Source organism: Bartonella sp. ML70XJBT.G (assembly GCF_028618575.1).
GTDB lineage: Bacteria > Pseudomonadota > Alphaproteobacteria > Rhizobiales > Rhizobiaceae > Bartonella.
The window spans coordinates 26,682-84,352 of record NZ_JAQITA010000010.1; the positions used below are offsets into that span (position 1 = coordinate 26,682).

Below are 57,671 nucleotides of genomic sequence, written 5' to 3' on the forward strand. Positions count from 1 at the left end.
TGATGATGTTAGGTCCACATCAATTTTATGTGGACTGGCTTAATTTCCAATCTTTTGAAGAGGAATTCTCTGCCTCATGGGTTTCTATGGAGCGTTTTGGCAGGTCGCCTAGTTTGCAATTTACTGGCTATGGCAATGATCCCAAAACCATTCATGGCGTTTGGTTTCCAGAAGAATTTGGTGACCGGGTTGCCATTGATGCCATCACCACAACGATCAAAAGAGCAAAGCCGGTCCAGATGCTTCGTTGGATCAATGATACCACCTATAGTGTCCTTCTCCATGGACCCGTGGTGATCACCAGTATCACGAAAGACCACGACTTTATCAGTCGCTCCGGTCAATCCCAGCGTATCCGCTATTCCATCAGTCTCTTACCCTTTTTTAATGGCGGAAAACCGCAAGGACAAATCCAAGTGGGGCAAACTCTATGAAGATACCAGAAAAGCGTGTTGTTGTAGAGCTGGAGGATATGAGTCTCGATCTCCTCTGCTTTCAACATGCCATGGCTGTGTTAGGGGACCGTTCTCAAGTTGGGTTATTAAACGGCTATTGTGAAGCCACATTGGAAGCCAATCCAGAGATTGCCAAATATGGTCCAATTTTACCACGAGGCTTAACGGTCATTTTGCCTGAATTCGCACTTCACAATCCCCAAAGTATGGTGAAACGGTTATGGGATTAATGCGCACACACCCTTTTATTGTGGTTAAGGTGGGAGAAAAACCTGTTCATGAGGTTTTTTACCAGCGTCTTTTAACCGCAACCATCACAGATCATGCCGGTAATGAAGCCGATACATTTGAAGCAGAGTTTGATGAGTGTGGCAATGATTTAGAGGTTCCCTCGAGCAACAGTGCACTACAGGTGATCTTTGGCTATGAGAACAGCATCCGTGCCTTTATGGGGTGTTTTGTTGTGGAGTCGGTTGTAAGTTGTGGGGGCAGTGATGGAGAAATCTTGCGCCTTTGCGGCAAAAGCGCTTCCATGCGTGCGGAGATCAAAGAACAAGACAGTGAACATTTTGACCACAAAACCATTGCTGAGATTATTGAGACCCTTGCCAAACGGCATGGTTATCAAGCAAAGGTTAGTCCTCAGTTCACCAAACAAACCTTGCCTTATGTGGTGCGCACCGATCAATCGGCCGTTGATTTTTTAACCCGCCTTGCTGACCGCATGCAGGCACGTTTTTTAATCAAGGACAATAAGTTTTTATTTTTAAGCGGCGATAACTTACCAACACTCGACATCTATAAACACGATTGTTCCAACTGGGAATTTACCCTCGAGCCACGCACCCAATATGGCACCATTGAAGCTGCTTATTTTGATCGCACAAAAGGGCAACAATTGTCTGTCAAGCATCAGACAGGTTTTAGCGGTCCCGTGCGGCGTCTGCGTGGTTGTTACATTTGTAAAGAAGAAGCACAGGCAGCTTGTGCCTCCGAATCAGACAGGCTTTGCCGTGCTATAGGCAGCGGTTCTTTGACCCTAGAGGGGCGCCCTGAAATCATGGCGGGTCAACCGCTTCTCCTGCAAGGGTTTCGAGGCGAAATCAATGGCCCATGGAAGGCTGCAACCGTGACCCATCGCTATGAAAAGCAAAGCGGATACATCACAGAAATCACCTTTGAGGCACCAGAGAAGGGAAAAGAGGTATGAGAAAATTAAATGTGTTAGAAACAGAAAACCCAAGAGACAATTTTGCCCCTTCTTTTCGGCAACTTCCCCATAATATTGAAGCAGAACAAGCGTTGCTCGGGGCCATCATGATCAATAATGATGCTCTTGAGAGCGTTTCTGATTTTCTCAAACCAGAACATTTTTTTGAAGCCTTGCATCAAAGGCTTTTTAATATCATCTTACAAATTGTTCAAAAGGGAAAAGTTGCAGATCCGATTACCATGAAGCTCTTTATTGCAAATGATGAGAAAATTGGAGATATCACAGTCTTTAATTATGTTGTTCGTTTAGCCAAAGAAGCTGTCACAATCATCAATACTCAAGATTATGGACAGGTTATTTATGATCTGTTTATTCGGCGTTCTTTAATTAACCTTGGCACTCAAATTGTGAATAGTTCTTTTGATACTCCCCTAGAACTTGCCCCTTCGCAACAAATTGAAGCGATTGAAAATCAGTTGTTTGAATTGGCAGAGAAAGGCAAATATGGAGCTGGTTTTGAAAACTTTGATACAGCCATTGCAAAAGCACTCAACATGGCAAGCGCTGCAAAAAAGCGTTCCTCACAGCTTTCTGGAATGGCAACCCATATTAAAACCCTTGATGAGAAAATGGGCGGGTTGCAACCATCTGATTTGATTATTCTAGCAGGGCGCCCTGGGATGGGGAAAACCTCTCTGGCGACCAATATTGCTTTTAATATTGCCAATGCTTGTAAGCGTGATAACAAAACACAAGAAAATGAAGGGGGGATTGTCGGTTTCTTCTCTCTTGAAATGTCAACAGAACAGCTTGCAACCCGTATTATCTCAGAACAAACAAAGGTTTCTTCTTCTGATATGCGTCGTGGTAATATCTCAGAAGAGCAATTTACCAACATCATTTACGCAATGCGTTCCTTACAAACAATCCCTCTTTATATTGATCAAACGGGTGCTGTATCCCTTGCACAATTGTCCGCCCGTGCAAGGCGTCTTAAACGACAACATGGTCTAGATGTTTTGATCATTGATTATATCCAACTGATGACAAGCGGTTCAAAGCGTTCTTCTGAAAACCGCGTTCAAGAAATTACAGCCATTACTATGGGTCTTAAAGCACTTGCAAAGGAACTCAATATTCCCATCATTGCGCTTTCGCAATTATCGCGACAAGTTGAAAACCGAACAGATAAACGTCCACAACTTTCCGATTTACGTGAATCAGGTTCAATCGAGCAAGATGCCGATATTGTGTTGTTTGTTTATCGTGAAGAATATTATCTCAAAAATGAAGAACAAAAAGAAGGCGCTCCTGAGTATCACAAATGGAAAGAGGCAATGGAGCAAGCTAAGGGCAAAGCCGAGGTTATCATAGCCAAACAACGCCATGGACCAACAGGAATCGTCCCTTTGGCTTTCCAATCTGACTTTACATGCTTTAGTGACCTAACGGATAACGACAACTTTCCAGAAATATCCGCTTGAGCTCAAAATAATGATCCGATGATTGAGAAGCAAAATCCCATAGATTCTCACAAAAAATGACGAATCTTAAAACAACCTTTGAAAGGTCTTTGAAGACCCTTTGAGAACCACTTAAAAATCATGTGAAACAAAATAAATTGGTACAAAACCTAGTGTCAAAATATACAAAACCTGCTGGCAAGCTACACTGGCAAGCTACAACCTGCTGGCAAGCTACACTGCTGGCAAGCTACAGCTGGGGAACTTGGATTCGAACCAAGATTGACGGAGTCAGAGTCCGCTGTTCTACCATTAAACTATTCCCCAATAAGCTAATGCCGCCACTTTTAGCAGATTTTAGTGTGCAGGCAAGGAGAAAAAACAATCTTTCTAACTATGAATAAGTAAGAGGGATTTATCGATAATAAAAGGCGATAGGAATGTCATTGATTGTTTCAATCTGAATATCCATATCATAAATTTCTTTAAGGATTTCTGGCTGCATAATTTCTTGTGGTGTTCCGCAATAGGCTGCTTTGCCCTTTTTAAGGGCAACAATCATATCTGAATACGACGATGCAAAATTAATGTCATGCATAACAATGAGAATGGTTTTTTTGAGTTCATCGGCTGTACGGCGTAACTGTTTCATCATAGCAACGGCATGTTTCATATCCAGATTGTTCAAGGGTTCATCTAATAGGAGATAATCGGTGTCTTGACAGATGACCATTGCAATAAAAGCACGTTGACGCTGTCCGCCAGAAAGTTCATCTAAAAAACAGTCTTTTAGGTCTTGTAAACCAAGATAGCGAAGTGCACTGTCAATAAATTGTTTATCTTCCTTATTATACCAGCCTTTTGAGTATGGATAGCGTCCAAAACTGACTAAATCATACACGGTAAGACGAAAGGATAAAGGATTCTCTTGACGCAGGATTGAGAGTTTTTGAGCTAAAATATCGTGAGGCATTTTATCAATATCACAGCCGTCAATATGAATTGTACCATTCTGGCATGGTAAAAGACGCCTTATCAGCATCAAAAGCGTGGACTTTCCAGAACCATTGGGACCAATGAGAGAAATAATCCCCCCTTTGGAAAGACGAAGGCACAAATCATCGATAATCAACCTTGCTCCATAAGATTTGGAAAGATGATTGATTTCAATCATTTTAGTTTTCCCTTCATCAGTAAGGTTAAGAAGACAACACCACCACAAAATTCAATAATAAAACTTAAACGTCCTGCCATATGAAAAATTTGTTCTAAAATAAATTGTCCACCAACCAGACAAATAATCGCCAATAATATTGCAGTAGGCATCACAACACCGTGTTTCACCTGAGGGGAAATTTCATAAGCAAGGTTGGCAACTAACAAGCCAAAAAAAGTTACGGGTCCTACCAGTGTTGTGGAAATGGATACGAGAATAGAAACAAAAATCAGAATAGCTGTAGCGCTTTTGCGATAATCCACGCCAAGATTGAGCACATTTTCGCGTCCCAAAGCAAGTACATCAAGCAGGTGCCGTGAACGCCAACCAATCAGACTCACAATGAAGACAATGACAGTAGCAAAGCCGATTAATGACGTATTGAATTTATTAAAATTTGCAAACATAATATCCGTTAAATTCATCATTTGGTCCGGATTGAGTTGCAATTGCATGAACATACGTAAACTGAAAAAAAAGCCACCTAAAATAACACCAATCAAGAGTGTTAGATGAAGTCCTTTTAGACTCCCTGAAAATAACCAGCGGAAAAGGCTTATGGAAAAGAGAATGAGAATGAAAGTTTCAAAAATCAACTGTCCTTCTTCGTTTAAAAAGGGTAAAGAAAGAGAGCCTACAAAATAAATCGTGGTGGTTTTAATTAAAATATAAAGCTGATCAAACCCCATAATTGAAGGCGTAAGCAGACGGTTATTGACCACTGTTTGAAATAAAATAGTAGAAACGGTAATCGTATAGGCAATAAGAAGAAGAGAGATAAGTTTTGTGAGTCGGAATGACCAAGTGTGGATGTTGACATTCCATGTCATGTAAAGACACGTTACGGTGCATGCCATCAAGATAAGCGTTGACAATACAAACGTTGTTTTTTTCTTTTTATCCAAGACGCTTTCTCCAGCGTAACAGCAGTATAATAAAAATAAAACTCCCGATAACGCCCATCATAGTACTGATGGGTATCTCTAAGGAAGGGTGAATTATTCGCCCTAAAAGATCACAAATTAAAACCAATCCTGCACCGCTAATTGCTACCCAAGGAGCAGTATGGCGCATATTATCGCCCATGAAACTTGAAACAAGATTTGGAATAATCAATCCAACGAAAGGAATTCGACCAACTGTACAGACAATAACCGCAGTAATTGATGCAACAATAAAGAGACCCAAAAACATAACAGCACGATAATTGAGTCCAAGATTATTGGTTAAGTCCTCTCCCAAACCAGCAACGGTAAAGCGATCAGCCGTGAAATAGGCAAAAATGCAGAGGGGAAAAGAGAACCATAAAAGTTCATATTTTCCCTCCAAAATCATTGCAAAACTGCCAAATAAATAGCCTTGAAGAGAGGGAAGCAACATTTCATAATCAGCAATGGCGTTGGTGAGGGAGCCAATAACATAACCTAGCATAATTCCGACCAATGGTACCATGAGAGCAGATTTGAAAGGAATTTGACGCAATAAAAACATAAAAAGCAGTGTACCGGTCATGGCAAAAATTGTCGCGATCATCATTTTCCCTAAAACAGGAATATCGGGCAGAAAAATCATGACAAAAAGAATGCCAAGGGACGCGGATTCAACGGTTCCAGCGGTAGATGGTTCAACAAAGCGATTTCGTGCAAGCAGTTGCATAATCATGCCAGAGAGTGCAAGTGCTGCACCTGTTAGCAGCACTGCAATTGTACGAGGAAGACGGGTTTGCCAGAAAATAAGCCAGGCATGTGGATTGCTTGATAAGAGGTCAGAAGGTGTCACATCGGAATAACCAACAAAAATGCTGAGAATAGACAGAAGAATAAGAATCGTTATGATGATCCAATAATTTTTCACGTTAAATCATTTTCTAACAAAAAAAGGCTGTTATTAAACAGCCTTTGCTCTTAAATTTTATTGCGACAGCACGCAAGTTATTTTACGCTTATTTGTTTTTTGTAAAAGCTTCATTGATTTGTTGTGCTGCCTCATTAAGCCCAGTTAGACCACCAGCTGCGCGATACCAGCTCCAAGAGTCTAAATAAATAATCTGTTTTTGTTTGCCAGCTGTTGTACGATGAACAAGTTCATTGTCAAGCAATTGTGCTGCAGATTGACCTTCCCGTCCAATTGCTGCATCCCGATCAATAACCAACAACCAGTCAGGATTGGTTTCAAGAATAAACTCAGGGGAAATGAGCTGTCCATGTTTTTGTACTGTGAGTTTATCGGTTGCAGGAGCAATTCCAAATGCTGAATGAATAATATCAAAACGTGACTTTGGACCCAAAGCACTGATTTTACCACCAGAGGTCATAAGGACAAGTCCTGTACCTTTTCCTTGCGTATTTTTACGAACTTCTGCTAAATTTGCATTGAGCTTGGCAATCTCTTCGTCTGCTTCTTTTTCTTTGCCAAAAATTTTTCCAAGGATAGACACATTCCGTTCAATATCTCCAAGAGAATTTTCATTTCCTACGGTTAGATCAATGGTTGGAGCGATTTTAGATAAATCTTTATATTTGGCTTGAGTTCTCGAGGAAATAATAATTAAATCAGGTTGAAGGGCAGCAATTTTTTCATAATCAGGTTCAAAAAGGGAGCCAATTTTTTCATATTTTGCATCATTAAACTGCTGTAAATAGGAAGGTTTCTTTCCTTCAGGAATACCGATCACAGCTTTGATACCAAGGCGATTCATATTATCAAGCGAGGCAATATCAAATACAATAACCTTTTGTGGAGAGGTGGGAACAGAAGTTGTGCCTGAAACATGATCAACTGTTATATTTGCATCAATACTCACCCCCGCCCATGCAAATGTTGCAAAGCTCATTGCAACAACAAAAATGGAAGCTACCCATTTCAGATATTTTATCATAGTTATTTATCCTTTATTTCACAAAATATTTAAGGGTTTACACACTTAAAAACTTAACTTAGACATTTTTATGTACAAAATTATGCACAAAATAGTACTATAATAAGATGCGATATGTTGTAAAATAGACTAATGTATGTTACAAAACGTGCACTTATCTTATTTTCACTTAATTCTAGTGCTTTTGCAAGTTATATTTAGAAAGTTTGACATATGATCAATGTAGTTAAAAATCGCGCACGTTTGTGCGCACTGACAACGAGTGCTCTCTTCTTTTTACAAAGTGTGGATATTTCTGTGGGAAACGGAGTTCTGCAAGGAAACGATTTATCATACGATTTCCAATCAAATAGTTTGTCCCCAGGCTATTTGTACGGGAGGCAAGGAATACAATATTCTTCTTATCCAAGTCCTGTACGTAGTTCAGTCATGAAGAGCGCTTCTTCTCCGCAAGCTTTGCCGGGTGCGAGGATTGTGCAGCCTCAGAATAAGAGCTCGCAGGGCAACGAAAGATTATATAACGGAAGATCATATACTTGTAATGCTCAGAATTATAAGGACGATAATTCACCTATTATCTGTCAGGATGGAAGAAAGCATCAGGTAAAATTTGGTGGTATTCAAGTGAAGAGCTATGGTGATAATGCTGTGCAAGTGATAGGGAATATAACGAGTTTCCAGAATTTGAATGATCTTCAGGACTTGTCTATAGCCATACAGAATGGAAAGACAGAAGTTGATTTGTACAATATGTCTATTGAAGGTAAGTATTCATCTGCGCAGCGTGCTCATCGTGCTTCAATGGAGAGGGGATTTGGAAGCGCTATATTTACTGGAACGGCTGGAAAGGCTGTATTAAATAACTCAAGGATTAAAAATTTTGTTGCTGGGCTTGAAGCTCAAGATGGTGGTAAAATTGTCATGAAGGGAGGGAAAATAGAAGGAGCTCATATAGGTGCTTTGGCTGTTTCTGAATCTTCTATTTTTTTGGAGAGGACAGTTATCGATGTGAGTAAAGACAGTGGATATAGTAACGGTCTTCATAGTCTTGCTTTATCTGGAATCAAGATGAAATCTGGGACTATTACTTTTGCACAAGGGGGAATAGGAGCCATATCGGAGGATTATAGCTCTGTTGTACTCGAGGGGGTTGGTATTAAGGTTAAGTCGTATGAAAGGGAGGATGGTGAAGAGAAAGAAGGACCAGACGCTATAGGTTTTTTGTCGAAGGGAGGCTTTGTTTCATTCAATCAAGGAAAGTTTAGTGGTTCTAATGTTGCTGTCTTATGGTTGACTGATGAATCTTTTTCAGCATTCCGCAGGGATCTTGATAATGTTAAGGGTAGTTTTTCTAAGAATGGGGATTATGCTTTTGTTCCTCAGATCGATGATAAGGCTCAGGGCTCTTTACCAGATATTGATTCTCTTGGTGATGCTGCCAGTGTGGTGCAAAAACATAACGAGAACGAGATTGGTTCAGTATCCTTGAAATTGTTTGCTAGTATGAAAGAGTCAAATATTATAGTAAATGGTAAGGACTCTTACGGTATATATTTTGATAAGAAAATGTTGGAAAAATCAAGTGATATCTTATCTCCTTCCAATCATTTGTCGCCACTATCTAGTTTATCTCCAGCACGTCCTCCAGCACGTCCTCCAGCACGTCCTCCAGCACGTAAGGATTCTACACGTAGCGTTTTTTTGAAAGCAACTACTCTTAATGTTCCAGAGGGTATAGCTATTTATGGTAAGGATTCTAAGGGGAAAGTTATTTTAGGGGAGCAATCGAAACTTTCTGGGAGTTTGTTATTGAAAGCAGCTTCTGGTTTTGATTTGACGGTTTTAGCTCATAAAGCTACACTAAGAGGTGCTGCTCATGTTGATAAGGATGCACGTGCTGAGCTTAAATTATCGGAATCAGAATGGCATTTAGAAAAAAGTAAAGGTTGGAAATCTTCGGGGATGAATTGTGTAGATTCGTGTGTTTCCGCTCTTACTCTTGTGACTGATTCTGCATCTAATTCTAAAGGTAGTTCTATTGGATTTATACCTCCGGAGAATGGGAAAAAAGATTATCAAACACTTCGAATCGGAGATGGGAAGGGTAATGTTTATGTATCCTCTGGGAATTCAAACAAGATTTATTTGAATGTAAGTCTAGAACCGTTGTCTAAAGATTCTCGTAATGAGCAAATATCTGATAGAATTTTGATTCATGGTAATGTTTTGGGAATAACTACGGTGTATATAAACAACCAGCATATGTATAGTGCTGTAAATAGACAGAAACCTCAAAACGCAGTTGCAAATGGAGAACACAAAGATCAATATCGTAGTATTCCAATTATCCAAGTTTATGGAAATACACAGAAAGGGGCATTTAAGCTAGAAAGCGAGTATATTACGTTGGATGGTTCTCCTTATCAGTATATTCTTCGTGCTTATGGTCCAGAGGTTGCTCCGGGAATGCAGAATTTTGGTGTAGGTCTTTCAGGAGATGTTTGGGATTTCCGTTTAGAAGGAAAAAAACAAAATGCTCAAGGACAATATGTCCCCCCTGCCCATCCTACTGCCTCACACATAGCGTTAGACAAATATATGGGTTACGATTTTTCTCCGCATGGTGTACCAGATTCTGCATTTGCGGATAAGCTTTTGAGTTTGAAACTGCTTCCAAATGATGTATATCCTAGTCCTTCTGTGCTTTTTAATGCACAGGGAGACGTGATAGGTTATGATTATAGCTATCTTGAAGGTGTTGAGGATTATGAGGGCTTGGAATTTGATTTAGAGGAAGAGGAGGATGATTTACAAGTTCTTCAGTCTTCGGGAATGGGACGTTCTTTGCTTTCGATCGATTCTGAGACGGGTAGCCTAACCGATAGAGATGAGGATGATACTCTAAGTGAAGACTTGGTTCGCCAGTATCTCCAGCGTTATCAAGTAGAGGATTCTCTGTCGTTGGTGTCTGAAATAGATGGTCATGATGCGGATTTAGGGTATCCAACGTCTACTTCTGAAGTGCCTGTTCTACCTACTCCGTTATCAGAAACAACGGGAAGGAATGGTACGACTTTAAGTATGTCTTCTTTTCCTACCTCAAGTGAAAACGTTAATCAGCTGCAAACAACAGATAATAGCGGTGAAAGTTTAAGTATTTCTCTTCTTTCTAGCTCAACTGGGGACGCTAATCAGAATGAAGCAGAGTATAATATAGATGATACAGGATATTATATAGTAGATGGTGATCTTACTACAGGCACTGGAGTCTATACATATGGTGTAGGTACAGGTGAATCTATTCTGAACGCAGGCGATGATGTAGGTGTTTCTCTTCTTTCTAGCTCAACTGGGGGAGCTAATCAGAATGAAGTAGAATATGATATAAACTATGGAGAATATGATGATGGATATGATGGATATGATGATGATGAATATGATGATAATATAGTGGGTGGTGATCTTACTACAAATGCTTTAGTTTATACATATGATTTAGGTACAGGTGGATTGACTTCGAACACAGGAGATGAGAGCGATGGAACTTTGAGTATTCCTCCTCTTACTGGCTCAGCAGGAGATGTTAATCAGAATGAAGAAGAGCGTAATGCACTTCCTTCCTCTACAGGGGCTCCTGTATCTGCTTCTATTCCTTCAGAGGAAACTAAAAATGTACCTAGGCAGATTGTTCCATCTTCTGCGCGTGCGAGGTCTGACGTAGGTGGTTTGCGTGTGAATTTAGGTTCTGGGTCTGCTGCATCTATTATAAATGTTTCTGGTAGTTCGGGTCCTGGAAGACGTGGTTCTACTATTTCTGTTTCGTCTAAGAAAACTGAACAGACGTCTACTCAGGCTGTTACACCTTCTGCACCTCAATCTACGGGATCAAAGAGTTCTGAGGGGGTAACATCTACTGCTAGTAAGAGTGCTGGCGTGCCTAAGGATGCTACTACGTCTGTTGGTTCTACTGATCTTAAGAAAAAAGTGGCTGTACCTAAGAAGGAGGATAAACCTGTAGGACGTACTCTACTTTCGACTGGAGATGCTAAAACATCTGATGTTAGTTCGTCTACTGTTTCTTCTCATTCAGTATCTACCATCCCACAGTCATCTGGTGCTGTATCTACTGATGTACCTGTCAATGGTGTTGGGCAAAACAAAGTGTCTTCTCAGTGTGATAACTTACAAGGCAATGGAGCGGAAAAACAGCAAGTTGCTTATTCGTGCAGTGATGGCAAATCGTATACAATGACAAGTGTTACATTGAAAGCAAGTGGTGCGACTCAGCGTTCTATGCATGCAAAACAACAGAATACCGTTATTACATTAGAAGCTGCTACCATTATTGGTTCTGAGGCTGGTAGCGGTAATCCTGTGAGTGCTGTGCTTGCGGAAGAAAAAGCAGAAATTGTTTTGGATAAGAAATCAACAATTCAATCTTCTTCGATTGGGCTTGAAGCACAAAAGGGTGGAAAAGTTAAAGTCATTGAAGGAACAGTCAATGCTAATTATGTAGGCGCTTTGGTTGATTCTGGATCATCTATTAATTTAAAGGATACAAAAATTAATGTGATGGCGGATTCGGCTGTTGCTGGTCTGGCTAGTCAAGGCGGTGAAATAACAATGGATTCTGGTTCTATTAGTGTTACAGGTGGAACGGCAGTGAGATCAGAATCAGGAGGTAATGTTAATTTAGACAAGGTTAATATTACTGTGAAGAAACAAGCAGGAACGTCAGATTCTGCAAAGAAGGTTGAGCGTGCTGCTATTCTGTTGAATAATAATGGCTCTGTTGATTTGAAGAATGGGACTGTTTCTACTGATGCCACTGCTTTGTGGGTTAAAGAAAATGGTGATGCTTTTGAAGTGGGAACTTCTAGGAGAAGAAGATCTTCTGACGTTCGTCCTTCTTTAAATCGTGCGAATATCGAGTTTTCTACCGTTAAAGTAGAAGGCAATGGTAGCCATGGCATATATTTTGATGGAACAAAACAAAAAGAAGATCAGCAGCAGAATCAAAATAAGGCTTCAGAGAAAGCTGGTGCTATTGAGAAAGTAAGTGTTGTTAAACCCAATGCTGTATTCCAACAGGAAGAAACACCTATACATGTAACAGGGGCAATTTCATTGAAAAAAACGAACTTTGAAGTTGCAAATGGTATAGCTGTTTATGCTAATAACTCTAATGGACAGATTTCATTAGAAAAGGAGACAATTCTTGCTGGTGATGTGCTGTTGAGCGCTGAGAATAATTCTAGTATACAAGCTTCGCTTGACAACTCTGTTGTTGTAGGTAGTGCGCGCGTTGGTAAAGGTTCTTATGCAAAATTAGATTTGACCAATAAATCAGCGTGGATTCTTACAAGAAGTGCACATAAGATTGATGAACAAAATTCAGAATGTGTGGATTCATGTATCTCATCTTTAAGTCTTGTAAATAGTCGTATGAAGTTTTTAGCTCCGAAATCTGAAGAGAAATATCAAACACTTCACATTGGAGAGGGTAAAGGTATTGTCTACAGAGCAGGAGGTGATGCTTCAATTCATCTCAACGCACATTTAAGCCCTAACGATCCAAGTGGTGCACAAGTGACAGATAGGCTTGTCATTCGTGGTGATGTTGCTGGAAAAACGATAGTACATGTGCAGGGACTTTCGGAAAATATAGCCAATAAGGAGCATGCTAAGATTCCTCATAGTGTTTCAGTCATTCAGGTTTATGGAACAGCAGCAAAGGACTCTTTCCAACTGGGTGGTAATTATGTTGCACTGCAGAATTCACCTTACAAGTATACTCTTCGTTCTTACAGCCCAAAAGCGACTGCAAAACAGGAGCATGTTGAGCAGAAATTTATTAAGGATGGTGGGGAATTCTGGAACTTCCGTTTAGAAAATCAGTATGTTAAGTCTACTCTTCCTACACTTGCATCTGGTTTTCCTGAACAATTTGTCAGGTCTGTTGTTCCACAAGTTCCAACTTATTTGCTCTTGCCAAATAGTGTATTCCATGCCGGCTTGATGGATGTAAATAACCAAAGTAAGCAGTTGGAAGCATTACGAGCTACTTACAATGGAATGGTAGAGGTTCGTGAAAATCCTGCTTTATATTTGCGTGGATATGGTGGAAGTTACCGTTACACTTCAGATCTGTCTGCACTTGAGTATGGTTACAAAGGTGATCTTAACTATAAGGGTGTAGAGGCGGGTGTTTTGTTGCAAACAATTGAGAATACTGACAGTGCTCTATCCTTTGGAGTTCTGGGATCTTATGGAAAACTTTCCCTACAACCTGTAGATGTTGAACAAAGCCAAGAAAGTGCATTTGATAAATGGACAGCTACAGCATATGGTAGTATGCAGCATGATGCGGGCTTCTATGTAGATGGTCTCTTGTCCTATGGTCTGCTCAAAGGTGATGTTCTTACTCTTGCACGGGGCAAGACAGCAACATTGAAGGGGCATCCTTTAAGTGTTTCCTTGACAGGTGGTCAGACAATTGCAACGGGATATGAAGGATTTGTCGTTGATCCGCAAGTTCAGGTTGTTTATCAGCATCTCCAGTTTGAGAAAGCCCGTGATATTGACAGTTTTGACATTGAAATGGGAAAGCTTGATCAGTGGGTAGCACGTGTTGGTGGACGTGTAACAAAGACTCCTAAGGGATCTGAAGGAGTGGATGCTGTAGCCTTTTATAGTAAGCTTTATCTTGTACATGGTTTTGAAGGAAAGAAATCTGTGCAGTTTAAAGATGCTTTCCAGTTAGGTGCTTTTGGTTCTTCCTTAGAAGCTGGGTTAGGCTTTAATGCTAAATTGTCTTCAGCGTTTTCTCTTCATGGTGACGTTGCTTATCAACATAAGCTCAATAAAGCTGGTTTTTCTGGAACAAGTTTTTCCGGAGGAGTACGTTATCAATTTTAACATAAGGTACGGTACGTACTTTTTAGAAAAGGCAGCACTCTGTGCTGCCTTTTTTCTTTGTAACAATATTTGGCGATCAAAAAATTTCTTTTGGGAATATGAGTGCACAATATATTTCGTTTTTTGCATGAAAGCATTTTTATTATGCTTACATGAATTTTTATAAATTTTTCTGATAATCATAATCCTGCTACGTATTCTTTAGTCACTTCTTTAATGGTGAATGCTTCCATCACTAGCACAACAATAGATACGGGTGCTTAGTGTTTATAATACGATATCTTAATTTCGTTTTATGCTGATCTGTTTAGCCACTATCATGTTTGATGTTTGCTAAAACGTGTTTTTTAGAATTCGTTTTTTACGAATTGGATCAATATTTTTACGCATATATCTTTAATCATTTTTAAATAAACATTTTTTGGTTGTAATTGTCATTAATTTGCACGCACTGATTTTATTTTTCTTTACACGAAATACAGAATGCATTATACACGTATAAATTGTACTGAATAATCATTCTCTTATTGGTAGTTTTGTGTTACCTATAGAGCTTCCGCCAAGTTTGTTTTGGTCATTCATTACACGGTTCAAATGAGCGGTCGATGCGTTCCTTTGGTTACACCTTTTTGTATTTTAAGGGGTGCAGAGGGATGTTTTTACGAATGCTTTTGTTTTCAATGAGAGGGGAAAGAAGGTTTCGAGGGAACTATGATTAAAATATTTAGACATCGTGTGTGTTTATATACTGTCACAACGGCTATTATTTCTTTGTTACAAAATGGAGTAGTGGCTAGGGCCAATGCAGAGGAATCTGGGAGTGGATATATAATTACTGTTACTCCTAAAAATCCATCTTATAAGATCAGTGTTAGTTCTGTTCCCCCTAATTCACCTCTTTCTAGTTTATCTAGTATATACACTACTTTTCCTACAAGAGAGATTTCAAGCGGATCTAGTAATGTTGAGCCTCATAGCAATTTGAGTACAATGATTGGAGGTAATAGTAATCTTAATGGGAGCCGTGGAACTTCTCTCTCTGGAGAAGAAGGTGACCGTGAATCACCTCATGTTGGTTCTATTTTACTTAATGGAAGCAATAGCTCTAAGCCCCTTAAAGGAATAGGTGGGGATAGGGATAAGGGTAGGTATATTTATACATATGACAGATCGGGGAAGGAAAGTAAGCTTACTCTATATGATGGATTTTATTATATATGCAATAGTTGCGGAACGGATACAATTAAGGATAAATCTTACCAGTTTACGGATGAGAAAATTGATGGGGTTGCATCTAATCGTATTGCTATAACAGTAAAAAAAGCATCTGCAAAAGTAAAAGGGGAAAATATAACTGTCGGTGGTCAAGTTGCAGAAAAATCTTTTGAACGTGGTGTGTCTGTATCAGAGGGGGGAGAAATTACTTTAGCCAATTTCAAACTAAATAATGCAAAGGTAGCTCTCCACGCTAGTAATGGGAGCATTGATATAAATGGTGGGACTATTGGTGAGAGTGCAACAGCTATTCAAGCGATAGGTAAACCTACATATGTTACATTAAAAGATATGAACATTAAAACGGATGATAAAGGTGAAAAAGCAAGTGTGTATAGTTATGGTGGTTCAGAAGTTCATGTGAGTGGTGGATCGCTTGAGTTTATGAATGGTCATGGGATTTCTGCCACATTAGAGGCAGCAGTAAGTCTCGATGGTGTTAAGATTATTGGGAAGGGGAAGGAAACAAATCTAAATAATCATGCGGTGTTACATACGGATTTCGGTGGTCCTCTTAATTTAAAAGCTGTTACTGTTAATGCTATGAATATCCATGGCATATTATTAGAGAATACTGTCAAGACTCCTAATTCGATTCCTTTACCTAAAGATTCTGAGTCTGATTTTACTGTGTCTGAGATTAATGTTGAATCTTCTTCTATTGCAGTAGAAGGTGATGGAGCTCATGGTATATATTTTAAGGGAGGTAAGCCGTGGGAAAACATCAATGATCAAGAAAGTTTATTGAAGGAAGAAGTTATCTCCAGAATGGATGTTGTTACTTTAAGTAGAACAATGTTTTCAGTTTTAGGAGGTACAGCTCTTTATGGTACTGGTGAAACGAATGGTGCTGTCAGTTTATTACAGAGTACTCTTCATTCAGAGGGCTTATTGTTAAAGGTTGAAAAAGGTGCTTCTATCATGGTTTTAGCAGATGCTTCTGATCTTGAAGGCCGTAGTGAAGTTGATGAGAGCTCTAATGCTGAACTTTATTTAAGCAACGAGTCTGCGTGGATTTTACAATCCAAAAAACAGAGAAATCAGCAGGAGTCTGAGATTATAAGAGATTCATCTGTTTCACTTGTAAGCCTTATGAATGATAGTACTATTAAGTTTACAAACTCAAAGCCTGATAGTGATTATATTTATCATACACTCCGCATTGGAAATGGCATTGATGATGTTTATAAGGTACAGGATGGTGGGCATATTTATTTTAATACTTTCTTGGATGCAGGAGGTGATATTAATAAGCAACAGACTGACCGTCTTTTAATTCATGGTGATGTTTCTGGTACAACGACAGTTCATGTGAGCGCTGTTTCAGGAAGTCTAGGAGGATCTACGGGCAGTGGGGGAAATGATCAAGGGATTTCCATCATTCAGGTTTCTGGAGAAGCAAATCAAAACTCTTTTAAGTTAGATGGTGATTATGTTACATTGAGCGGTTTACCTTATCAGTATAAGCTTTATAGTTATGGTCCAACATCTGATTTGGGAAAAGCGAACCCTGCTCAGAGATTAGTGAAAGGTTCAGGGGACTTTTGGGATTATCGCCTTGAAACTGGATATATGAAACCTGAACCTTCTCCTCCAGCTCCTCCAAGACCAGAGCCTGAACCTGAACCAGGACCTTCTCCAACGCCTCCGGTCCCTCCCAAACCAGAGCCAGAGCCAAAGCCTCGTCCTAAGGTTGTTGTTCCGCAAGTTTCAACTTATCTGCTCTTGCCAAATACCTTATTCCATACAGGTTTGATGAATGTTACGCATACAAACAAGTGGTTAGAGTCTTTGCGCATTGTTTCTGGTGGAATGTTAGAAAGGCGTGACAATCCTGCGTTCTTTGTGCGTGGTTATGGTGGTAATCACCGTTATAGGTCAAACCTGTCTCGGCTTGAATATGGTTATGGAGGTGAGATCGATTATAATGCCGTTGATGCAGGTGTTTTGCTCCAAACATTTGAAAATGCCTATGGTGCGACTTCTTTTGGAGTTATTGGATCTTACCAAAGACTTTCTCTACAGCCTCTTGATGTTGAACAAAGCCGAAAAAGTACATTTGATAGATGGGGAGTTACGGCATATGGTGGTATGCAGGGAGATACAGGATTTTATGCGGATGGCCTTTTGTCCTATGGTCTGTTTAAAGGAGATGTTCACACCCTTGCACGGGGTAAGACGGCAACATTAAAGGGTAAATCGTTAAGCGCTTCATTAACTTCTGGTAAGGCGTTTGTGATAGGGGATGATGATGTTATTTTTGATCCGCAGGTTCAGGTTGTTTATCAGCGTCTTCAATTTGATAAGGCCCGTGATATTGATCATTTTGATATTGATATGGGCAATCTTGATCAATGGGTCGCGCGTATTGGTGGACGTTTAACCAAGGTGCTTCCTGCTAGCGATGAGGCTCATGTTGTTTCCGTTTACGGTAAGCTTCATGTTTCTCACGATTTTAGCAAGAAACAATTTGTGCACTTTACGGATGCTTTCCAGTTAGGTGCTTTTGGCTCCTCACTAGAGACGGGATTAGGTTTTAATGCGCAATTGTCTCCCAAGTTTACGCTTCATGGTGATCTTGTTTATCAGCATAAGTTAACTAAGGCAGGTTTTTCTGGAACCAGTTTTACGGGCGGATTGCGCTATAATTTCTAAGATCAAGGTAGAATACCTAACTTTACTAACTTCACGTAAAGGCAGCATAGTATGCTGCCTTTTTCTTTATCTAATCGACTGTACTCTCACAAGATCTTTGCCTTTTTAATAGAACTGGAACAATTATGATATGTTTGTTTTATGTGTGCAGGAGAATCTGATGATTGTATTGTTTTTTCTATGTTAAAGTGAGTTCCCTTAGATTTTGGGATGGAAATAATCTAATAGAAAGTTGTTATTATGGGAATGCTTTATAATCATAGAATTCAATGTGAGCATACAGTATCCTGACTTTAATACGGATCTGATTTATCGGCTATGGTATGTGATATTTTCTGAGGTTGATTGTTAGAATTCCTCTTTTATTGATTTTAGTAATCTTTTTGACTCATGTAATTTGTCAATCTTTAAAATTCGTAATGCTAGATTGTGTATTTTTATTAATTACACGCAATAGTTTTATTTTTGCTTTACATGAAATACAGAATGCATTATACCCGCATAGGTGGTGTCAAATGATTATTCATCCATAAGTAGTTGTTGTGTTGCGTGTAAGCTGTACGCCAAGTTTATGAGAATAATTCATGACACTGTTCAAATGAGCGGTAGATGCGTTCCTTTGGTTACTCCTTTTCGTGTTTTGAGGTGCTCATAGGGATTTTTTTACGAATACTTTTGTTTTCAATGAGAGGGGCAGAAATTTTTGAGGGAACGATGATTAAAATGTTTAGAAATCGTGTATGTTTATATACTGTCACAACGGCTATCCTTTCTTTGCTACAGAATGGAATAGCGGTTGGTGAAAATTTAGAGGAAGCTAGGAGGAGGATTATTGTTGATTTTATACCGCTTTATCCTAACATCTCTGTTGTGGGGGAGACCTATAATGGTTTTCACGGTAGTATGAGTAGGAACATTGGAACTGTTCTCTCTGGGGAAGAAGGTTCGCGCGAATCTACTTGTATCGGCTCAAATTTGCTTAGTGGAAATAATATTTCTAAGCCTCTGAGTGGAGATAGTGGAGATAACAGAGATAAATATCCTCGTGTTAAATATAAAGAAGTTCGTGGTAAGACTGTCGAGCCAAAACGTATAATAGTACATGATGGTTTATATTATAGATGTCATCACTGTGGGGAGGATGACATTAGCGAGCGGTCTTATAAGATTACTCGTAAAAACTTTTCACAATATCCCTCTAACACTGCTATAAAGGTAAGAGGAAGGACATCAAGAGTTTTCGGGGAAAATGTCATTGTTCGCAGTCAAGTTTCTGATAAACCTTATATGCGTGGTGTGGCTGTATTCAAGGATGGCAAGATTATTTTGACATCACCAATCATCACGAATGCAAACGTAGCTTTTTATGTGAGTAATGGAATCATTGAGGTACATAAAGGGATTGTTGAGGAGACTCATAAGGCTGTTGAGGCAATAGGGAATTCATTTATTCTTTTAGAGGATACAGACATTAAGACTGCTGATGGAAAGGCAAGTCTTTCCAGTTATGACCGTTCAGAAATTTGGATGGCAGGTGGATCGCTTGAGTTTATGAATAGTCATGGGGTTTCTGCCACATTAGGTGGAAAAGCAAATCTCGAAAATGTTAAGATTACTGGGAAGAGCAGTGAAAATAAAAATCATGCGGTTTTGCATACGGATTTAGGTGGTCCTCTTCATTTAGAGGGGGCTACTGTTCGTGCTATGAATATCCATGGCATATTACCAGAAAATACAGTCGATACCTTCAATTCAATACCTTTGTCTGGGAATTTATTGCGTGAGGATGCTGGGTCTGAAGATTCTGAGCCTAAGGTGTCTGTGACTAAAATTAACGTTAAATCTTCTTCTTTTAATGTGAGAGGTGCGGGATCTTACGGTATATATTTTAAGGGAGAGAAGCCGTTGACAGAATACAATTTTCAAGAAGAGGCTTCATCAGAGGAGAAGAAGACACCACGATTAGAGGTTGTCAATTTGGATAAAACAACGTTTTTTGTTGAAGATAAGGCTATTTACAGTACCTATCTTACTGAAGGAGTTGTTAATTTAACACAAAGCACTTTGAGTTCAGAGGGTTTATTGTTAAAAGCTGAAAATGGTGCTTCTTTAACGGTTTTGGCTAGCGGCTCTACTCTTGAAGGGGGAGCCCATATCGATGAGACTTCTACAGCTGAGCTTTATTTGGGTGCTAGTTCGAGATGGGTTTTGCAAAACTCGAGAACGAGCGAACAGAGTAGACCTAGTTCTGTAAAGAGTTCATCTGTTTCGCGTGTTACTCTCATGGAAGATAGTGCTATTGAGTTTACAAACTCAAAGCCTAGTCAAAACTATATTTATCAAATACTAAACATTGGAAATGGGACAGGTGCTGTTTATAAAGCACAGGATGACGCTCATATTTATATCAATGCATTTTTAGATGGAGGAGGTGATATTAATAAGCAAAAAACTGACCGTCTTTTAATTCATGGTGATGTTTCTGGTACAACGACAGTTCATGTAAGTGTTGTTTCAGGAAGTCCAGGGGGAGATACGGGCAATGGTGGCAATGACCAAGGGATCTCAATCATTCAGGTTTCCGGAGAAGCAACTCAAAACTCTTTTCAGTTAGAGGGTGATTATGTTGCGTTAGATAATTCACCTTATCAGTATAAGCTTTATAGTTATGGTCCACAATCTAATTTGGGAGAAGCGAACCCTTCTCAAAGATTGGTTGCAGGTGATGGAAAATTTTGGGATTATCGCCTTGAAAGTAGACATATGAAGCCAGAGCCAGAACCTGAGCCAACACCTCCTCCAGTTCCTCCTCAACCAGAACCAGAGCCAAAGCCTGTTCCAACGCCTCCTCCAGTCCCTCCCAAACCAGAACCAGAGCCAAAGCCTCTTCCTAAGGCTGTTGTCCCGCAAGTTCCAAGTTATCTGCTTTTGCCAAATGCTCTTTTCCATACAGGTTTGATGCAACTTACGCATACAAACAAGTGGTTACAATCGTTGCGCATTGTTTCTGGTGGGATGTTAGAAAGGCGTGACAATCCTGCGTTCTTTGTGCGTGGTTATGGTGGTAATCACCGTTATAGGTCAAACCTGTCTCGGCTTGAATATGGTTATGGAGGTGAGATCGATTATAATGCTGTTGATGCAGGTGTTTTGCTCCAAACATTTGAAAATGTCTATGGTGCGACTTCTTTTGGAGTTATTGGATCTTACCAAAGACTTTCTCTACAGCCTCTTGATGTTGAACAAAGCCGAAAAAGTTCATTTGATAGATGGGGTGTTACGGCATATGGTGGTATGCAGGGAGATACAGGATTTTATGCGGATGGCCTTTTGTCCTATGGTCTGTTTAAAGGAGATGTTCACACCCTTGCACGGGGTAAGACGGCAACATTAAAGGGTAAATCGTTACGCGCTTCATTAACTTCTGGTAAGGCGTTTGTGATAGGGGATGATGATGTTATTTTTGATCCGCAGGTTCAGTTTGTTTATCAGCGCCTTCAATTTGATAAGACCCGTGATATTGATAACTTTGATATTGATATGGGTACTCTTGATCAATGGGTCGCGCGTATTGGTGGACGTTTAACCAAGGTGCTTCCTGCTAGCGATGAGGCTCATGTTGTTTCCGTTTACGGTAAGCTTCATGTTTCTCACGATTTTAGCAAGAAACAATTTGTGCAGTTTAAGGATGCTTTCCAGTTAGGCGCTTTTGGCTCCTCACTAGAGACGGGCTTAGGTTTTAATGCGCAATTGTCTCCCAAGTTTACGCTTCATGGTGATCTTGTTTATCAGCATAAGTTAACTAAGGCAGGTTTTTCTGGAACCAGTTTTACGGGCGGATTGCGCTATAATTTCTAAGATCAAGGTAGAATACCTAGCTTTACTAACTTCATGTAAAGGCAGCATACTATGCTGCCTTTTTCTTTATCTAATCGGCTGTACTCTCACAAGATTTTTGCCTTTTTGATAGAACTGGAATAGTCATGATATGTTTGTTTTATGTGTATAGGCGATCTGATGAGTTTTTGTACTCAATAATTGTCAAAATTTACCTTTCATAGCTATTTCCTATGTGAGAAAATTCATTGTTTTGCTCTTTAAATGAAGAGTACTGAGTACAGAAGATTCCGTTATTTTTATTTCTCTTCTGATGAATTCACAAAGTCATTTACAGGCGTTTCACAAGGTGGAATGATCTGTGGATGTACACCATTTTAGAAAGGATGAAGGAGACCATTTAGAATCATTTTAATAAAAGGTATTTATGAGTGTTTTGATTTTGAAAATAAAATGGTGGTGCCGCTTGTAAATCAACATCTGAACTTAATGCAGCCGCATGTTTGAGAACATGGTGGTCTGCTGTTGCGGCTTTTGTATGCCAAATGGAGCAAGAATATAGCCTATTTGTGTAATTTTTGAAATGGGAAACAACTTTATTTGGGGAGAATATAAAGTAAAAACCAGTTTCCAACCTTACCATCATCCTTTAATTTAGTTTTACGGCTTTCAAAAGCATTTAGAGAAAATCTTTTAAAGAATGGAGATTATTTATTGCCTCACACTTTAGTTTTTTACATTATTTAATGGAAGCATGATTGAATGAAGGCATATCCCTTACGAAGAATAAAACGCCATTGTGTTGCACATTCACGGGCTTGTTAAAAAAACACTTCTTAAGGCTCCCAAGCACATTTCGTGATGGCACCTGTGAATAGTATGATGATAAAGCTATTGAGCACTACTATCTTTATGCTTATAAAAAAGGCAGGTTGACATCATTATACTCTTTTTCAGTTCTCAATGTTCCTACAGTTTTTGATATCTGAAACAATTCATGAAGGGCATTTTTACTCGTTTTCTGTAGTTTTACCCGCATGTTAGCATCGCTTGTGACGTACAAATGAGTGGTTTTGATTGATTTAATATAGGAGAGATTTTAAATGGGAAAATCTTACGCTATTTGGGGGTAATTCAATATAAAAACGCTAAACTATCTTTATGAATCAATATAGGGAGTCTTTTACTTCCTTCAATGTAAAAGTGGTTGTATCCAATAGATCTATGCATCTTTATAGGGAATATTGTGAGATGTAATTTTGGGCAATGTGAGATGTAATTTTGGGCAATGAAAGATATTTTTTAAGAAAGTGTGTGAAAGAGTCCGCGTAGTAATGTGCTATTTTTATGTATTTGCGATCCCATTGAAAAATGCGATAAATAAAAACGTGAAATAATATATCCATTTTTTAAAAGCTTTGCTCTAGATGCTTTTGTAAGCCCTAAAATTGAATTAAAGGATGATGATAAGGCTGGAAACTGGTTTTTACCTTTACAACTTTATACTTTTAACTAACTAAGATTATATTTATTTATTAAGAGCCTAAATTAAGACAAATATAGGCTATAGGTTTTCCCTCATTTGCTATACAAAAGCTGGTGTTGCTTATAGAGCACTAATGCGCTTCATATTTGTCTAAAAATGTAGTGAAATGAATTTCAAATGCTGTTTTTAAGGCAGTACCTTAATTACATCTTTCACGAATACAAGCGTGCTAATTAGTATTTTTTCGTGCATTTCACGTCGTTTTCAGTGGTATTTTCATAAGTTTTTATAAAAATGACAAATTTAGATTGTAGCTTTTTAATAATTTCTATTTCTCATTTACATAAAATACAAAATAAACTAATAAACATAAAAAATACAACAAAGTGTATTAATTTTTTTGATGCAGTTTGGCAAAATATCAATCTTTTAAACAAGTGGGGGATAAATATGGTGGAATTATGGTAAAGATATTTAAAAATCATCTCTCTTTATGTGCTTTTACAACGGCATGCCTTTTTTTTGTACACAAGGTTGATGCCGAGGTTCAAACCGCTGCCGTTAATTCGGTGCAAGCGAATGCTTCCGCTGCTACTGCTGTTGTAGCGCAAAATGGTAAGAATGAATTTTCATGTAATACGGACGCTCAATTTTTTTGGTGTAATGGGGGGAGTAGGGGATTTATTTCTCATAAAACTTATCAGAAAACCAAGGATAACACTAAAGAAGCAGCTATAAGGGCATCTGGGAAACTTACAAATTGGAATCGTACAACGATTAAAGGGGATAATATTACCATTAAAGATACTGCAACTGTTGGTGAAGGGGGCTTTTGGCTGTATGGTATCATGGCAGATAATTTGGGAGAAGTTAGTATAGAAGGAGGAACGATTGATCTTACAAAGGGTGTTGGAGTTCAAACAAAAGAAGAAGGACAAGTTAGCTTAAAAAATGTTTCCATTACTAAAAATAGTAGCCAAACAGACAGTGGAGGTCATCATAGGAGGAATTCAGCTTTTCAGATGTCTCAAAATGCTGGCTATATTCGTTTTGAGAATGGGCAAGTTAAAGTTACGAGTGCCCATGGTGTTTCATTTCAGGGAGAGGTTGGTTATATTGATATGATGGATTCCACTGTTGTTGTGGAAGGTAATACATCCTATGGCTTCCATTTTTTTGAGGGGGAAGCATCTGAAAGTCAGAAGAAAAATACCAGACCTTATGAGAAAGATAAACTTTATAGCTTTTTTGGGGAGGGCGCGTTATTTGGAAATTTGCCAGAAACGAATTTACCAAAACGAGGGAGTGCTCATTTATACAAGACCACTGTTAAAGTTCCAAACAGTGTAGCTCTTTATAGCAGCAAATCTGGTGGTCTTATCAAAATTTTAGAAAAGTCTGAAATCTCTGGGGATTTATTGTTAAAGGCTGAAGATCATTCTTTTATAAAGGTTTCGGCTGATGATTCTATGCTTGTAGGGGGGGTCCATCTTGATGGTAGCTCTTCTGCTGAATTTCGCTTAAGAGATAATTCAAAATGGATTTTATCGCGACCCAAAAATGTCAGTTTGCGAGATTCTCGTTCTATGAGTCTTTCGTCGATTTCATTGATACATCTTATTGATAGTTCTATCACGTTCGAACAACCAGAAGCTGACATAGCGACTGATTATCAAACGCTTCGTATTGGAAAAGGGTCAGGTCTGGTTTATAAGGCACAAGGTAATGCGCGTCTCTATTTTAACACTTACCTCAATAGCGGGGGGATTCTCCAAAATCAAAAAACGGATAGGCTTTTAATTCATGGTGATGTTGAGGGAAAGACGATAGTACATGTACAAAGTGTTGCTGGAAGTCTAGGGGAAGGCACTGGGAAGCATGGAAATAACAAAGGAATTTCAATTATTCAGGTGTCTGGAAGCGCAAGTCAAGATTCTTTTAAGTTAGATGGTGATTATGTTGCGTTGGAGGGGTCACCTTATCAATATAGGCTCCGTGCTTATGGTCCAGGGTCTGATTTAGGGGAGGCAAGTTTTGCTCAGAGATTAGTTGAAGGTAAAGAGGATTTTTGGGATTTCCGCCTTGAGAATGGGTATATTGATTCCCATCCTAGCTCTAGTCTAGCTCCTAGTTCTACGTCTGTGTTCGGTTCTTCCCCCGGATTTAGACCCATTGCTGGTCCAGATTTGGAACATCATTCTGAGTTTATGAGAAAGGCTGTTGTTCCGCAATTGCCAACCTATTTGCTTTTGCCCAATAGTGTATTCCATGCCGGTTTGGTTGATATTAGCAATCAAAATAAGCAGTTGGAAATACAGCGGAGTATATCCAATGGAATGCTAGATGTTAGTGCAAATTCTGTTTCATTTTTGCGTGGCTATGGTGGGAGTTACCGTTATATTTCAGATTTATCTCTATTCGAATATGGTTATAAAGGCGATTTTAGTTATCATGCTGTAGAGGCGGGTATTTTATTGCAACAGATTGAAAACTCTAACAGTGTCATATCTTTTGGAGTTATGGGATCTTATGGAAAGCTTTCCTTACAACCTGTTGATGTTGAACAAAGCCAAGAAAGCACATTTGATAAATGGACAGCTACAGCATATGGTAGCATGCAGCATGATGCGGGCTTCTATGTAGATGGTCTTTTATCCTATGGTGTGGTCAAAGGTGATGTTTTCACTCTTACACGGGGTAAGACGGCAACATTGAAGGGTAATCCTTTAAGCGTTTCCTTGACGGGTGGTAAGACAATTGCAACAAGGTATGCAGGATTTGTCGTAGATCCGCAGGTTCAGGTTGTTTATCAACATCTCCAGTTTGAGAAAGCCCGTGATATTGACAATTTTGACATTGAAATGGGTAAAATTGATCAGTGGATAGCACGTGTTGGTGGACGCGTAACCAAGACGCTTTCTGTATCTAAAAAAGATCTTGATGTTTCTTTATATGGAAAAGTTCATCTTGTTCATGGTTTTGAAGAAAAGAAATCTGTACAGTTTAAAGATACTTTTCAGTTAGGTTCTTTTGGTTCTTCCTTAGAAGCTGGGGTTGGTTTTAATGCTCAGTTGTCGCAAAAATTTGTCTTGAATGCTGATCTGATTTATCAGCATAAGCTCACAAAGGGTGGCTTTTCGGGAATAAGTTTTTCTGGAGGATTGCGTTATCGTTTTTAGTTTTATTATAGAGTGATTCATTCTTTTAAAACCACAGGCTGTGCCTGTGGTTTTTTTCTTTCTGCCTATTATTTTTTAGCTTTTAACAACACATTTTTTATTTGAAAAATGTTTACTCTTTTTCTCTTATCAAGAAACAAAACTCTTTTTTATACTGATGGGTTTCAATTGTTACTTTTTGTTGGGATTTTTCTTAATACATACAAATTGATAAACTTTCTTTAGAGAATAGTTTTGAAGGATGAAGTTTCCTTTATTTTTAGTTGTTTTTTACGTGTTTTGTTAATATTACAATCTTAAGTGTAATGCTTTTAACTTTATATAAAACAAAGAATGAATCAAAGAAAATAAAATACAAAATGTTTTATATGCGTCGCATCTAATAAATAAATTGAGAGCAATGAATCAGAACCTTGTTTCTTATTTCTATGTGAAGGGGAAGAAAGTTTGTAGAAAATTATGATCAAAATATCTAGAAATCATCTTTCTTTATGTGGTTTTATAATGATTATTCTTATTTTTGTATAGAATGCTCATGATTAATTTGTTGTGGAGAGGTAATTTTCATGGAGTGAAAATGCCTCATTGATGTAGCCATAGAGGCGTGGGAAAAAGACACTGATTAAGGTCAATATTGTCATCATTAAGAGTGTTTTGTATGTAATGGTTATACAAGAAAGAACTCTTAGTAACGGGTATGAAAATCTGACAGTGGTGGGTGTTGCCCTATTCAATTCTGTCTTAAGGGGGACGATAGGTGTCGAATAATGGGGAGGAGCATTTGAGATACGAGAGGAGATGGTTGATGCAATCCGAATAAGGGACAGAGTGTTTTCTCAAGTGTGATTTGTTTTTTATATGTAGAAATTAAAACGGATACCGATGTGAGAAGTCTTTAGAGTCATAACGATGCAAAAATAGAGATGAATTTTACCAATGGTATTGGACTTTCAACAACAGTGGGAGGAATGATTATTCTAGAGAGTGTTATGATGTTGTGATAGCGCTCTAGCATTGAAATGGTTCATAACAGGCATTTTTACTTCTTTCGTATACAGTTTCACTTATATGCCAGCCTTGTTGTGGTATGCAAGTAAGTGATTTCAATTAATTCAATGTGATGAGCGATTATGATGTGAGAAACGTATAGTATGAGAAGTATGACGCAAGTTGAAAAACATTAATTTATTATGATAAATCAATGTATTGTTATAATGGAAAGAAGAACACAGGTGATAGGTCATTCTAGAAAAACACTGCTTTTTCCATGCTTTAAGAATGAGGCGTAATTGATTTTCAGGAGGGGAGTGTTGATGTAATGATGCACCATGGAGTTTGATGAGAAGACAATAATAATGCTGCATATTTCAAATATTCCACTGTTGCTGTTTAGAGAGAAAGTGGAATTTTGTATTCAATTATTTCTGGAGGGGTGAAGGGTGGTTTTTATTTGCAATGATTGTTATTGTTTTTCTTAAGCAGAGATGTCAATGATGCCACATTCACCACTTTCACTGCCAAAGGCGAGATTATGTCCCGTCTGATCCCAGCTTAGCGCTGAGATGGCAGTTTTCCCATAATCTTTGAGAAGGATTGCTTTTCCGTCGCGAAAATGAGCACATAAAATCACCCCATCGTTAAAGCCTATTGCGACAATTTCTTCGCTGGGATGGCATGAGACGGTGGTGACAAGTGCGTTTGCTCTTGTACCGAGTTCTAGTGGTGTTTTACCCATAGGACCCTCTTTTGTATGAAAGGGCCAAATAATTGCCGCTGATGCCCCTGATGTTGCGAGCCACTTGCCTTTTGCATTCCAAGACCAGCTTTTGACCTTGCTTGGATAGCCACTCATGCGTAAATGCTGATTATCGGCAAGACGCCAGCCATGAAGGGCGTTTTCTTGCATGGTAGAAATGACATAGCGGTTGTCTGGTGAGAAGGTGACATTAAAATGCGCTCCTTTCCATACCAGTGTGGTTGGAGCGGTTTGCGTTGAGAGCCAATGGAGGGTAACACCATTGTAATGGGCAACGGCAAGTCGCAAACCCTTTGGGGAAAAAGCAAGACCTTCTACACTGCGTTCATGAAGGTGCTCTTGTTCTCCTTTCCCAACATTTGCCCATGTGAAACGTGAGGAGGCAAAAGCAAAAGCTTTTTTTTGTCCAAAAGCAACTTTGTTTATCCATTTGCCTTTTCGTTCTCCTAGCACTTGTGTGTGACCATCTGCTGTTGTTTGACAGACTTTGCCATCTTCTCCACCAGTGATGATTGCTGTATGATCAGGGGAAAAATCACTGGAAATAATTCCGTGGTGAATTTCCATAACTTGAGGGGTTGGGGTTAAAAAAACAATAAAACCTTCCACGGAAACGAAGGTTGCTTTATTGTCTATAAAACCGCAGGAGAGGCAGTAGCCTTTAAGATCATACTTGGTTATGCTTGGCATTATTACTCACTTACGCGCAATTTTCAAAACCCGTTCTCAGTTTTTCAGCATCAAGGGTGCGGCCGATAAAAACAAGTCGGCTTTCACGTTTTTCATCTTCACTCCATGGACGTTGATGCTGTCCTTCAAGAATCATATGTATGCCTTGTATCACATAACGATCATCATCTCCTTGAAAGGCGATAATCCCCTTTAAACGTAAAATATTAGGACCTTGTTGCTGTGTAATCTGTTGTATCCATGGAAAAAACTTTTCTGGTTTAAGAGCCCCTGTTTTTAAACTTACAGACGTAACCGTAACATCATGAATGGTAGATATGTGTTGATGATCATGATCACAACCTGGACCACAGACATGATCTGAATGGTGATGATCTAGAAAATGAGGATCATTTTCTAGAGTGCGCTGAAGATCGAAGGAACCAAGATTGAGAAGTTTATCAAGAGGGATCTTGGCACGCTCTGTGGCGTAAAGCACTGCGCGCGGATTAATTGCCAGAATAAGCGATTCAACATGGGCACGCTCTTGTGCATTAACGAGATCAATTTTATTTAAAAGAACAATATCTGCGAAGGCAATTTGGTCTTCAGCCTCACGGCTTTCTTTAAGTTGAGAAGGTAAATGTTTAGCATCAACGACTGCTATGACACTATCAAGAGCTGTTTTTTGCTGGACAGTATCATCCATGAAAAAGGTTTGTGCGACGGGAATAGGATCAGCAAGTCCTGTTGTTTCTATAATGATTGCATCAAATCGGTGAGAGCGCTGCATTAAGCTTTCTAGAATACGAATAAGATCGCCGCGCACAGTACAGCAAACACAGCCATTATTCATTTCATAAATTTCTTCATCCGATTCAACAATAAGATCATTATCGATGCCAATTTCACCAAATTCATTGACGATGACTGCGTAACGTTTGCCATGATTTTCGCTGAGAATGCGATTGAGGAGAGTGGTCTTTCCTGAGCCAAGATAGCCAGTGAGAACAGTAACGGGAAGTTTCTTTGGTGTATTTTGTGTCTGTTCCATGGAGGGCCTTTGATCATTATGCGTTTATGTTAAATCGATTGATATCATCAAGTAAGTCACGCAGCCCACAAAGAACATGAGAAAAAATTGCCTCACCTGCTTTTTGGGTTGCTTGGCTTGCATTGCCTGCTGCTCCTTGGGGATTGAGATCACGCATCATCCACCCAAAAGCATGGGGACCATAAGCGCGTAAATACCGATAATTGGCAATCATATCAGCTTGCTTGTTATGAAAATTTTGTGCTTTTTCCATATGCACTTTTTCTGGTGCTAAATAAAGCATTAGGGAGGTTTCGATAAATCCTCCATGGATATCAAGGTGCTGTTGAGACGGTTCCATCAAACCTTGTGGTAGGCCAAAACGACTCCAGCTTGTTGCCACCGCAAGCATTGAAAAACGTCTTCGTAATTCGGTAATCACAATGCTTATTAAAGGGGAATTGCCCCCATGCGCGTTGAGAAGAAGAAAACGTTTCATACCTTTATGATAGCAGCTCTCACCAATATTGATCCAGCGTTCAATAGCATCAGAAAAGGTGAGGGTTTTTGTGCCTGTAATATCCATATGTTCTACAGAATAACCAATTTTTTCAACCGGTAAGAGTGCAATCCGAAATTGCTCTTTTGTTTGTAGGATGAGTGCTTTTGCAAAAGCTTCAGCTATAATCCAATCGGTTTCAAAGGGAAGATGACTTCCATGATATTCGTGGGCGCCCAAGGGCAAAAGAGCAAGAGAAGGCGTGTTAGATACCATAAATTTATTGCCTAAAAGAAAGTCGATAGAGACAAAGTGATCAAAATGGTAGAGTCGTTCCTCGTATCCTAATCTATCTATGGGAGAAACGCAAATAGGAGCCTTTTCATCTCAAATATGTGGGCAATGAAGGTGAGAGATTTATGAAAAATGATGAAAATTTTCTTGAGAAAAAGTACGGTAATTTTGAGGATAATATAAGGCTCTCAATATGCAAAGAGAATATATAGTTTGTAAGATTTCCTGTTTCTCTCATATTGAAGGACAAGGAGATTAACTTTTGAAAGAGTAAAAGACATGTCTTTATTTTCAGGATTTTCGGTGTTATAGGTATTATTTCATTGTTTTTTCTTTAATGACAGGAAATATACCGAGCACTGTAGTTTTTATTATAGCGTTATTATTTCTCATTTAGAAAAAGTTTCACCGATCTAATCAGAAGATTTTGTTGTTCATTTTATTGATTGAGAGAAATGAATATTTTAAATAGTTTATTCTGTATCAAATATGAAAGTCACTAAAGACAATATATGATATTTTGCTATTGGCCAAAGTTCAATATTTTTCAATTGATATTTTTTTAGTGAGAGAGTTTGCGTTCTCTTTGACAGTAGGTTATTTTGTGCTGGCAAGTTTGTACCGTCTTTCCTTTACCATATCCTTATGGTGCTCTCTATTTTTAAGTCTGTTATGGACAACACATTTGAACATTTTTTATGCTTTCAAATAGGTATAAAACAAAAAATATTCTTATGTTTGGAATTTTAAGGCAATTAAAAAATGATAAATGATCATTTATCAATCAACGCGTTATTTTGAAAAGATCTTTCTTTTTATCTGTAATGCACGTAAGAACGCTTGCTATATAAAGAATAATGCAAAATCTAGTGGGTATGATTATCTTATTTATGTAGCTACAAATGGGCTCTATCCTTCACTTTGCTCGCGTTCAATGTTGTGATTGCTTTTACATGAAAATGGCTTGATAAGATATTTTCTTCATAAAAAATTTTATCTACGCGTTTGTGTTATTTTTGAGGTTAAATGAATGTTTTTATTCATTTATCAGAAGGGGAATAAGAAGAAGTGAATTGTAGCGTATTTAGTCTTTGATCCAAGTTATAGAATGATAAAATTATTTTTGTAATTTAACATAATAAAGATGATAAGGGATTTTTGAGGCCTTCGTGGAAGGAAGGGGTTAATGAAGCAGAAGGTCTTGTTTGGTGCGAAGGCGTGCAATCCACTGATCTTCACGAATCGCAGTATTATGCACCGTAATGAGTTCATTTTTTTTGATTTCAGCAGTTACCGTTGCTTTTTCTAGAAGTCCACAAGGAATGGCTTGCTGTGCACGAGCTTCTGCATAATTCATGATCCAAGCACGATAACTATAAAGACCAATAAAGTCTAGCTGATCGCCAGGATGTAAATCTTTTTTAGCAACAGCACAGACTTCTGCAACAGGATGGTTCAGTGGTGCCATATCTTTTTTGCCATAAAGCATAATCCGTGCACAGGTGAGTGGAACTTCCATTGCTGTTAAATGATAAGGACGGTGAAAGGTAAAGTAAGGTCCTTGCCCCATTTTTAAATCTTCCATACGCTCGCGTAGACGAGGATGCGCTACTTCTGCAATGACAAAAACACCTGGGGAAACACCTTGTCCTGTGGAATAATCCACAACACCATAGTGTTTTAAAAGGCCACCATCTTGTTGGGGAATAAGTACTTTGTTTAAATCTTGCAATGCTGCGTGTGGTCCATGCATGCCTGGGCAATCAGGAAGAAGCCCAGTGGCGTTGGCAATTGCTGCCATTTCAACCATTGTTTTTGAACCATCAATAAATTCAACGAGCATACGCACATTCATATTACGTCGTAATGCTTCTTCTTCGTAAGCATCGGGTGTCGCATCAAAGAGGAGGGGATTATTTTTTCCCTTTCCAGCGGCAACAATCTTGTGTCCAAGAGCTGAAACAAATTCAATGAGCTCCATACAAGAAGTTGGTTCATCACCAGCACCAAGTGTATAAATAAGACCTCGTTTTTCTGCTTCATGTTTCAGATAAGTGCCGATCGTAACATCTGCTTCAACATTCATCATGACAAGATGTTTATTATTTTCCAGTGCTTTGATGCCAATTTCCGCGCCAGCTTCAGGATAGCCTGTGGCATCAACGATAATATCAATTTGTTCATGGCTTAAAACAAGGTTGATATCATCTGTTGCGGCAATCAAACCTTTTTCAAGAGTTTTGGTTAGAGCTTGAGCATTTTCAACTGCACGTACATATCCATCTTCACCATAGGCTAGTGTTGCGGCATCAAAAACACGCGAAGGCGTTCTGGTGGCAACGGCTGCAACTGTTATACCATCCATATGCGCAACACTTGATAGCAAATCTGTTCCCATTTCACCGCAACCAATGAGCCCAATACGGATGGGTGGGTGGTTTTCTGCGCGCTGCTTCAAATCGTGCGCTAAACCAGTTAGGTTTACATTACTTGCCATTATTTTTTCCTATTTACACATTACCTTATTAAAAGAGTATTGTCTTCCTTGATAAGGCGCATTTGCTACTTAAAATAGTTTGTCTTTTATTCTTGATGCTCTAATCAATGGGTTTTATAAAAGCAAGAGGAATGGGGTACTTTTAGCACATAAAACAGGAATAGCGTTATGCAGCCAAAAATAGCAGTACAAGATGTGGCCAATTTTATTGGGAAGGAAGTAGGGTTATCGCAATGGCGTCTTGTGACACAGGAGATGATTAATCAGTTTGCATGTGCAACAGATGATCACCAATGGATACATGTAGATGAGGAAAGGGCAAAAAAAACCCCTTTTGGTGGCACTATCGCTCATGGTTTTTTAACCTTATCACTTTTGTCTACGCTTGCTTATGAGGCGCTTCCAGAGTTGGAAGGGGCAACAATGGGGATTAATTATGGTTTTGATAAGGTACGCTTTATGAGCCCTGTGAAAACAGGTGTACGGGTGCGTGCTCGTTTTGTTTTAAATGATGCTGAAGTGCGTCCTTCTGGTCGGGTTGTTTTTCATTATGGTGTTACGGTGGAAATTGAACAGTTAAAAAAACCAGCCCTTACAGCTCAGTGGCTTATTGTTGCTATGGTTGGGGAGAACCACACAAATTCCTAAATTATTTTTAGTGCTTTGTTTCATCAAGCTTTTGTACAATTTTATCAGAAGTCCATTGGGTAATGACGTTGAAAATGATTAAAAGAATGATAACACTTGTCATGATGGAAGTCTTATAACGTTGGTAGCCATAAGCGGATTGCCATGTCGCCTAAACCGTCTCTACCAAGATATCCAGCAAGTGAAGTGGCTCTGATGAAGAGAAATCATCATGTCTGTAAAACCGGTGAGGAGGCTAGGAATGCTTCTAGATAAAAAACAATTGCCATCTTAACCGCTATTTTGAGTTTGGCTTTACGGCTTTCAAAAAGCATCCACGGCGGTATTTTGAATAGAGATTACGCATTACTTCATACTTTCGTTTCTCATGTTTTTAGGGGGACAAGACCATCATGCAAAATACCATTGTGTTGTTATTTTATGTGCTTGTAAAAAACATTTTTTAATGTACCAAAGCTCATGATATGAAAGTACTCGTGAATAGTATAACAATAAAGTCGTTATAGCGCATCACTTTTACGCTTATGAAGAAACAAGCTGGCATCATTTACTTTGCTCGCTTTCAATGGTGCGGATAGTCTTTGCGTTTGAGAGCATTCATGAGAGGCATTAGGGGCTTATATAGTTTCTACTGAGATGCCGGTTCTGTTTTTGATGTGCAAAGAATAGTTTTGATTGATTCAATATAAATGAGGTTTGAAATAAGAGTCTCGTACGATATTTCGGTTTTTCATTTGGCATGTAAACAAGACATTATGATTATAAATCAATGCGTTGATAGGAATAAGAACACGCCTGATCCTTTGTAGACTAACGTTTCATTATAGAGTGGATAGCTTTGATGTCTTTTTTTCAACTGTTTTAAAGAAACGTTCGGTTATTCATGCATAAAAAGGGATCGCTGAAAGGATAAGGATGAAGATTGCCGAAAATATCCCTATGCTTTTTTCTATAATTATATGCGTTCTCGAGAGAGGGGCAAAGGGCACTCATCATTAAAAGGCGTTATGGTGTTTGGTAAACAGTGTATGAATGCCTTAATTATTTTAGTGCTTTGTTTTATCCAGCTTTTGTACAATTTTATCAGAAGTCCATTGGGTAATGACGTTGAGAATGATTAAAAGAATGATAACACTTGTCATGATGGAAGTATTATAACGTTGGTAGCCATAGCGGATTGCCATATCACCTAAACCACCTCCACCAAGATATCCAGCAAGTGAAGTGGCGCCTATAAGAGAAATTATCATGACGGTAAAACCGGTGATGAGACTAGGGAGTGCTTCAGGAATGAGAACATGCCTGATAATTTGCAAACGGCTTGCCCCCATGGAGCGGACAGCTTCAATGAGGCCGTTTTCAACGGTTTTGAAAGAAAGTTCGGCCATTCTTGCGTAAAAAGGAATAGCTGAAATGGTGAGGACAAAGATGACTGAAGGCATTCCTACACCTCTTCCCACAACCATACGCGTAATCGGAAGAAGATAAAATGCAAGAATAATAAAGGGAATGGCGCGAATACTATCAATGATGATGCTCAAAGGGCGATTGATAAGAGAAGAGGAAAAAATTCCTCCACGTGCGGTTGTATAAAGTAGAAGACCAAGGGGAAGCCCTATTATAAGTGCCATCAAAGAAGCACTTATTGTCATTAATATTGTATCAAGAACGGCACTTGGGAGTTCATGAGAGAGAACATTAAACATAACCTAAAACCTCGCAATATCGCCCTTGTTCTGTCAACCACTGAACAGCCTTTTCTAAAGCTCCTTTATCTTTTGCCGGAAAACCTAAGAATAATCGCCCAATAGTTTCACCTTGGACTGTATCAATACCACCATGTAAAATACGTGCTCTAAATCCGGTTTCATCTTCCAGAAGGTTGAGAAAAGGTTTTTGGGCAATCTCACCGGCAATATTGATTTCAATGACAGCCTCATTGCCTATAGATTTAAGATTTTTGGCAAATTTTTCGGGAAGTTGTGGGGTGACAAGCTTGAGCATGGCAATGGTTGTATCATCTTGCGGTGAGGTGAAAATATCTTTCACACGTCCTTCTTCTACAATGCGTCCTTGATTGAGAACAACAACACGATGCGCAATGGTGCGCACAACTTCCATTTCGTGGGTAATAAGCACAATGGTGAGATTAAGGCGATTATTAATATCGGCTAGAAGTTCTAGAATAGACTGTGTTGTTTCAGGATCAAGAGCAGAGGTTGCTTCATCTGAGAGCAATATTTTAGGATTAGCGGCTAGAGAGCGGGCAATACCAACCCGTTGTTTTTGCCCCCCCGATAGTTCTGCTGGATAACAGTATTCTTTACCAGATAATCCCACCAATTCAATGAGTTCAAGGGCACGTTCGTGGCGCTGTTTTTTACTTATACCACTTAACTTTAAGGGCAGTGCAATGTTATCGAGAATATTTTTCGATGATAAAAGATTGAAATGTTGAAAAATCATGCCAATCCGTTGGCGATAAGGTGCCCATTCTGTCTCTGAGAGATTGGAAACATCCACGCCTTCAAAAAAAATGGATCCTGAATCAACTTGTTCTAACCCATTTAAACAACGAATAAGTGTCGATTTTCCTGCTCCACTGCGTCCAATAATACCAAGAATCTCACCGGCATGGATAGCGAGGGAGAGGTTATTCACTGCTGGAATACCAGCCGTTTTGTTAAAACAACGGCTGATATTTTTTAAGGAAATAAGAGCGGGTTTTTCCATTTACAATTACCAAGATGTTTTGGCTGCTGGGCCAAAAATTTCTTTGATTTTTGCACGGACAGGTTCGCTATTGTAAGCAGCGACCAATTTCTTGACCCAAGGTTCATCTTTTTCGCTGGTGCGTACAACAATGATATTATTATAAGGATTATTTTCAGCCTTTTCCCACGCGATTGCATCTTGTTGTAAGTCTAATCCGGAGACCAAAGCCCAGTTTGTGTTTATAACGGCAATATCAAAATCATCAATTGCTCGCCCTAACATACCAGCATCCAATTCACGAATTTGCAAGTTTTTAGGATTGTCAATAATATCAAGGGGTGTTGCAAGAATATCGTGAGGATCTTTGAGTTTAATAAGACCTAACGAATGGAGAAGAAGTAAGGCTCTTCCACCATTTGTTGGATCGTTAGGAAGACCAACATGTGCCCCATCAGACAATTCTTTTAAGTCTTTGACTTTGTGTGAATAGACACCAATTGGGGCAAGAAATGTATATCCTACGGTTGAAAGTTTGTAACCACGCTGTTCCATTTGATTATTCAGATAAGGTGTGTGCTGAAAAGCATTTGCATCAATTTCTCCAGCATTCACAGCATCATTGGGGAGGGTGTAATCAGAGAAATAAACAAGTTCAATCTCTAAACCGGTTTTTCTAGCTTGTGCAGCTGCGACTTGCCAAATAGTTGCTTCATGCCCTTCCATAACACCAAGTTTTATTTTTGATTTATCTGCTGCCATGGAAAAGGCACTGGACAAAAAAAGTGCAAAAAGAGAAAGGAGGAATCCGATCGTAGTACTCCGGAATAATTTTATTAATGTCATGCGCTTTTGTCTTTCTTTTGCTTTTCCAAGAGATTTCTTAAGAGGGGACTTAATATACTCTCTATTTTTTTAGAGAGATTCGAGACTATAAAAGCTTTATAAAATATTCAATTCTTTTTATGCAAAAAAGAGTATTATTTTTCTATACTCGTCAGTATTCTTTATAAACAATATTATAGGCAAGCAACATTGCTCTTCAATTTTGGCAATAAATTCTTCTCTTATCATGCTTTGTTTGGGGAACCAAAGGCCCTTTCAAAACTTCTTTAAGTAACGATTGCTTATAGCACCCCGCGGTCAGACGACGTTTGGTGGTAAATCCATGAGGAGAATAGTGCGCAATCAAGACAATAGGCTGTGTTTACTGGGCGGTTAGGGATGAACTTTTCTCGAAATGTGGTGAATTTCTTTGAGTAGGCAAAGAATGGATCACCACTTGACTTAAACGCGGTAAATTTTTGCTAAGGTCAATATTTTGTCCTACGCATTTTAGAGAGGAAGAAACATAATGTTTAAAAAGAATTTTCTATCAACAACACTGATTTTATCGGCTTTAGGGGGAGTGGGGCTTGGAGTAACGACTGCCTATGGAGCGGTTGGAACTGTTGCTCGTGTGGCGTCAGGTCAGGCGGTTTTACGCTCAGGTCCGGCAGCAGCTTATAAAGTTATTGCAACCATTCCAATGGGAGAAAAAGTACAAATTAATGGCTGTCTCTCCAATAAAACTTGGTGTTCGCTTGGTTATAATGGAAAGGTTGGTTGGGTGTTTGCACGTTATTTAAACGTCAATAATGTTCCTACGATCTCTTTTACAGATATGCCTGTGAAGCCAAATTCTACCATAAAAACACAAAAGAAAAAGGTAAAGCAGATTGTTTCTGGTTTTAAAAATTTTGCAGTGCCTGAAAAAACACGGAAAAAGGCACAAAAATTCTACAGAACCGATATGATTATTGATTCTACAGGTGTTAAAAAAAGGGATGAACAAACGATTTTTAATCCATCAGCAAAGGCACAGGGTGTTTCTGTAAAGCACGTAAGCGCTTATAATCCCTTTTTTCCTGAAGATGTCAATTTCAAAAATTTTGAACGTAATGAAACACGCTATCGTGTTGTAACATATCCTGCTCCATAAGAGAGAAAGAAATCCAATAACCTATCCCATTACGCCGTAAAAACACTGTCATTTGGGATATAGCGATATAAGGCGTATAAGACTTTACACATTCAAGTATTTTTAGAATATATGGTAGGCCTTCAGGGAAGGATTTACAGTCTTCTGTCAGTCAATCATACAAATGCTCAGCAGGTGAAATCTATAAGACAAAAAGCTGGTTATTTACAAACTAGCACGAGGAGGAGGCTTCGTCATTTGTGGTGGGGGAAGGAAGTCAGTAGATAACGGTGGTTGGCAGGAGTTACGAAAAATAGAGCAGCATCAAGCATTCTTTTGCTTTATGCTGCTTTTTTGTTTAATTTGCTGACTTAGGTTTTATTAAGTTACGGGATGCCAGTAATTCCGCAATTTGAACAGCATTCAATGCGGCTCCCTTTCTTAAATTGTCCGCAACAACCCAAAAAGCTAAACCATTTTCAACGGTGATATCTTCACGAATACGGCTAATAAAGGTGTCATCTTCTCCCGTGCTTTCATAGGGCGTTATATAGCCACCATCTTCGCGTTTATCAATCACTTGGCAGCCAGGTGCATTGCGTAGAAGGGTTTGTGCTTCAGAGACACTTAGAGGTTTTTCAAATTCAACATGAACGGCTTCAGCATGACCGATAAAGACAGGAACGCGAACAGCTGTGGCTGTTAACTTGATTTTAGGATCAAGAATTTTCTTTGTTTCAGCCGTCATTTTCCATTCTTCTTTTGTATAACCATCTTCCATGAAAACATCGATATGGGGAATGACATTAAAAGCAATGCGTTTGCTGAATTTTTTTATTGTGATGGGATCGGCAACAAAAACAGCTCGGGATTGTTCAAAGAGTTCATCCATTCCTTCTTTACCGGCTCCAGAAACCGATTGATAAGTGGACACAACGACACGTTTGATGGTTGCTGCATTATGGAGGGGCTTTAACGCTAGAACAAGTTGAATTGTTGAACAATTGGGATTAGCAATAATATTGCGCTTGGAAAATGCGTCAATGGCTTGTGCATTGACTTCAGGCACAATCAACGGGATATTTGCATCATAGCGCCAAGTGGATGAATTGTCGATGACGACACAGCCCGCAGCAGCGATTTTTGGAGCATATTCTTTGGAAATACTTCCTCCCGCAGACATGAGACAAAGATCCGTGTCAGAAAAATCGTAACTATCAAGCGCTTTTACTTTTAAAGTTTTATCACCATAAGAAACTTCTTGCCCTAATGAACGCCGTGACGCTAAAGGAACAACTTCATGAGTAGGAAAACCACGTTCTTCTAGAATTGTGAGCATTTCACGACCAACATTTCCTGTTGCGCCAACAACTGCAATTTTAAAACTCATTTTTCTATACTCCTGTTCCTCTCTCGATCTTCTCCCCTTGGGCTATACTCAGGAGAAGGCAACTTGGTCAAGGAATATTTAAATGAATATTATTTTTAGAAAGTTCATTTTTGCCGCAGCTTCAATTTGTTTATGTCAATTCTAAGCAATAGCCAACAGAGCGGTTTATTTTAAATCTACTTTTCTTTTGAAATTTTGAGAGTTACAAAATCAAATACTGATACTAAGCTGTATCAGTATTTTTTACAGTCTTCTCATCTCGTGAATTCTTCATTTTTATATGCATTGTTTTCTTGAGAAGTTGAATGTTGTGACGATTGCTCCGTGCATTGTATTGGTAGAGTTTTTTATATTTCATTTGGTTTAAGTATTTATTGTATAGATAGGTTCTCATGGGGGCATGTTTGTCGTGAAGAACAGATACCATTGTGTTGCATATTGACGCCCTTGTTTTAAAGAGATCTTTCTTAAGACACTTATGCTCATTTCACGATGGCTATCATGAATGGTATAAAGCCATTATGTACTCCCATCTGTGCGCTTGTGAAGGAGCAAGCTAGCAGCATTATTTCCTTTACCAGTTCTCAATGGGGTGAAAGCTTTTGTATTTAAAAGTGTTTATAAGAGGCACTTTTTATACAGTTCTTACTCACACACAAGCTATGCTTGTGACGTGCAAGGGGATAGTTTTTGCTGATTTAATGGGGAGGAGTTAAAATAATAGAGTATTTTACGATCTTCGGGAGAGCATTCAATATGCATGATAATAAATGATCATGATAAATCAATTTGCTATACTATGAAGGCACAGGCGTTGTTTGTCGTGATTGTTTTTTTCTTATGGTATTCAAATCAGCTCTCTTGTTATAAAGCTTTTTATTTAAGAAAGTTTCAGTGTAATTTATGAAAATAAGCTGCTGTTTTCTTCATGAGAAATTAATTGCAAGATTGCTCTTTGTTTTTTGCGGGTAAGCATTCTGAAATTTTTTAAAAGCAGAGATTCCGCTTTGCTCGATATTCTGTCATCATGGGGATTTGTAGTTTTTTCTTTTGTTGCGATATCAGCATAAAAGAAAGAAACAGGTACTTCCAGTATATCGGCAATTTCTTGCAAGCGTCCTGCACCGACACGATTTATGCTTTTTTCATATTTTTGAATTTGTTGAAAAGTAACACCTAAGCGACTGCCTAATTTTTGTTGAGAAAGCCCTATGATGCTTCTTCTGAGACGAATTTTTTGCCTACGGAGTTATCGTTAAAATGTGGATTTTTTGCGCGCACTTTCTTCCCCTTTGAATGCGAGCGCCCTCGCATTGGTATTCCGGGGGCTGGAAGTGCTGACATCGAATCAGCCTCTTGCTTTTAGTGCTTGAGAGCACTTGTACATAACAAGAGCCCCCGGAAATTCCGGGATATCCGCAAAGCAGATCTATTCTGTGTTCGATGTTAGGGCTTCCAGGCCCTATTGATCGCTGCGTATACGACCAATATCACAGGCTCATTCATAAGATAATTCTCTCAAATCGTCAATTAGAATTAAAGGGAGATGCTTGTTGATTTTTTTGCAAAATTTACATGCAATTGTTGCAATGCATTTCTCTGTTTTGATGAGATTTCGATATAACAGGCTTTTACAGAAATAAACTGTGCGAAGATTTGTTATTGTTCGTATGTTGCTTTTTCATTGTCTTGTAGAGGACGCGCTTCAGAGGCAAGCATAATGGGAACGCCGTCGCGAATGGGATAAGCAAGTTTTGCTTTGAGTGAGATTAATTCTTGCGTGTTTCTGTTCAAGGAGAGAGTTCCTCCTGTGAGAGGACAAACAAGTAATTCAAGCATTTTGGGATCGGTAGTCATTTTTTTCATATTGCAATATTTATTTAGTTTAAATGGTAATCTGCCCCTGTTTGTTTCATGAGTGAACGCTCCGTTAAAGCAAGCAAAGTTTGGGCGCGACTGTCAATATCTGGAGCCTCTAATAGAGCTTGTTTTTCTGCCGGTGTAAAGGGGATAAGGGCTGAAAAAGCATTGACTAATAAAGGGGTGGGCGCTTGTATAATACTGCTCCAATTATATTCCATTTCATTTATCGTGAGATATTTTTCAACAATATTGAGCAAATTGTCTCGATTAATGTTTTCTGCAATGTCAGGCTCTTGTAAGTCTTCGATGTTTGAGCGAATGAGAGCGGTTCGATAAGATTTTGTATTCACGAGTTCCTGTTCTAAGGTAAAGCGGCAAACACCTTGTAAGATAATGAAAAGTTGACCATTTCCTGTTTCATTGTAGTTTGTAATGCGCCCTATACAGCCTATTTTGTAAAGTTGTGTGGAAAAGCGGTTTGTATCCGATGATAGTGGTTGGATAATTCCAATTAAACGATTCGTTAGCATAACATTTTCAACCATTTCGAGCGCTTCTGGTTCAAAAATATTGAGCGATAAAAAACCACCTGGTAGCAAGAGTGCACCCTCTAGCGGGAAAAGAGCAATTTGCTTTGGGAGATCATTTTCGCAATTATAATGGATATTGCCTGCTTTCATGAGTATTTTGTAACCTTTATGTGATGAAGTTTGGTACGTAAATAATCGCACTTTATGACGCTATTGAGAGACAAAAATTTACAGAAAAGAAAAATAAATCTCTTGTGCGTTAAATTATTGGATAAAATATTTGAAATTTTTACCTCTTTAAAAAATACAGAAACTCTGTGGTTTAAGGTTGTACTGTGCAAGAGGGATATTGCTTGGTGTTTCTTTTAAGAGGGCAAAACCTTGCCTTTTCTCAAGTTGTATTTTTGTTTATGTCCCTTGATTTTTTTCCTTTATTCCTGAAACAGGGACATTTACGGGTTTTAGAATGCTCAAAAGGCTCACTATTATAATTCTTTTACAACAGTCTATGCAAGTTTAAAATGAGAGCGCTCTCATCACTTTATTAATGACAGCATGATAAAGATAGGCTATAGGTTTAAAAATGTCGGAAAGAGCGTATCGTTTCTTTCATTCTTTTGCGGGAGAGTGCAGACTGCAAGCTTTTGCGTATGCCGCCGAAGGGGAAAATAGCCCATAATCTCTCAGGCTTTAAAGGACCGTAAAAGAAGAAAGACAGATCTGGAAAGTCGGAAAGGTCCGCGCCGAAGGTGTAAGCGAAAGATCTTTTCGCGAGTCTCTCAGGTTTATGACAGAGGGGTGCAGAGACAGCCATATTGTATGGCGTTAGCGCGACTTTTGGAGATATTATGGGTACATCACAAGAATTTGAAACACTTTCTTTAAAACGACTTCCTTTACATGAATTGCATGAAAAAGCTGGAGCAAAATTTGGCGCTTTTGCAGGCTGGAACATGCCTTTGACTTATCCTCTTGGTGTTTTGAAAGAGCACCTTCATACGCGTGCACATGCAGGGCTCTTTGATATTTCTCATATGAAATTGATCGCTGTAGAGGGACCACAGGCAGTGGAATTTTTATCCTATGCTTTTCCTCTTAATGCTGCACTGTTAAAGATTGGTCACTCACGGTATAATTATTTGCTGAATGAGCAAGCTGGCATTTTGGATGATCTTATCATTACCCGTTTGGCAGAATGCCGTTTTATGTTGGTTGCGAATGCTGGAAATGCAGAAGGCGACTTTGCTGAATTGCAAAAGCGGGTTGTTGGTTTTGACTGTCAGGTGACTGCTCTTGAAAGGGTCTTGCTTGCTCTCCAAGGTCCTCAAGCAGCCGCTGTTATGGCTGATGCGGGGATATCTGGTAATGAACTGTTATTTATGCAGGGGTTTGAACCACAACAAGATTGGTTTATAACCCGTTCTGGTTATACGGGGGAGGATGGTTTTGAAATTGCTCTCCCCATAGCGCATGCGGCTGCCGTGGCTGAAAAATTTCTCCAAGATTCTCGTGTTGCGTGGGTTGGACTTGCGGCGCGCGACAGTCTTCGGTTGGAAGCAGGGTTGTGTTTGCATGGCAATGATATTACGCCTGATACCACACCCATTGATGCCGCGCTGACATGGGCTGTGCCTAAAAGTGTTCGAGAAGGGGCACAATTTTATGGAGCAAAGGCTTTTCTTGAAGCACTTGAGAGAGGTCCTTCTCGTTGTCGTGTCGGATTAAAACCGCAAACACGTCAACCTATTCGTGCGGGCGCGGTGTTGCTCGATGATGAGGGGAATCAGATTGGGGTAGTAACATCAGGTGGTTTTGGTCCTTCTTTTGATGGTCCTGTAGCGATGGGTTACGTTCCTGTTGGTTGGAAAGTGGAAGGAACAGAGGTCTTTACAGAGCTGCGTGGCAAAAAGATCGCACTATCTGTTCATTCACTTCCTTTTGTTGAACAACGTTATTTTAAAGGATAATTTTCTATGTTTAAAACTTATTTTACAGAAGATCACGAATGGCTTTGTGTTGAAGGACAAGTGATTACGGTTGGTATCACACATTATGCCCAAGAACAGTTGGGGGATTTGGTTTTTGTTGATTTACCGCAGATAGGCATGCAACTTGTCAAAGGTGATGCTGCTGCTGTTGTGGAATCGGTGAAAGCAGCTTCTGATGTTTATGCACCTCTTGATGGTGAGGTGGTCGAAATAAATGAGGCATTGGTAGATAATCCTGAATTGGTAAACCAGAAAGCCGAAAAAGAAGGTTGGTTATGGAAAATGACCTTGCAGGATGAAACGCAACTTGAAGGGTTGATGGATGAGGCTGCTTATAAGGCATTCATTGGATGAGTGCTATGTTAGAACGTCATTTTTTTTCTCGCCATATTGGGCTTCGTCCCGATGAAACACAAAAAATGCTTGATGTTTTAGAGCTTGATAGTGTTGAAACACTGGTTTCTCAAGCTGTTCCGCACTCTATCCATTTGGGACGACCTCTTAATCTCCCAAAGGCAGCAAGTGAGAACCAAGCCTTAGAAGAACTCTCCAAAATAATGGAGAAAAACCAAGTTCATAAAAGTTTTATAGGGCAGGGGTATTATGGAACATTTGTCCCGCCCGTTATTTTACGAAATCTCTTTGAAAATCCAGCTTGGTATACTGCTTATACTCCCTATCAGGCAGAAATTAGCCAAGGACGTTTAGAGCTTTTGTTTTACTTTCAGACATTAGTCAGTGAACTTACTGGTTTACCTGTTGCGGCTGCTTCACTGCTTGATGAAGCAACTGCTTTAGCAGAAGCAAATGCAATAGCTATACGTTTTGCTCGTGAGAAAAAAACAAAAATTTCTCTTCAAAGTCTTTTGCATCCTCAGACCTTGAGTGTTGCACAAACGCGTGCACAAACACAAGGCATTCAGATAAGTCAAAATGGCGAAATTTGTTCTGATACGGCTGCCATTGTTCTTTCTTGGCCTGATACAAAAGGCTTTTTTCATGATTATAGTGAAGTGATTAAAGAAGCAAAAGCAAAAGGCGCGCTGGTCATTGTTGTTGCTGATCCTTTGGCACTCACTCTTATGGAAGCACCAGCAAAATGGGGGGCGGATATTGTTGTCGGTTCGATGCAGCGTTATGGCGTTCCGATGGGATTTGGAGGCCCTCATGCTGGTTATCTTGCGGTGAGTCAGGCGCTCACACGTCTTCTTCCAGGGCGTATTGTTGGTCAATCTGTGGATACGAAAGGGCGTATTGCTTTTCGTTTAGCATTGCAAACACGTGAACAACATATCCGGCGCGATAAAGCGACGTCGAATATTTGTACAGCACAGGCTTTATTAGCAAATATGGCAACAGCCTATGCTGTTTGGCATGGACCTCAGGGTTTACAGGATATTGCACGGCGTATTCATCGTTTAACATGCCGTTTTGTTGCCGGTTTAGAGGCAGCAGGTATTTCTTGTGAAGGAAAGTATTTTTTTGATTGTGTTAGTGTGGTTGTTAAGGGAAAAGCGCGAGAGATTGCACGCCAAGCAAAAACAGATGGGCGTCTTCTTCGTGTTCTCGATGATGATAGGGTTGCCATCAATTTTGATGAATTGTCAACAGACGAGGATGCCCATGCTTTAGCACAGCTTTTTGGCGCAAGGTTAGTTGATGAAGACTCTCCAAGACTTATGGGAGAGAAGCGTGATGCTGCTTTTCTTTCACAGCCCTTTTTTCATGCGGTTCATTCAGAGACGGATATGATGCGCTTTTTGCGTCGTTTGTCAGATAAAGACTTGGCATTGGATCGGGCAATGATTCCGCTTGGTTCTTGTACCATGAAGCTTAATGCGGCTGCTGAATTGATGCCTGTCAGTTGGTCTACGATCGCCAATATACATCCCTTCGCACCCCAAGAAGATGTTGTGGGTTATTTGGAAATGATTCATCAACTCAATGCGTGGTTGTGTGAAATTACAGGCTTTGCACAAGTTTCTTTTCAGCCAAATTCTGGCGCTCAAGGGGAATATGCAGGTCTTTTAGCAATCCGCCGCTATCACCAATCGCGGGGAGAACATCAACGCACGCTTTGTCTTATTCCGGCATCTGCCCATGGTACCAATCCAGCTTCTGCTCATATGGCGGGCATGGAAGTTATTGTGGTAAAATGCTTGAGTGATGGGGATGTTGATGTTGATGATCTCAAAATGAAAGCACAATTGCATAAGGAGCGTTTGGCAGCTCTCATGATCACTTATCCTTCAACTCACGGTGTTTATGAGGAAAGTATTAAGGACATTTGCTCCATTATCCATGAAAATGGCGGACAAGTGTATTTTGATGGTGCTAATTTGAATGCACTTGTTGGGCTTGCGCGTCCGGCAGATATTGGTGCAGATGTTTGTCATATGAACCTTCATAAAACATTTGCCATTCCCCATGGGGGTGGTGGTCCTGGTGTGGGACCGATTGGAGTGGCAAAGCATCTTACACCATTTTTGCCAGGACATGAACAAGAAGGAACGTCCTATGCTGTTTCAGCTGCGCCTTATGGAAGTGCATCTATTCTTGTCATTACTTGGATGTATATTCGAATGATGGGAGCTGATGGCTTGAAATATGCAACACAAACAGCAATTTTAAATGCCAATTATATTGCTGCGCGTCTTTCTCAGGCTTATTCTATTCTTTATCGAGGTAAAAATGGACGTGTTGCTCATGAATGTATTGTTGATACACGCGTCTTGAAAGAACAATATGGGGTCAGTGTTGATGATATCGCAAAACGTTTGATTGATTACGGATTTCATGCACCGACAATGTCTTTTCCTGTTCCTGGAACTTTGATGATTGAGCCAACGGAATCAGAACCAAAAGTAGAGATTGATCGTTTTTGTGATGCTTTGCTCTCTATTGCTGAAGAAGCCCAAAAAGTCGGTAGCGGTGTTTGGCCAAAAGACGATAATCCATTGGTCAATGCACCACACACATTAGTCGATACGGTAGATGATGCTTGGGCACGACCTTATTCGCGGCAAGAAGCAGCTTTTCCTAACGCTTATCTTGAACCAGCGAGTAAATATTGGCCTCCTGTTTCTCGTATTGATAATGTTGCGGGAGATAGAATGCTGATTTGTTCTTGTCCCCCGTTGGCTAATAGCTATTAAATTTATTGGTTTATATTGATAAAAGCCCACACATTTTGTGTGGGCTTTTTGTCATCTGTTCTGGACTCTATTATTCTTCTGGAATTTCATTTTTCTTATAATCGTCTGCAAATAAATTGATGATTTCTATTATCATTATTCACTTAAATCTTTTGATGGAAATATCGATGAACAGAATTCTGGGGAGGGCGTATTGATGGATAGCCTTATATTTGACTGTTTTATCCGATTTGAAAGTGCTGAAGGATTTTTTACTGAAAGGAGGCATTTTTTACTTTATTTCTTGAGAGAACTTTAAATGTAAATACGTTTATAGCGGTTTCCTAAAGAAGTAAGAATTTCATTGGGAATGGTATTGGCATCGGTGGACACTTTTTCAAGAGTTTGATGGGGACCAATGAGTTCTACCCAATCACCTCTTTGAGGTTTTTTTTCAAGATCGGTAGCATCAACTATGATAGAATCCATAGAAACGCGTCCAACAATAGGCAGTTTGTACCCATTGAAATAAACGCTCCCTTTATTGGAAAGAATGCGTGGCCAACCATCAGCATAGCCGATAGAAATGGTTGTCAGAGTGCTTGGTCTGCGGGTAATAAAGCTTTCTTCATAACCAACAGGCATTCCTATATCGGTAAAGCGGCTTTGCAGAACTTGAGCTTCAAGTTTTATAACGGGTTTGAGAGTGGTTTGCTGTTTGCCATGGGGATTAACACCGTAAAGCGCAATGCCGGGGCGAACAAGATCAAAATAAAAATCTGGACCAAGAAAGATGCCTCCAGAGTTGGCAAATGAGACTTTACAGGCAGGTAGCTTTGCAAGTATGGCATTAAAAGCGGCTAATTGTGTTTTATTGGATGAACAAGAGGCGTTTTCTCCATTTGAAAGGTGACTGAGAATATATTTTATTTCTGCTTGTTGGAAAATTGTAGGGTGTTTGATGAGTTGTTGTAATTCTTGTTTATCAAGTCCTAATCGGTTCATTTGGGTATCGATTTGAATGATTGCAGGAAATCTTTTGTGCTTTTTTTGACAAAGTTTTTGCCAGTCTTCGATAGCATGCCAAGAATTGAGAACAGGAACAATGCCCGATTGTGCAATAAACTCTTCTGCTGTGTGTGGAAGTCCATTGAGAAGAGCAATCATGGCATTTTCTGGTAAGATCCTTTTTAATTGAAGTGCTTCTTCGATTTTGGCAACAAAAAAAGTGCGGCAACCAGCTTGATAAAGCGCAGGAGCAATTTTATTTGCACCAAGCCCATAGGCATTGGCTTTTACAACTGCTGAACATTGTGTGGGGGCGACACGTTTGGCTAAAGTTTTATAATTTTCAACTATAGCACTTACATCAATAATTGCTATAGCTGTAGCAGGAAAGAATCCATTTGCGTCATCAATGTATCTGTTCATTTGAAAAATTCTCTTAAAGTCAGTGAGGTACAAAGTTCCCTTTGATTATTTCATATAGTTTCTACGATATATGAAAAGGATCTCCGTATTATTTGTTCTTGTTAAAATCATCAAGAGTTCATACTGGATTATGTCTCATCAGAGCAATCTTTTAAGGTAAAAGATTTATTTTGAATATAATCATGCTATTATTCTTTTCCTTTATATTTTTATGGCGGCGTAATTTACTGAGGTTTGGTAAGGGATAGACTTTTATATTTTACTGAATTCTCCTTGGTTAAAGCATTACAAAATAAAAACGTACTCATAGTGTTGTGTTGTTTTTCATAGTGAAATCAGAAAAAACTTTACGAGTAGTAGTGAATTAAAGTTTTTGTAACATGGGTGTTAGAGAGCGTGCTTTTGATAAAATGAGCTTTGTTTTTCATGAATTAAGGGGGGGGAAGGGGTTATCAATTACAGAATAAAACATTCTTCATTTTTTATTGTTTTGAGTGCGCTTGCTAAGTTGTACCGTTGTTGCGGGTGGGGTTGTCGCTGTTTTGCATCATGGTCTGCTTGTTTTTGAATTTAATCAATGAATGTTTTTCCAGAAAAAGGGTAATGATGGTGGAGTGCGTTCTCATTACTGCTGGGCAAACTCATTTTTTAAATGGGGATGGTGGGTATATTGGTTTATAAAAAGTGGGGTGATCATTTCGTTAATGATTTTCTCTGAAAGGCTGCTAACATTTTTGTTTACCATGAGGAATGTCATACATTTAACAGTGTTCATGTAAGTCATTCTGTGATTGAGAATTTATTTTGAATTATCCTACCTTACTTGATCAAGGGGTGAATAACAGCAAATCTTATGGTTGTGTTAAATAAATCTTATGGTTGTGTTAAATGTTGCCACGTTGCTGTTTTATTTTCATGAAGGTGATCGCATTGGAGCAGATTTGCATGAATGTTATATTCACTGTTTAATGATTTTTTAAAAATGCTTGCGTTACATTTTCTTTTTTATCACTGATAGTGATAATGTATTTTCGGATCATGCAAGTTGCATGTTTTGTACATTTTTTTCTTTGCAACTAATTTTGATATAAAAGTGTTAATCTTATGGTCTGTATTTTAAGAAAAATATTGGCAGATGAGGATGCAGGTATTATATCACTTTGAAGATTGTTGGTTGAATGAAGATTAAGGGAAGAGTTTTATGAAAATGTCTGCTACTCATGTTCAGTCAAACATTAGCGGCGTTACGTCAAACTTTCCTATTCCTGAAAATGTGTTTGCGCTTACTGTTCAGGAAGTTTATCATTATACGGACAGTTTGTTTAAATTTCGCTTGAATCGTCCAGAAAGTTTTCGTTTTCGTTCTGGTGAATTTGTTATGATTGGTTTACCAAACGCAGAGAAACCGGTTTATCGTGCGTATTCGATTGCAAGTCCTTTTTGGGATGAGCAGCTTGAGTTCTTTTCAATCAAAGTTCCAGGGGGGGCATTAACGGAACATCTGCAAAAAATTAAAATTGGTGATACAGTGCTGATGCGTAAGAAAGCGACTGGAACATTGGTTCTTGATGCTCTTATTCCTGGAAAGCGTCTTTATCTTCTCTCAACGGGGACGGGTGTGGCCCCCTTTGCAAGTCTCATCCGTGATCCTGATACTTATGAAAAATTTTCAGAAGTGGTGCTTATTCAAACAACCCGTCAGCGAGATGAACTGGCTTATGCAAAGGATCTTGTCGCCTCTTTACAACAAGATCCACTGATTGGCGAATACGCAAAACAGTTGAAATTTTATCCTATGACCACCCGCGAACCTTCTGAGCATATGGGGCGCATTACAACTGTTATGGAAAGCGGTGATTTTTTTGAAACGACTAGTTTACCCAAAATTTCTTCTGATGAAGATCGTGTGATGATTTGTGGCTCTATGGCAATGTTGAAGGATTGTGCAAGGATGTGTGAATCCTTTGGTCTTGTTGAAGGTGCTAATAATGCACCTGCTACCTATGTTGTGGAGCGGGCTTTTGTAGGGTGAAAACAGAGCTCTCTGCATTTTATGTATGAAGCTCTACAGATCTAAGGATCTTTGCTGCTTTTATTTGTAAAAAGCCTTTTTATCTGCTTTTAAGGGTAGTGGGTGTTGCTTCCTTTACATGTTTTGTTCGTGATGCTGATACTTATGAAACATTTTCAGAAATGATGCTTATTCAAACAACACATTGGTGAGATGAATTTATTTGTGTGAGAGATCTTGTCGTCTTTTTCCCAGAAGATTTCTTGATTGGGGTATATGCACAACAGTTGAAATTTTATCCTGTGACCACTCGTGAATCTCTCGAGCAGGGGGGCATTACAACTGTTTTGTCGAGGGATCATTTTCTATAATGCATTGATTTATAATGGTAATAGAGAGCTGTTTATGGTGAATGAGAACCCTGAATATCGTGAGATTCTCTTATCTCTTCTATGTTGATCAATCAGAATCATTTGCTTGCAGGTTACAAGCGGGATCAGCGTAGCAATAAAAACTATAAAAGAAAGGCGTAAAATGTCTCTTATGAATCGTTTCAGGTGCCAAGGGTTCTCGCAACATTGGAAACGACAGATTTCTGCCAAATTTCTTTTGATGAAGGTGTTGTGATATTTTGTCTTTCTATGGTGGTGATATGGAAGAATGAGGGCGAGGGTGTATGAGGGGGAAATCTTTGTTAAGAGTGATCATATAGATCTGCGTCTTATATTGTGGAACGTGCTTTTGTTTGGGGAGAGGAGAGCTGTGTTGCTACATGTGCTAATGCGCTTATTGCATTCCAATCCCTTGCTGCTATAAGCTGTTTTGGGGCTATCCAAGAACCGCCAACGCAGAAGACGTTAGAAAGTTGGAGCCATTGTCTTGTATTTTCTTGTGTTATGCCGCCTGTTGGACAAAAGCGGATGTCAGAAAAGGGGGATGCTAAGGCTTGAAGAAAGGTGATGCCTCCTGCTGCTTTGGCAGGAAAAAATTTAAGATATGAATAGCCTTTATCTCGCGCTTGTATGAGCTCACTTGGTGTCATCACACCAGGGAGAAAGGGGATTTCACTGTTATTTGCACAATCGATTAATTGATTTGAAAAGCCAGGGCTTATAATAAATTTTGCTCCTGTCCGTTCGGCTTGTTCATAATGCTGAGGGCTCAGAATGGTTCCTGCGCCAACAATTGCTTGTGGCACTTCCTGTATAATTGCTTTTATTGCATCGCATGCGTTGGGAGTTCGCAATGTGACTTCAATTGTTTTGAGCCCACCTTTAATAAGGGCACGTGCTAAGGGTATGGCACTGTGCAGATCATCAATCTGCAAAATAGGTATAACAGTTTGTTGTTGGAGAAGTGATAAAAGAGCGTTTGTTTTTTGGCACATGATGTTTTCTGTTAAAGAGATGGTATTGTTTCATATAGTTTGATTTAGCACAATATGTTAAAGGATGAATGAATAAATCTTGAAATTGAATGAAACGCGCGTTATGGCAAAGAACATGGAAAAAAAATTTAGAGTTGCTGCACTTTATTGTTTTGCAGAATTAAAGCATTATCGTCAATTACAAAAACCTTTGCAGGATTTATGTCAAGCAAATGATATCAAAGGAACCCTGCTTTTGGCACAAGAGGGCATTAATGGAACTGTTGCGGGATCTTGTGCTGCAATTGAAACATTAGTGGGTTTTATTACAGCTGAACCAGCGTTTCAAACGCCGGAGATTAAATATTCATGGGCATCAAAAATGCCTTTTCATCGCATGAAAGTGCGGTTGAAGAAAGAGATTGTTACAATGGGGGTTGAAGGTGTTGATCCGTTAAAGGTTGTTGGAACTTATGTCGACCCTCAAGATTGGAATGCTCTTATTCAAGATGAAGAGACAATTCTCATTGATACGCGTAATGATTATGAGTATGCGATTGGGAGTTTTCAAGGAGCAATTGATCCACGTATTAAAACATTTCGTGAATTTCCTGAATGGGTACGCAAGCATGAAGCTGATTTAAAGAAGAAAAAGAAAATTGCCATGTTTTGTACAGGTGGGATTCGCTGTGAAAAATCAACGGCTTACGTGCGTGAACTTGGCTATGAACAGGTTTATCATTTAAAAGGCGGAATTCTGAAATATTTGGAAACAATTCCAAAAGAGGAAAGTTTGTGGTGGGGTGAGTGCTTTGTTTTTGATGAGCGTGTTTCTGTTCAACATGGTCTTGAAGAATGTGGGCGTGAACTGTGTCGTGCATGTCGTTCCCCTCTTAATGCTGAAAGCAAATTGTCACCTCATTATGAAGAAGGTGTTTCGTGTGATGCTTGTTATGATACGCGCAGCGAAGCTGATAGGCAGCGTTTTCGTGAACGTCATCGGCAATTTCGATTAGCAAAATTGCGTGCTCTTGATTCTCATCAAGAGTCCTAAAGGTATTGTCGTTTAAAGCTTAAATTTTTTACTTTTTTTGTTAAGAAAGAAAAGGGTTAGAAGACTGGGCGTTGTCCGGTCTTTTGTTTGTAGTGAAAGTTTCAGTTATTGATGAATCATTGTTTATTTTTACAATCAGCTTCCTTTCATTTCTTGTATTTGGTTGATTTCAAATGTTCCTCATTTATCTATGGCTGTTTGAAATATAAAAATGCTTTATTGATGGTGTCTGAGAGAAGAGAGTTTAAAAGGGGATGAGCTGGATGCGTTTCCCGATAAAATATGCAATGAAAGCGCTCTTTTGTATGGAGGTGTTAAGTGTATGGGGGGATGGTAAAGATATGATGATGGGCTTATGATATTCATCAATATTACAGATGATGAAGTTGAGAAATGCATTATTATAAGCATTCTTATGATGGAATGTTTAGAGATAAGAGAGTCATCATTATGGATTGCATAGCGCAAATTCTCCACAAAGGAATTCCAAGCAAACAGATTTTTTAACAAAAGTTGCAAATAAGTGACACAATGATGCGGCTTTTTATAAGGCTTACAAGTGATTAAAAGAAATAGAGTGACTTATTTTTTGCCAGAATCTGTTGTTTTTTTACATCATATTTTCTTTAAAAATTAAAAAATGTTTAAATAAAAAAAAATCATTGAAATAAAGAGCGATTCATCTTATATCGAGCCTTGCCCAAAGTCGCACGTGCCTGTGGGTGTCCGCTGGTTCTCAAATGGTGAGATTAACCGGTACGGTACCTGGAACTAACCGCTCCAGTCATTCTTACGGCCAACCGAAAGAGTGAGGACATCTTGAAGCAACGACGGTGCGGGCCTTTCTGGTGTCTTCCAGCTGTCCAAATGCTGGGATAACTATAGAGGCACACCTCATTGCCTTCAGTGCGGAAGTGGTTTTCTCAACTCCAATCAAAAAGGCAGATAAAATAGGATAACGCAGTTTCTGCGCTGTTCTTTCATTGTATGCAATATTGGTTTCTTTCTGATTATGAAAGTAATCAGAGTGCTGATATTAGCTGTATGTGTTTTGTCTTTTAGCTATTGGCGGCTCTATGCTGTCCAAGCATAGAGGAGGGGTTTTATTCCCTTAGGAGAATTGATAGATGGCGACGCAACGTATTCGCGATTTTCTTGCAACACATCGTTCTGAAGGTCCATGCTTAATTGTTGACCTAGATGTTGTCCGTGAAAATTATTTAAATTTTGAAAAAGCTCTTCCGCAGTCTCGTATTTTCTACGCGATAAAGGCAAATCCAGCGCCTGAGATTTTGCGTTTGCTTACTTCTTTAGGCTCATCTTTTGATGCGGCTTCTGTGGCAGAAATTGAAATGGCTTTAAAAGCGGGGGCAACCTGTGATCGTATTTCTTTTGGAAATACCATCAAAAAAGAGCGTGATATTGTTCGTGCATATGCACTTGGTATTTCCCTTTACGCCGTTGATTGTGTTGAAGAAGTGGAAAAAATTGCGCGCGCTGCTCCAGGAGTTCGCGTGTTTTGCCGTGTTCTTACCGATGGAAAAGGCGCTGAGTGGCCCTTGTCACGTAAGTTTGGTTGTGTTCCTGCTATGGCGGTTGATGTATTGCGTCGAGCACATCAATTGGGTTTGCAAGCGTATGGTGTTTCTTTTCATGTGGGGTCTCAGCAAACTGATCTTAGGGCGTGGGATCGTGCTCTATCGGATGCAGCTACGGTTTTTAAGCGTTTGGAGCAAGAAGGAATTTCCTTGAAATTGGTTAATATGGGCGGTGGTTTTCCAACGCGTTATTTAAAAGATGTTCCTAGCGAACAAACTTATGGAACAGCTGTTTTTGATTCGTTAAAAAAATATTTTGGTAATCGTATTCCTGAAACGATCATTGAACCAGGACGTGGGATGGTTGGTAATGCGGGTGTTATTCGCACAGAAGTTGTTCTGATATCCAAAAAAGCAGACGATGATAATATCCGATGGGTTTATCTTGATGTGGGAAAATTTAATGGTTTGACTGAGACTATGGATGAAGCAATTCGCTATCCTATTGAAACGCCTCATGATGATAAGGCTATGGAGCCTTGCATCTTAGCAGGGCCAACATGCGATTCGGCAGATGTCCTTTATGAAAAAACGCCTTATCTCCTCCCTTTATCTCTGACAGTGGGCGATGAGTTGTTGATTCATGGAACGGGTGCTTATACGGCAACTTATGCATCGGTTGCTTTTAATGGTTTTGAGCCTTTGCGATCCTATGTGATTTAAGTCTTTTTTTATTGATGACAAGATGTATAGTGGGGAGGCGTGTGACAAATATGGATATGATACATTTTCAAACAAAAGATGGTGCGCTTTTTAGCCTTGCATGTGAGCAAGAGGCTGATGCGCCCTATCGGGAACAGTTACTTGATTTAGCTTTGGGAAAGGGGCGTAAGCGTAAGTCGTCAGAGGTTTTGCGTCGTGGGCGGTTGGCTGCCTGTGGGCTTTCCTTTGTCGTTAAAAATGCACTTGGAGAGCTTGTGGGCAGTGTACGTCTTTGGCATGTTCGGTTTAACAAAGAGCAAAATGCTATACAATATGCTTTGCTTTTAGGACCTTTGGCTGTTTCAGCAGAATATTCTGGTATGGGAATAGGATCTGTTCTGATGCAACATGCAATTAAAACAGCAAGAGAACTCGGTCATGGTGCCATTTTATTAGTGGGTGATAGTGCATTTTATCAGCGTTTTGGTTTTTCAAACAGGCTCACAAAAAATTTGGCAATGCCTGGTCCTTATGAAAAACACCGTTTTCAAGCATTGGAATTAATACCAGACTATCTTGCCGCATCTCATGGCACTCTGATTCCTAGTGGAGAACGAGAAGTTTTGAGTCGTTTGCAGCGTCATAAAGTGGCTTAAAAGACGGATTTATTTTCTAACCGTAAAATCTAGGGAAACTCTCCATATTTGTGCATGGCAGGTTTTGTCTTTAAATACAAAGTGTTAGGATAGTTTTGTTGCTCAGCAGGTTTTTGCCTGCATGTGCATTTTGCTCTGTTTGATCATTGCAGTGTGTTCATTGAGGGTGTTTTGTATTTATATTGTTTTTAAGGGGCGTTTGATGAAAAGGTTGATGTGATTTTATTGCTCTTTTTATAGAATTTTTTCGTTGCTTCATGTCCCCAAAGTTTTTCATTGCAGGTTAAAAGAGAGGCTTAAGAACAGGAGAAATGGTTTTAAAATCTTGTTTTGAAAGGGGTGTATGTTTCGTAAATTGTCGTGTTCAAGAGACCAGTTTCTTTTGAAATTATAGATGTCATTATAACTAAAATAGTTAGTTTGATTGTGAGGGGTTGTGAGTTCAAAATGATAATTCTCAAGAGGAGAGGTTAGTTTTCAGAAGGTCCTTTGCGAAGGTCGATTCGACTATATTATACCGTGCAAATATGCGCTTTTCATGGATTGAATCAAATCTATGGGTGTGTGTGTTCTGATAAGACAACAATATTGCTCTGTTGTGTTTAACAGTTTTGCTTATCATTGTGATAGGAAAGGGGAGGAAGTGTTGCACGATGATATTCGTCAATTTTACCGTTATGTTTAAAGAAAACAAGTTTAAGAGTTTGTGTACAAGGCGATCTCTTATTGAAGCAGAATGAAGAGCGTGAGAGAAGTTCTTGGGAGGGCAATTATAAGGAAAGTTTCTTTAGAGTTGAGTAAAACAATCAATTTATGCATTTAAGAACAGTATTTTTTAAAGATTAAGGATAGTATTACAACATCCTCTATCATAAAGAGGCAAATATTTTTTATCTCCTTTATCTATACGCAAGAGAAATTATAAGCGTTTTAGATAAGGTAAAGGCTTTGTTTTTTAAATCTCAAACTGTACCATCCTTTCTAAAAAGTTCATTCTTAAAAGTATGCACATATTCTCGCATTTAATAAGAGTTTGATGAGGAATAAGCATTCAGTATCTAATACTATATCATCTCTTTAGAGGAGATAACGTTATAGGAAAGTGAGAGAAGCAATTGATGAGGGGTACAAAAACACTCCATAATTTTCATGGATAAAACTCAGTGACCTGAGGGGGTATCGGTGAGTGGTGGTGTTTTTTTGAGAAAAAACGTCATGAATGTTAAGACGATAAAGATGATAGCCATGATCAAGAAAATGTCGCTAAAAGCCATAACCGTTGCTTGTATGCGCGCCATATTAAAAAGTTGAAAGAGGGCAAGTGTATGGGAATCAAAAGTTGCCGTTTTGAAGTACGCAGTGAGG

35 protein-coding genes, 1 tRNA gene, 2 pseudogenes and 1 riboswitch (1 of these 39 only partly in view) are annotated in these 57,671 nt (G+C 39.1%); of the genes and pseudogenes, 17 read left to right on the top strand and 21 right to left on the bottom strand.

All coding sequences use genetic code 11. The features are described from left to right. The first annotated feature begins 2 nt into the window (after positions 1-2). The 4 genes from PVV64_RS05935 to PVV64_RS05950 are packed head-to-tail and all read left to right on the top strand — an operon-like array spanning position 3 to position 3,152. Positions 3-434 carry a phage tail protein gene (locus PVV64_RS05935; protein WP_273760207.1) on the top strand — a complete coding sequence of 144 codons (432 nt, stop codon included), beginning with the start codon at positions 3-5 and terminating at the stop codon, positions 432-434. Beyond that, complete coding sequence (locus PVV64_RS05940) at positions 431-685, top strand: tail protein X (protein ID WP_273760208.1); 255 nt, start codon at positions 431-433, stop codon at positions 683-685. Before PVV64_RS05935 ends, PVV64_RS05940 begins: the two co-directional genes overlap by 4 nt. Next, on the top strand, positions 685-1,665 hold the full coding sequence (locus PVV64_RS05945) for a phage late control D family protein (protein ID WP_273760244.1): 981 nt from the start codon (positions 685-687) through the stop codon (positions 1,663-1,665). Before PVV64_RS05940 ends, PVV64_RS05945 begins: the two co-directional genes overlap by 1 nt. After that, positions 1,662-3,152: a replicative DNA helicase gene (locus PVV64_RS05950; RefSeq protein ID WP_273760209.1), complete on the top strand. Its 1,491-nt coding sequence runs from the start codon at positions 1,662-1,664 to the stop codon at positions 3,150-3,152. The genes PVV64_RS05945 and PVV64_RS05950 overlap by 4 nt, the downstream gene beginning before the upstream one ends. Before the next feature lie 235 nt (positions 3,153-3,387). Here the strand turns inward: PVV64_RS05950 and PVV64_RS05955 are convergent. From PVV64_RS05955 to PVV64_RS05975, 5 genes are all read right to left on the bottom strand, one after another. Continuing rightward, positions 3,388-3,458, bottom strand: a tRNA-Gln gene (locus tag PVV64_RS05955). 88 nt (positions 3,459-3,546) lie between these two features. Then, positions 3,547-4,305, bottom strand: coding sequence for an ABC transporter ATP-binding protein (locus tag PVV64_RS05960; RefSeq protein WP_273760210.1), 759 nt, complete (start codon positions 4,303-4,305; stop codon positions 3,547-3,549). Further along, positions 4,302-5,252, bottom strand: a complete 951-nt coding sequence (locus PVV64_RS05965; RefSeq protein ID WP_273760211.1) for an iron chelate uptake ABC transporter family permease subunit — start codon at positions 5,250-5,252, stop codon at positions 4,302-4,304. Before PVV64_RS05965 ends, PVV64_RS05960 begins: the two co-directional genes overlap by 4 nt. Next, entirely contained in the window at positions 5,245-6,201 is a 957-nt protein-coding gene (locus PVV64_RS05970; RefSeq protein ID WP_273760212.1) for an iron chelate uptake ABC transporter family permease subunit, read from the bottom strand. Before PVV64_RS05970 ends, PVV64_RS05965 begins: the two co-directional genes overlap by 8 nt. 88 nt (positions 6,202-6,289) lie before the next feature. Beyond that, positions 6,290-7,225: a siderophore ABC transporter substrate-binding protein gene (locus tag PVV64_RS05975; protein ID WP_273760213.1), complete on the bottom strand. Its 936-nt coding sequence runs from the start codon at positions 7,223-7,225 to the stop codon at positions 6,290-6,292. 213 nt (positions 7,226-7,438) lie between these two features. Here PVV64_RS05975 and PVV64_RS05980 point away from each other — a divergent pair, with 213 nt between their 5' ends. The 4 genes from PVV64_RS05980 to PVV64_RS05995 all read left to right on the top strand — a co-directional run bounded on the left by PVV64_RS05980 (position 7,439) and on the right by PVV64_RS05995 (position 26,575). Then, a complete protein-coding gene (locus PVV64_RS05980; protein ID WP_273760214.1) occupies positions 7,439-14,143 on the top strand; it encodes an autotransporter outer membrane beta-barrel domain-containing protein in 6,705 nt (2,234 codons plus the stop codon). A gap of 711 nt (positions 14,144-14,854) precedes the next feature. Then, positions 14,855-18,073, top strand: a complete 3,219-nt coding sequence (locus PVV64_RS05985) for an autotransporter outer membrane beta-barrel domain-containing protein (protein ID WP_273760215.1) — start codon at positions 14,855-14,857, stop codon at positions 18,071-18,073. A gap of 714 nt (positions 18,074-18,787) precedes the next feature. Further along, entirely contained in the window at positions 18,788-21,931 is a 3,144-nt protein-coding gene (locus PVV64_RS05990) for an autotransporter outer membrane beta-barrel domain-containing protein (protein WP_273760216.1), read from the top strand. 1,926 nt (positions 21,932-23,857) lie between these two features. Further along, entirely contained in the window at positions 23,858-26,575 is a 2,718-nt protein-coding gene (locus PVV64_RS05995; protein ID WP_273760217.1) for an autotransporter outer membrane beta-barrel domain-containing protein, read from the top strand. Between the two features lie 1,474 nt (positions 26,576-28,049). Here the strand turns inward: PVV64_RS05995 and PVV64_RS06000 are convergent. From PVV64_RS06000 to PVV64_RS06015, 4 genes are all read right to left on the bottom strand, one after another. After that, positions 28,050-29,021: a WD40 repeat domain-containing protein gene (locus tag PVV64_RS06000; RefSeq protein WP_273760218.1), complete on the bottom strand. Its 972-nt coding sequence runs from the start codon at positions 29,019-29,021 to the stop codon at positions 28,050-28,052. Positions 29,022-29,031: 10 nt separating this feature from the next. Then, positions 29,032-30,054 carry a GTP-binding protein gene (locus tag PVV64_RS06005; protein ID WP_273760219.1) on the bottom strand — a complete coding sequence of 341 codons (1,023 nt, stop codon included), beginning with the start codon at positions 30,052-30,054 and terminating at the stop codon, positions 29,032-29,034. Between the two features lie 16 nt (positions 30,055-30,070). Further along, entirely contained in the window at positions 30,071-30,808 is a 738-nt protein-coding gene (locus PVV64_RS06010; RefSeq protein ID WP_273760220.1) for a creatininase family protein, read from the bottom strand. 1,201 nt (positions 30,809-32,009) lie between these two features. Next, the gene (locus PVV64_RS06015; protein WP_273760221.1) at positions 32,010-33,323 is read right to left on the bottom strand and encodes an NAD(P)H-dependent oxidoreductase; all 1,314 of its coding nucleotides are present in this window, start codon (positions 33,321-33,323) and stop codon (positions 32,010-32,012) included. Positions 33,324-33,491: 168 nt separating this feature from the next. Between PVV64_RS06015 and PVV64_RS06020 the strand changes: the two genes are divergently transcribed. Next, a complete protein-coding gene (locus PVV64_RS06020) occupies positions 33,492-33,971 on the top strand; it encodes a MaoC family dehydratase (RefSeq protein WP_273760222.1) in 480 nt (159 codons plus the stop codon). 7 nt (positions 33,972-33,978) lie between these two features. Here the strand turns inward: PVV64_RS06020 and PVV64_RS06025 are convergent. From PVV64_RS06025 to PVV64_RS06040, 4 genes and pseudogenes are all read right to left on the bottom strand, one after another. Then, positions 33,979-34,214, bottom strand: a pseudogene (locus PVV64_RS06025) (ABC transporter permease); the annotation flags it as partial. Positions 34,215-35,017: 803 nt separating this feature from the next. After that, the gene (locus tag PVV64_RS06030; RefSeq protein ID WP_273760223.1) at positions 35,018-35,677 is read right to left on the bottom strand and encodes a methionine ABC transporter permease; all 660 of its coding nucleotides are present in this window, start codon (positions 35,675-35,677) and stop codon (positions 35,018-35,020) included. After that, entirely contained in the window at positions 35,670-36,704 is a 1,035-nt protein-coding gene (locus PVV64_RS06035) for a methionine ABC transporter ATP-binding protein (protein ID WP_273760224.1), read from the bottom strand. Before PVV64_RS06035 ends, PVV64_RS06030 begins: the two co-directional genes overlap by 8 nt. Before the next feature lie 6 nt (positions 36,705-36,710). Then, positions 36,711-37,529 (bottom strand): MetQ/NlpA family ABC transporter substrate-binding protein, encoded by an 819-nt coding sequence (locus PVV64_RS06040; protein ID WP_273760225.1) that lies wholly within the window; start codon positions 37,527-37,529, stop codon positions 36,711-36,713. A 508-nt stretch (positions 37,530-38,037) separates the two neighbouring features. Between PVV64_RS06040 and PVV64_RS06045 the strand changes: the two genes are divergently transcribed. Further along, the gene (locus PVV64_RS06045; RefSeq protein WP_273760226.1) at positions 38,038-38,664 is read left to right on the top strand and encodes an SH3 domain-containing protein; all 627 of its coding nucleotides are present in this window, start codon (positions 38,038-38,040) and stop codon (positions 38,662-38,664) included. Positions 38,665-39,001: 337 nt separating this feature from the next. On the opposite strand, the gene PVV64_RS06050 is transcribed toward PVV64_RS06045, so the two are convergent. The 5 genes and pseudogenes from PVV64_RS06050 to PVV64_RS06065 all read right to left on the bottom strand — a co-directional run bounded on the left by PVV64_RS06050 (position 39,002) and on the right by PVV64_RS06065 (position 42,576). Next, a complete protein-coding gene (locus tag PVV64_RS06050; RefSeq protein WP_273760227.1) occupies positions 39,002-40,033 on the bottom strand; it encodes an aspartate-semialdehyde dehydrogenase in 1,032 nt (343 codons plus the stop codon). A 901-nt stretch (positions 40,034-40,934) separates the two neighbouring features. Further along, positions 40,935-41,147 carry a hypothetical protein gene (locus tag PVV64_RS06055; RefSeq protein WP_273760228.1) on the bottom strand — a complete coding sequence of 71 codons (213 nt, stop codon included), beginning with the start codon at positions 41,145-41,147 and terminating at the stop codon, positions 40,935-40,937. 18 nt (positions 41,148-41,165) lie between these two features. Continuing rightward, positions 41,166-41,267, bottom strand: a pseudogene (locus PVV64_RS10450) (helix-turn-helix domain-containing protein); the annotation flags it as partial. Between the two features lie 425 nt (positions 41,268-41,692). Beyond that, on the bottom strand, positions 41,693-41,899 hold the full coding sequence (locus PVV64_RS06060; RefSeq protein ID WP_273760229.1) for a Trm112 family protein: 207 nt from the start codon (positions 41,897-41,899) through the stop codon (positions 41,693-41,695). Between the two features lie 14 nt (positions 41,900-41,913). Further along, positions 41,914-42,576 (bottom strand): LON peptidase substrate-binding domain-containing protein, encoded by a 663-nt coding sequence (locus PVV64_RS06065; protein ID WP_273760230.1) that lies wholly within the window; start codon positions 42,574-42,576, stop codon positions 41,914-41,916. 460 nt (positions 42,577-43,036) lie between these two features. Next, a riboswitch (glycine riboswitch) is annotated at positions 43,037-43,137 on the top strand. A gap of 137 nt (positions 43,138-43,274) precedes the next feature. On the opposite strand from PVV64_RS06065, the gene gcvT reads away from it, so the two are divergent. From gcvT to gcvP, 3 genes are read left to right on the top strand one after another with little or no spacing between them, the layout of a single operon-like run. Then, on the top strand, positions 43,275-44,393 hold the full coding sequence (gcvT, locus tag PVV64_RS06070) for a glycine cleavage system aminomethyltransferase GcvT (RefSeq protein WP_273760231.1): 1,119 nt from the start codon (positions 43,275-43,277) through the stop codon (positions 44,391-44,393). A gap of 6 nt (positions 44,394-44,399) precedes the next feature. Then, positions 44,400-44,768 carry a glycine cleavage system protein GcvH gene (gene gcvH, locus PVV64_RS06075; RefSeq protein ID WP_273760232.1) on the top strand — a complete coding sequence of 123 codons (369 nt, stop codon included), beginning with the start codon at positions 44,400-44,402 and terminating at the stop codon, positions 44,766-44,768. A gap of 5 nt (positions 44,769-44,773) precedes the next feature. Beyond that, complete coding sequence (gcvP, locus tag PVV64_RS06080; RefSeq protein WP_273760245.1) at positions 44,774-47,569, top strand: aminomethyl-transferring glycine dehydrogenase; 2,796 nt, start codon at positions 44,774-44,776, stop codon at positions 47,567-47,569. Positions 47,570-47,863: 294 nt separating this feature from the next. Here the strand turns inward: gcvP and alr are convergent, their stop codons facing one another. Further along, positions 47,864-48,979, bottom strand: coding sequence for an alanine racemase (gene alr / locus PVV64_RS06085; RefSeq protein ID WP_273760233.1), 1,116 nt, complete (start codon positions 48,977-48,979; stop codon positions 47,864-47,866). 1,201 nt (positions 48,980-50,180) lie between these two features. Between alr and PVV64_RS06090 the strand changes: the two genes are divergently transcribed. Next, positions 50,181-51,011 (top strand): ferredoxin--NADP reductase, encoded by an 831-nt coding sequence (locus PVV64_RS06090; RefSeq protein ID WP_273760234.1) that lies wholly within the window; start codon positions 50,181-50,183, stop codon positions 51,009-51,011. Between the two features lie 700 nt (positions 51,012-51,711). Here the strand turns inward: PVV64_RS06090 and eda are convergent. Beyond that, positions 51,712-52,377, bottom strand: coding sequence for a bifunctional 4-hydroxy-2-oxoglutarate aldolase/2-dehydro-3-deoxy-phosphogluconate aldolase (eda, locus tag PVV64_RS06095; RefSeq protein WP_273760235.1), 666 nt, complete (start codon positions 52,375-52,377; stop codon positions 51,712-51,714). 115 nt (positions 52,378-52,492) lie between these two features. Here eda and PVV64_RS06100 point away from each other — a divergent pair, with 115 nt between their 5' ends. From PVV64_RS06100 to PVV64_RS06110, 3 genes are all read left to right on the top strand, one after another. Continuing rightward, entirely contained in the window at positions 52,493-53,410 is a 918-nt protein-coding gene (locus PVV64_RS06100) for a rhodanese-related sulfurtransferase (RefSeq protein ID WP_273760236.1), read from the top strand. A gap of 1,127 nt (positions 53,411-54,537) precedes the next feature. Then, on the top strand, positions 54,538-55,671 hold the full coding sequence (locus PVV64_RS06105) for a type III PLP-dependent enzyme (RefSeq protein WP_273760237.1): 1,134 nt from the start codon (positions 54,538-54,540) through the stop codon (positions 55,669-55,671). A 50-nt stretch (positions 55,672-55,721) separates the two neighbouring features. Further along, positions 55,722-56,306 carry a GNAT family N-acetyltransferase gene (locus PVV64_RS06110; protein WP_273760238.1) on the top strand — a complete coding sequence of 195 codons (585 nt, stop codon included), beginning with the start codon at positions 55,722-55,724 and terminating at the stop codon, positions 56,304-56,306. A gap of 1,160 nt (positions 56,307-57,466) precedes the next feature. Here the strand turns inward: PVV64_RS06110 and PVV64_RS06115 are convergent. Then, positions 57,467-57,671 carry the end of a DHA2 family efflux MFS transporter permease subunit gene (locus PVV64_RS06115; protein WP_273760239.1) on the bottom strand. Its footprint extends 1,367 nt past the window's final position, so 205 of the gene's 1,572 nt are visible here — the last part of the coding sequence; its start codon lies beyond the right edge, outside the window; it ends in the stop codon at positions 57,467-57,469.

Bases quoted from the DNA above. Each gene is read 5' to 3' on its own strand.
- PVV64_RS06005 (WP_273760219.1), bottom strand. From the start codon at position 30,054: ATGGAACAGACACAAAATACACCAAAGAAACTTCCCGTTACTGTTCTC.
- PVV64_RS05940 (WP_273760208.1), top strand. From the start codon at position 431: ATGAAGATACCAGAAAAGCGTGTTGTTGTAGAGCTGGAGGATATGAGT.
- PVV64_RS06020 (WP_273760222.1), top strand. From the start codon at position 33,492: ATGCAGCCAAAAATAGCAGTACAAGATGTGGCCAATTTTATTGGGAAG.
- gcvH (WP_273760232.1), top strand. From the start codon at position 44,400: ATGTTTAAAACTTATTTTACAGAAGATCACGAATGGCTTTGTGTTGAA.
- PVV64_RS06040 (WP_273760225.1), bottom strand. From the start codon at position 37,529: ATGACATTAATAAAATTATTCCGGAGTACTACGATCGGATTCCTCCTT.
- gcvT (WP_273760231.1), top strand. From the start codon at position 43,275: ATGGGTACATCACAAGAATTTGAAACACTTTCTTTAAAACGACTTCCT.
- PVV64_RS06050 (WP_273760227.1), bottom strand. From the start codon at position 40,033: ATGAGTTTTAAAATTGCAGTTGTTGGCGCAACAGGAAATGTTGGTCGT.
- gcvP (WP_273760245.1), top strand. From the start codon at position 44,774: ATGTTAGAACGTCATTTTTTTTCTCGCCATATTGGGCTTCGTCCCGAT.
- PVV64_RS05975 (WP_273760213.1), bottom strand. From the start codon at position 7,225: ATGATAAAATATCTGAAATGGGTAGCTTCCATTTTTGTTGTTGCAATG.
- PVV64_RS05960 (WP_273760210.1), bottom strand. From the start codon at position 4,305: ATGATTGAAATCAATCATCTTTCCAAATCTTATGGAGCAAGGTTGATT.
- PVV64_RS05950 (WP_273760209.1), top strand. From the start codon at position 1,662: ATGAGAAAATTAAATGTGTTAGAAACAGAAAACCCAAGAGACAATTTT.
- PVV64_RS06060 (WP_273760229.1), bottom strand. From the start codon at position 41,899: ATGAAAAAAATGACTACCGATCCCAAAATGCTTGAATTACTTGTTTGT.
- PVV64_RS05990 (WP_273760216.1), top strand. From the start codon at position 18,788: ATGATTAAAATGTTTAGAAATCGTGTATGTTTATATACTGTCACAACG.
- PVV64_RS05995 (WP_273760217.1), top strand. From the start codon at position 23,858: ATGGTAAAGATATTTAAAAATCATCTCTCTTTATGTGCTTTTACAACG.
- PVV64_RS06000 (WP_273760218.1), bottom strand. From the start codon at position 29,021: ATGCCAAGCATAACCAAGTATGATCTTAAAGGCTACTGCCTCTCCTGC.
- PVV64_RS06105 (WP_273760237.1), top strand. From the start codon at position 54,538: ATGGCGACGCAACGTATTCGCGATTTTCTTGCAACACATCGTTCTGAA.
- PVV64_RS05980 (WP_273760214.1), top strand. From the start codon at position 7,439: ATGATCAATGTAGTTAAAAATCGCGCACGTTTGTGCGCACTGACAACG.
- PVV64_RS06045 (WP_273760226.1), top strand. From the start codon at position 38,038: ATGTTTAAAAAGAATTTTCTATCAACAACACTGATTTTATCGGCTTTA.
- PVV64_RS06030 (WP_273760223.1), bottom strand. From the start codon at position 35,677: ATGTTTAATGTTCTCTCTCATGAACTCCCAAGTGCCGTTCTTGATACA.
- PVV64_RS06090 (WP_273760234.1), top strand. From the start codon at position 50,181: ATGAAAATGTCTGCTACTCATGTTCAGTCAAACATTAGCGGCGTTACG.
- alr (WP_273760233.1), bottom strand. From the start codon at position 48,979: ATGAACAGATACATTGATGACGCAAATGGATTCTTTCCTGCTACAGCT.
- PVV64_RS06065 (WP_273760230.1), bottom strand. From the start codon at position 42,576: ATGAAAGCAGGCAATATCCATTATAATTGCGAAAATGATCTCCCAAAG.
- PVV64_RS06110 (WP_273760238.1), top strand. From the start codon at position 55,722: ATGGATATGATACATTTTCAAACAAAAGATGGTGCGCTTTTTAGCCTT.
- PVV64_RS05945 (WP_273760244.1), top strand. From the start codon at position 685: ATGCGCACACACCCTTTTATTGTGGTTAAGGTGGGAGAAAAACCTGTT.
- PVV64_RS06010 (WP_273760220.1), bottom strand. From the start codon at position 30,808: ATGGTATCTAACACGCCTTCTCTTGCTCTTTTGCCCTTGGGCGCCCAC.
- PVV64_RS06015 (WP_273760221.1), bottom strand. From the start codon at position 33,323: ATGGCAAGTAATGTAAACCTAACTGGTTTAGCGCACGATTTGAAGCAG.
- PVV64_RS06035 (WP_273760224.1), bottom strand. From the start codon at position 36,704: ATGGAAAAACCCGCTCTTATTTCCTTAAAAAATATCAGCCGTTGTTTT.
- PVV64_RS05985 (WP_273760215.1), top strand. From the start codon at position 14,855: ATGATTAAAATATTTAGACATCGTGTGTGTTTATATACTGTCACAACG.
- PVV64_RS05935 (WP_273760207.1), top strand. From the start codon at position 3: ATGATGTTAGGTCCACATCAATTTTATGTGGACTGGCTTAATTTCCAA.
- PVV64_RS06100 (WP_273760236.1), top strand. From the start codon at position 52,493: ATGGAAAAAAAATTTAGAGTTGCTGCACTTTATTGTTTTGCAGAATTA.
- eda (WP_273760235.1), bottom strand. From the start codon at position 52,377: ATGTGCCAAAAAACAAACGCTCTTTTATCACTTCTCCAACAACAAACT.